This window comes from Streptomyces sp. NBC_01450 (assembly GCF_036227505.1).
Taxonomy (GTDB): domain Bacteria; phylum Actinomycetota; class Actinomycetes; order Streptomycetales; family Streptomycetaceae; genus Streptomyces.
The window spans coordinates 1,717,041-1,774,586 of the sequence record NZ_CP109480.1; the positions used below are offsets into that span (position 1 = coordinate 1,717,041).

A 57,546-nucleotide genomic window follows, 5' to 3' on the forward strand; every position below is an offset into this window, starting at 1 on the left:
TCGGTCGCCACGATCGGGACATCGATGTCCTCGGGGCCGACTTCTCGGTACGTGCCGCCCACGGTCCCCACCCAGTACGTCACGCTGCTGATCCTCGTCCCACTCGTGGTGGCGGCGAGCGGACTGCGGATGTGGAAACTGCGGGCCGACGAGAGCCGGGCACGGATGTCGGCGCTGGAACGTGAGCGGGCCGCGGAGCTGCGCCGCGCCGCCGAGCACGAACGGGCCCGAATCGCCCGTGAGTTGCACGACGTCGTCACCCACAACGTCAGCGTGATGGTCATCCAGGCCGGGGCAGCCCGCAAGATCATGGACGTCGCGCCCGACCAGGCCCGCGAGGCCCTGCTCGCGGTCGAGGCCGGGGGCCGGGCGGCGATGGCCGAACTGCGGCACGCCATGGGGCTGTTGACGATGGAGGCCGAGGGGCCGGAACCCGCCGCCGCGGTGGATCTCGCGCCACAGCCGGGCCTGGACCGGTTGGAGTCCCTGGTCGGACGGGTTCGCGAATCCGGTGTACCCGTGGAACTGACGGTCACGGGGCCGGCCCGTACGCTGCCGTCAGGGGTCGATCTGGCCGCGTACCGGGTGGTGCAGGAAGCGTTGACGAACACGGTGAAGCACGCGGTCGGCGCCAAGGCGACAGTGACGGTCGAGTACGGCGCCGACCGCCTCCGCGTCGACGTCAAGGACACCGGAGGCACACCGGACGCCTCCGCGACGACCACCGGAAACGGCCGCGGCCTGCTCGGTCTGCGCGAGCGACTGGCCGTGTACGGAGGCACCTTGGACACCGGACGACGTCCGACCGGCGGCTACCGTGTCACCGCGCTGATCCCCCTGGAGGCGTGATGACGTCACCGCTTCGGGTGGTGGTCGCCGACGACCAGACCCTCGCCCGTACGGGCTTCCGGATGATCCTCATGGCCGACGGCATCGACGTGGTCGCGGAGGCGGCCGACGGCGCCGAGGCCGTGGAGGCGGTCCGTCGCACCCGCCCCGACGTGGTGCTGATGGACATCCGGATGCCGGAACTGGACGGCCTGGAGGCCACTCGCCGCATCCTGACCGGCGCGTCCGACCCACCTCGCGTGATCATCCTGACAACCTTCGATCTCGACGACCTGGTGTACGCGGCACTGACCGCCGGAGCCAGCGGGTTCCTCCTCAAGGACGTCACCCCCGAGCACCTCGTCTCCGCCGTCCGCCTGGTCCGCTCCGGTGACGCGCTCCTGGCCCCGGCGATCACCCGCCGCCTGGTCGAACGCCATGCCCATCGGTCCCCCGAGACGGCCGCGCTCCATCGTGACCTGGCCCCCCTGACCCCGCGCGAACTCGAAGTCCTGCGTCTGCTCGCCCAGGGCCTGAGCAACACCGAACTCGCCGCCCACCTCCACCTCGCCGAGGCGACGGTCAAGACCCATGTCGCCCGCATCCTCGCCAAACTCGGTCTCCGTGACCGTGTCCAGGCGGTCGTCACGGCGTACGAGACGGGCCTGGTCACACCCGGCACCGTGGCGGGGGGTACGGATCCGTCCCAGCGCCCGTCACCGGAACACGCCGCCCATGGCACTCGTGACTGTCAGTGCCGTGGTGCACACTCGCGATGAGTTGCCGTACGCCTGGGGAGGACGCCGTGTTCGCGGGGATGGACGAGGTCGACTGGGCCTCGATGAAACATGCTTATGGAAGTGCCGAGCACGTCCCGGAGTTGCTCCGTGGACTGGCCTCCTCCTGCGCGCAGGAGCGTGAGAGAGCGCTCGACGGGATGTACGGGGCCGTGCATCACCAGGGCGATGTGTACGACTCGACGCTCGCGTGCGTCCCCTTCCTGTTCGAGCTCGTCGGGCACTCGGAACTCCCCGACCGGGGCGGCATCGTGGAGCTGCTCGTCAGCATCGGCGGTGGCGACGCCTTCGACGACGGTCCACTTGAAGGCGGGGACGACACCGACGGCAACTACGCCATGGCCCGCACGGCGATACGGGCGGGTGCGGCGGCCTTCACAGGCCTGCTCGCGGACCGGGACCCGGAGGTGCGCCGGGCTGCACCGACGGCGCTTGTGCGCTTCCTCGGCCAACCGGAGCGTGTACTGGGGCTGTTGACGGGACGGCTCGAGGAGGAAGAGGAGGAACAGGTGCGGCCGGCCCTGGCCGAGGGCCTGGGACTGTTCGCGCGCCTGCACACCGCGTCCGCCGCTCCCGCGGTGGAGTGCCTGGTCGAACTCTGTGCCGCTCCGCACGACCCCGGGCTGCGGCTCGCCGCGCTCGGCCAACTCGCCGGCTGCGCGCCCGACCGCCTGCCCGCCGACCTCGTGCCCACCGTCGTCGCGCTGCTCCGGGCCAGATCGCGACGCCCTCGGGTGCCGGACCGGCCCGAGCGGCCCGACACCGACACACTCATCGGCCACCTGCGACGCCTGCGCCCCGCCGACGAGGAGGGGGGTCATCTCCTGCGGACCCTGCACACCGCTCTCGGCGGCCGGACGGCCGACCGGATCGCCCTGCTCAAGGGTCAGTTGACCAGCGCCGAATCGGCGGACCGGTGCAATGCCGTGTGGATGTCGGCGGGGCTCTTCCGTGAATGGCGGGGTTCCTACGAAGAGCTGGTCGTGTTGATCGGCGAGCAGCTCGGCACGGAGGAGCAGCGGTTGCGCGACGCCGCGGCCTCCGTCCTGGAGTCCCTCTTCGGCCTGGCCGCCCCGGCCGGCGACCATCTGGCCGCCCTGGTGGCGATGGGTCCAGAGCACCGCGTACGCCAGTGGGAGCGCGGCGTACCCACCCTCGCCGCCCCGCTCAAGGCGCTCGCCAGGGCCGGGGACCCGCGCGCGGTGGCGGCGCTCGCCGAGGTGCTGGACGGTCCGGTCGTGCCGCCCGAGACCGGTCACGAGGTCCGGCACTTGGGCCCGGCGGCGGCGGCCCCGCTCGCTCCACTCCTGCGCGAGCGGCTCGGCGAGGTTCCCCTCGACGCGTTCGATACGTACGAACGTGCCGAACCGCTGCTGTTCGCGCTCGGCAGGCTGCGACACGCGCCGGCGGTACCGGAGATGCTGCGGCTGCTGCACGGTGCGCCGGAGGGGCTGCGAAGCCGGGTGTGGCTCGTGCGGGCGATCGCCGACGCGCTTGGCGGATGCGGCCCGGACGCGCGGGAGGCGATACCGGCCCTGCGCAAACTGCTGGACGGGGGATCCGCCGTGGCGGCGGCCGGCGCGCTCTGGTCGGTGGAGGGAGACGCGGAGGCCGTACTGCCTACGCTGCGACGAGAATTGGTGGAGGAGCCGGTCCACGCACGCAACGCGGCCGAGGCCCTGGGCCGACTGGGGCCCGCGGCCCGACCCGCCCTGCCGGCGCTGCGCCGCATGGTCGACTCCGGGAAGGTGTGGCGGCGCGCGATCGCCGCGGCCGCCCTGTGGGACATCGCGGGGGATCCCGGGCCGGTCCTCCCTGCGCTCCGCTCCGCCTGGGAGCAGAACGCGGACACCCACGCCGTCCTCGCCGACTGTCTGACCCGAATGGGTCCGGCGGGCGCACCCGCCCACGATCTGCTCCGTACGGAACTCGCCACACCGCGGCGGCACCAGGCGCGCGCCGGCGGATACAGCAGCCATGACATCGACGAGGACGAACAGCTCCTGCGTGCCTGCCGCGCCGCCCTGGACGCCGCGTAGAAACCGCAGCTCAAAGCCGGTTGAGCACAACGCCTCGGGGCATTGTCAGACCCCTCCCCTACTGTGATCACCATCGTCGGCAGGTGGGTTCGGGAGGGGTCCTGTCATGGGTTGGATCGAGACATCCAGTGGGTACGCCCTCACGTTGGACGGCACGCAGGTGCGGTGCCGCAACGCGGCGGGACGCACGCTGAAGCAGGTGCCCGGGAAGCTGCGGGACGACGTGGAGGTCGTCCGGCTGCGGCAGTTGGCCGAGTGGCTGGAGCGCCACGAGCAGGAGTGCCGCTCCCAGGTGGACACCTGGATCGTCCGCTCCCTGCCCGTGCCGACGGACCTGCTGGCCCGGGTGTGGCCCGACGCCGCCTGGCAGGCGGCGCTGCGCGACCTGGTGGTGGCACCGGTGGACACGGACGGCACGGTCTCCTTGGAGAGCGCCGGGTTCCTGCGGGACGCGGACCCGGAGCGGGGTCTCGGCGTGGTCGACCTGGACGGCGACTCGGTCCGGCTCACGGCGCGGACGGTGGTGATACCGCATCCGGTGCTCCTCGAAGACCTGGAGGAGCTGCGGGAGTTCGCCGCGGAGCTCGGCGTCGAGCAGGGCGCGGGCCAGCTGTTCCGGGAGGTCTGGCCGCGGCCGGACGAGAGGGACGGCGCCGCCTTCGAGTGGAGCGCCTACTCCGGCGGCAAGTTCGAGGAACTGCGGCACGCGACGGCACGGGCGGGTTCGTACGGCTATCGGGTGCGCGGCGGGTACGCGGTGTGCCCGCTGATCGAGAGCGGGGTCGCGGTGGAGGCGGCGTACTGGATCGGCGCCGACTACCCGGAGTCCGAGACCCGCACCGGCGGCCTGGAGTGGCGGGCCGCGGGCGGACGCCGGCTGCCGCTGCGGGAGGTGGGGCCGGTGGCCTGGTCGGAGGGGGTTCGGATGGCGGCTTTGGTGTACGCGGGGCGTGTGGTGAACGGCGAGGACGAGGAGGGGGAGCTGTGAGCGGGCATCAGCTGCTGGAGTCGGGAGCGGTACTGCCGCTGGGCGAGAGTGCCGGCGACGTGCTGACGGCGCGGACGTACGGGCATCCCGTGCTGGAGGGGCGCACGGTGGTGCGGCTGGTGCCCGAGGCGATCGGGGCCGCCGAGGACCTCGCCCTGGAGTACCTGGGCTTCGGCACCGCCGAATCGGCGCCGGTGGGCCGGGTGAAGCGCCGGTCGCTGGGCTTCCCCGCCTGGGCGCTGGTCAACGACCCGGTGAACGGGCACCATGCGCTCGCCGTGGTCAAGGAGATGGAGCGGCTCACCCGCATGGTGGCGAGCAAGCCGGGGCACGCCAAGGACGGCTTCGACGAGATCGGCACCCGGCTGGACCGCTCGGTGCCGCACTTCCTGCCGACGTACTACGAGCAGGTGGCCCGGCTGTTCCTGGCGGCGGAGTCGCGCCAGCACGCCGCGTCGTTCTTCGGCAAGGCCCGGGCCGCCGAGCAGCGCCACGCCCTCGACGTGGACGAGGACCGGCTGCGGGAGGTGTTCCTGGAGTTCGCCGGGGCGGGCGCGCTGAGCGGAAAGGCGCTGCGCGACCACGCCAAGGGGCTGACGGCACGGCTGTCCGGGGCAGACGCGTACGAGCAGTTCAGGACGCTGTCGTCGCAGCGCTGCGCGGCCGGGATCGCCCCCTACGCGGGCATGCTGGAGGATCTGCGGCGGCTGGCGAAGAGGGCGGGGCTCGATCCGCGCGCCGAGGAGCGCGCGCTGCTCGCCGAGATCCTCCCCTCGGGGGCCATGAACCGGGCGGCCGGGAGCTTCTGGAAGTCCGCGCTGCCCGCTCTGGCGGAGCTGGCGCACGAGGATCCGGCGGTACGGGAGCGGCTGTTGACGCTGATGCCGTCCACGGGCGGTGATCAGCGCGAGGAGTTCGACGCGGCGTGGCTCGCGCTGCTCGATGCCTGCGGGGCGACCGGTCTGCTGCTCGACGGCACGGTCGACGCGGCCGACTGGCTGAGCTCCTGGGACCGACACCGTCAGCGTGGCTGGCGGCAGCGCAAGCGGCTCGTCGACGAACTCGCCCTGGTGGAGCGGCTGGCCCCCCGGCTGATCGCCGACGGCAAGCCGGTGCGGCTGCTGCGCGAGCAGGGCTGGAACTCCTACGTGGATCTCGACCTCCTGGACACAGCCCTCGCGGCGGGTGTGCCGGTCGCCGACCCCTCGCCGAAGACCGAGGGCCTGGAGCTGCGCTACTGGACGGACGACGAGGGGCCGGGCCGCCGGGACCTGGTCGCGGTCGCCGCCGACCCGCGGTTCGCTCCCCTGTTGCGCAGGGCGGTGGAGAGCCTCTCGCTCGTGGACGCACCCGCGTCCGGGCCTTCGGCCCGCGTGCGACGGCTCGCGGACCATCCGGCGCTGCGCACGGCCGTGGCGGGCTGGCTTCGGGACCGGGCCGACGAACTGGCCGGGCCGGTCGGCCTGCCGGGACTCAAAGAGCTGCTGACCAAGGTCTCCCGCTTCTCGGCACCCACAGCACTGGCGACGGCACCGGAGGCGGTCCGGCGCATCGTCGGCTTCGATCCCGCCCCGGTCCTGGGCCACACCCTGCGCACGGGCATCCTCGACGAACTGGGCTGGCCCGCCCTCGAAGATGCCCTGGACACCCTCGGCAAGGTCACTCCTCCGGCGAGTGGACTGCACTCGTGGCACCCTCAGCACGGCCGGTCGTACCAGTACGCGGACGCCTGGCCCGCGCTGATCGTCCGTGTCGAGACCCAGGTCGCGCTGGCCGGCCCCGACGCCCTGCTCGACGCGCGCACGCTCACCCTGCCGTCCCAGGGACGCCAGTACGGCGAGCCGACGGTACGTCACGTGGACGGCCAGTGGCTCATCGCGTCCGGGTACGGGAACGAGCAGCGGGCCGTCTGGTCCGGACGCCCCGCCGACGTGTTCAAGCCGACAGGCCTGCCGGGCGGCTGGTACGGCGGCCACACGGTGTCGCTCGCGCTGCCCGACGGCGGCCGCTGCTTCGGCGGCCGGCCCGTGCACGCCGGGGACACCACGTTCGCCGAGCAGCGCCGCGAGATCGCCTCGGACGGCATCTCGTACTGGGTACTGCACGAGAACCACTGGCACGAGTACGACCCCGCCACCGCCAAGCGCGGCCGGGCGTCGGTGCCGGCGTTCTTCGACTCGGCGCTCGCCGACGCCCGCCCGGGCATCGTCCTCACCCAGTCGGACTGTCGGCTGCTGCCGGTCCAGCCCAGCCTGGAGAGTTCACCGTTCGGCAGCAAGGACGGGCTGCTCGGCTGGTGGGTGACGCACGATCAGAACTCCGGTGCCTGGACGGCCTGTTCGGTCGACGGGAGTCGCAGTCCGGCGACCACCAAGGGCATTCCGACCCCGCCCCTGCGCCTGCCGGGCGGCGCCGTCCTGCACCCCGTGCAGGAGGGCTGGAACCGCACGTTCGTCGAGCTGTGCGACAAAGACGGCCTTTCGGTGGCCCGTGTCCAGCTGGGCGACCGCGGCAGCGCGCACGCGGCGGGCACCCGCTTCCTGCCGCCGCTGTGGTACTGGCACGCGCTGCGCCCGCGCGACGAGCACGGCTCGGCCGCACTGCGGGCCGTGACCGACGCCGACGCCACCGCCCTGCTGGCCGCCGTCCGGGACGGCGAGAGCCCACGGGAGGCCGTGGCCCGGCTGCTGCCCGCCGTCACCGACGAGCGGCTCGCGCTCGGGGTGGCCGGGTTGGTCGAGGAGACGGCCCGCTGCGCCCAGCGGATCGCCGGGCTCGCCGAGCGGGCCGAGCGGCCGGTCGCGGCGCCGCGGGACGAGGAGAAGGAAGTCCGGCACGCGTACGACCACGTCCTGCGCGAGGCGCTGCGCGAGCTCACCGCTCCCGGACACTTCTACGGTTACTACGGCAACGAGCAGCACGCCACCACCGCGGTCGACCAGCTCAGGGCCTTGCGCTCGCTGTTGGCCCCGGGCACACCGCCCGCGAAGTTCCCGTTCGTCGGCACCGGGGTCGCCTGGCTCTCACTGACCGGTCCCGGCACGGCGGCGGCCGCCCTGCGCGCCGCCGCGCCCACCACGCCCGAGGACCAGCGCGCCGCGCTGCTGGAATTCCTCGACGTCGTACTTTCGGTCGGCGACGGCGTGCTGGTCGATCCCCGTGGACGGCTGCGGGTCGCGCAGCTCAAGGCCTCCCGGTCGGAGCGGCCGGAGCGGGTCGGGGAGGTACTGGCCTCGGGCGACCGGCGGCTGCTGATCCTGTCCTGCCAGAAGGTCGACGCGGACGACGCGTACTGGAACGCCGTCGAGTACGACCCGGCAGGCGAGTTCGGCCCCTGGGAGGGCTTCGCGCTCATCGAGTCCGAGATCCGGGGCACGTCCGGGGACGAGACGGTGGCGCCCGCCGTGCGACGGTTGGTGGCGCTCGTCAGGGAGCGGGGACCGCTGCCCTACCGGCCGGAGCAGGCACAGGAGTTCGCCGAGCGGGTCGGGGTGAGCGCGGTGGCCGGAGCGCTGCTGCTCCTGGGGCTGCCCGGGCTCAACTCGTACGGCAAGGAGGGGCTCCTGCCCGCGGAGCGGCTCGAGCCGCTGGGCGCGAAGAGCGCGGAGGCGCAGGCCGCTCGGAGCGCACTCGGCGAACTCGCGGTCGGCGAGCGGCAGTTGTTCGCCGCCGCACTGGTCCCCGTGGATCCCGGACACATGGAGCGACTGTGGACCGACGGTTTCGACCTGGAGCCCGTCGTACGGCTCTGGATCGAGCGGCGCGGGCAGCGGCGGGCGGCGCCGCCCGAGCTGATCGCGCGGATGGTGAGCGAGATCGGTCCGGGCCGGATGCTCGACGCCGTCCTCAACCCCCAGGCGCGCCCTGAGCTCACCGGTCGCACCGAGCAGCGGATGCGGGGCAACGGACTCGAACCGCTGGACGCTCAGGCCCTGTTCACCGGCTCCACCCTGGCCGCGTACGTCAGTATGCTGCGCTGGCTCGCTTATCGGCTCCCCTACGGCGATCCGCTGCGCGCGATGCTGCCCGAGACCCTGCGCATGCTCCGCGAACGTCTCACCGACCCCGGACTGCTGCTCGACCTCGGGGTGACCTGGGGACATGACGGCGACACGGTGTCGACCCGGGTACGGGAGACGTTCGGGCTGCCCGCCCAAGGGGGCGGTGACGCGGAGGGCGTGCTGCGGGCTGGTCCGGCGATCGTGCTGGCGCCGATGCGGCACCGCTCGGAGTGGGACACCGTATGGCTACGGCCGTCGGCCGTGCTGCCGCAGGCGGGCGAGGAGGGCGGACCCGATCACCCGGCGCTGCGGCTGCTCGCGGCGCTGAGCCGGGACAGCGGGCAACTGCAGTCGCTGCGCACCGTGCTGAGCGAGCAGTTCACCGCCCTGATCACGGCGGACGGCCCTCCCGGAGCCGCACAGAACCCGGCCCACAGCGTGCCGGAGCTGGTGGCCGAGGCGGCGCAGCGGTGCGGGCTCTCCGAGGACGCGGCCGGGCTCTACCTGATGCTGCTCGCGCTCCCGGACCCGACGGACCGCAACCAGGCGGCCTGGACCGGCTGGAAGCCGGCGCGGCTGAAGCGGGCCAGGGCCGAACTGGCCGCCGCGGGGCTGGTGGTGGAAGCGAAGCGGTCCCGGGCCGGGCGAGCGCAGTTCCTGCCCGGCGGCTGGCTGGAGCACAAGGCGCCGCGGTTGCCCCTCGAGCGCTGGAAGGCCCCGCTGCTGCCGGAGACGGGACACGGTTTCGTGGTGCCGGACCGCCCGGTGCCGGCGTTGTTCGCGCGGGCCTGGCGGAGGGTCGTCGAAGGCGACGCACCCGGGTTCGAGGAGTTCGCCGGGCGCGGTGGCCGGGGCGGCCGAAGTGGAGGCAGGGCATGAGCGGCGGGCGGAACACGAAGAGCGGGATGACGGTGACGGATGTGACGGAGGCGACGGGCGCGCGGCAGATCGAGCTGCCTGAGGACCGTCACGCCGAGGAGCTGGCGTTCCTCGCGGCGTACGACGAGGGGCCCCGACCGCCGGGCTGGCGCCTGACTCCGCGTGCCGTGGTGACGTTCGTGTGCGGTTCGGACGGCGAGACGCTGAGCGGCGCGCAGGGGCAGCGGCTCGTCGTGTCACGGAAGTTCGTGGGCGACCGAGGACTGGTCGAGCGCTGTGTGGTGACGCTCGCGGGCGAGCGGGGTCTGCTGCTGGTCGGTGAGCCGGGCACCGCCAAGTCGATGCTCTCCGAGCTGCTGGCCGCCGCCGTGTGCGGCACCAGCGCGCTCACCGTGCAGGGCACCGCGGGCACCACGGAGGACCAGCTCAGATACGGCTGGAACTACGCGATGCTGCTCGCCGCGGGGCCGAGCCGCGCGGCCCTGGTGCCCTCGCCCGTGCTGACGGCGATGACCCGGGGAGCCGTCGCCCGGATCGAGGAGGTCACCCGCTGTCTGCCCGAGGTGCAGGACGCGCTGGTATCCCTGCTGTCCGAACGGCGGATGGCCGTACCGGAGTTGGCGGGCGGACCGGACGGGGACGGCACGGTGCACGCCGTACCGGGGTTCACGCTGATCGCGACGGCCAACCTCCGTGACCGTGGCGTCTCCGAGATGTCGGCCGCCCTCAAGCGCCGCTTCAACTTCGAGACCGTCGGTCCGATCGACGACCTCGACGCGGAGACGGAGCTGGTGCGTGGCCAGGCCACGGCTGCGCTCGCCCGCTCGGGTGCCCGTTTCTCCGTGGACGACGCGGTGCTGGAGGCGCTGGTCACGGCCTTCCGGGACCTGCGCTCGGGCCGAAGCGCGGAGGGCTGGGAGGTGGAGCGGCCCACCACGGTGATGTCGACGGCGGAGGCGGTTCAGGTCGCCACGTCGATGGGCCTCGGCGCCGCGTATCTCGGAGACGGCAGGGATGTCGTGCGCACCCTGCCCGGGCATCTGCTCGGCACGGTGCGCAAGGACGACCCGGCCGATCACGCACGGCTGCTGGGCTACTGGGACGGTCCGGTGCGGCGGCGCGCGGAGCAGGGCGCCGCACTGTGGCGGACGCTGTGGGAGCTGCGCGATGACCTCGCGTGAGGCCGCGGCCGACTCGGCGGCGTCGCCCGAGGCGGCTCTCGAGGCGCTGGCCGCGTGTCGGGAGCCCTTCCTGATCGGCGTGCGGCACCATTCACCGGCGCTCGCGGCGGCCGTACCGGGGATGCTGTCGGCGGCGGCGCCGGAGGTGCTCTTCATCGAGCTTCCGGAGGAGTTCGCGCCTTGGCTGGAACACCTGGGGGATCCGGCGACGGTGCCACCGGTGGCGCTGGCGGGGAGCCGGGAGCACGGCGATGTGGTCTTTCTGCCCTTCGCCGAGTTCTCCCCGGAGCTGGCGGCGATCCGGTGGGCGAGGCAGGCGGGGGTGCCGGTCGTGCCGTTCGATCTGCCCCTGGCCGCGCGGGACGTGCGGGAGGCGGCGCGGGAGAAGGCCGAGGAATCGGATTCGGGCCGTGCGGGCGGCGGGCGAGGTCGGCTGACCGCCGCCCTGCGGGCGCGCGCCGGAGGCCGGGCGGAGGACGACCTGTGGGCCCGGCTGGTGGAGTCGGCGGCGCCGGGTGCCGCGGCGGAGGAGTTGCGTCGCGCCGCGCTGCTCGTCGGCTGGGCGTTGCGGACAGACCCGGGAGAGGGCGCCGTGGACCCGTACGACCTGCGGCGCGAGGCCAATATGCGGCGACGGCTGGCCGAGCACGCGGGACGGCGTACGGCGGCGGTGATCGGGGCGTTTCACGCGCCGGCGCTGCTGCGGGCGGATTCCGGTCCGGTGGGTTCAGGTGCCGGTCCGGAGGGTTCGGGCGCCGGTCCCGGGGAGGACGTCCCCTCGGTCGTCACCTCCCTCGTGCCCTACTCGTACCCGCTGCTCGACGAGCGGTCGGGCTATCCGGCCGGAATCCGTGATCCGGAGTGGCAGCGGGGGGTGTTCCGGGCGGCCGGGGAGCCAGGGCGGCTGGACGAGTTGCTGACGGCGACGGCCGTGCGGATCTGCGCCGCCGTCCGCGAAACGGGGCATCCCAGTGGGCCCGCGGACGCCCGGGAGGTGGTGCGGGTGGCGCGGGACCTGGCCACGCTGCGGGGGCTGCCCGCCGCGGGCCGCGGAGAGCTGGTCGAGGCGGTGCAGACGGTGCTCACGCAGGGCCAGTTGCTGGGGCGGGGGCGGGTGGTGGCCGCGGCCATGGAGCGGGTGCTTGTCGGTGACCGGCAGGGGAGACTCGCCCCGGGGACGCCGCGCTCCGGCCTTGGCCCAGCGGTGGAGGGCCTCCTCGCGGAACTCTCACTGCCGTCCCCCACCGCTCCCGCCCGTCGTGACCTGCGGCTCGACGCGCTGCGGTCCGAACTCGACCGCCGGCGCGAGATCTGTCTGCGCAGGATGGCGGTCTGCCGTGTTCCCTACGGCGAGGAGGCCAGCGTCGCCGGGGTCGGCGAGGGCGCCGCGCTCACCACGCGGTGGACGGCGGCCTGGACGCCGTCGACCGCCGCGATGCTGGATGTGACGGGCGTTCATGGAGTGACGCTGGAGCAGGCGGCCGGCGGCGTACTCGCGCGGCGACGGGCGGCGGAGCGGCGCGACGGCGGTCCGACCGCGGCCCAGGTGCTCGCGGGGTTCGAGGACGCGGCTCGCTGCGCCCTACCGGGGCTCGCTTCGGAGCGCCTCGCGGAAGTCGCGGAACTGCTGCCCGCGTCCGGCACCCTGCCCGAACTCCTCGCCGGACTCGACCTGCTGAGCCGGATCGGCGCCGGACATGTGCCCGGCCTGCCCGCCCCGTGGGAGAAGGAGCGGGTGGCGGCGGCGTACGAGGAGCTCGGCGCCGCCGGTGTCCGCGCGCTCGACGGGCTGACCGGTTCCACGGACGCCGCCGACGCCCGCGCTCTGATGGACCTCGCCACCCGGGTGGACGGCGCGGGCGGCGGGCTCCGGCTCGCGGACGCCCTCACCCGCCTGGACGAGGACGGTACGCCGCTGATCCGGGGCGCCGCGGGAGCCGCCCGGGTGCTGCTGGGGCTGCGGGAGGCGACGGAGTTCGGTACCCGGCTCGCTTCCCGCGTCGACGGTGCGGTGACTCCCGAACTCCGGTCCGAGCTCGCCGCGTTCCTGCGCGGCACACTGCTCGCCGCCGGTCCCCTGCTGGAGACGGGCGATGCCGTGGACCCGCTCCTGGAGCGCGTCGAGTCCCTCACCGACCGGGCCTTCCTCGACCGACTGCCCGCCCTGCGCGCCGGTTTCGACGTCCTGGCGCCGGCGGCCCGGTCCCGGATGCTCGCGGCGGTGGAGGACCGCACCGGTCGCGCGGTGGGCGAGTTGCCGGACGTGGTGGCGGAGCCGGGGTTCCTGGCACGGATGGCGGCGGCGGACCTGGCGGGGCGTGCGGCATTGGCGACGGCGGGGTTGGGCCCGTCGGGCGCGGAGCCGTCTCCGACCTCGGATCACGCCCCTCGGACCAACCCCGCCGTGCCGAACGGCCTCGCCATGCCCAACCGTGTCGCCGTACCCAACAAACTCGCCGTACCCAACAAACTCGCCGTAACTGACAGTCTCGCCGTGCCCGACAGTCTCGGCCCCGGCGACCGCTGGCGGCTCCTGCTGGGCAGGGCGCGGCAGTTGACGGGGCGGGCCGGACGGATCGCGCGCGCACTCGACGAGTTGTACGGGAGCGGGCGCGGCGAAGGGGTCGGGGAGCCCGGCGACGCGGGTGCCGGCGGCGGGAGCGAGGCGTCGTTCCCGGATGTGCGGAGCTGGTCCGAGGAGCTCGCGGCGCTCTTCGGACCCGGGGTACGGGAAGAGGTGCTGGCCGCGGCCGCCGACGCCGGACGCGTCGACGCCCTGCAGGAACTCGACCCCGCCTCGGCCCGTCCCTCGGTCGAACTCCTGCGGACGGTCCTCTCCTACGCGGGAGGCATGCCCGAGCGGCAACTCGCACGGCTCCGGCCACTGGTGGCCCGGCTGGTCAAGGAGCTCACGGACGCTCTCGCGCACAGGCTGCGGCCCGCGCTCGCCGGTCTCGCGCATCCGCGGCCCACCCGCAGACCGGGCGGCCCCCTGGACCTCGCCCGCACCGTGCGCGCGAATCTCTCGACGGCGCGCCGCGATCCGGCGACGGGAGCGGTGAGGGTGTTGCCCGAGCGACCGGTGTTCCGCACCCGGGCCCGCAAGGCGGCGGACTGGCGGCTCGTACTGGTCGTCGATGTGTCCGGGTCCATGGAGGCCTCGACGATCTGGGCGGCGCTCACCGCGTCCGTGGTCGCCGGGGTCCCGGCTCTGAGTACGCACTTCGTGGCGTTCTCGACGGAGGTGATGGACCTCACCGACCAGGTGGACGATCCCCTCGGGCTGCTGCTCGAGGTGCGGGTCGGCGGCGGGACGAGCATCGCGCGGGGTCTGCGGCACGCGCGCTCACTGGTGACGGTTCCGTCCCGCACGCTGGTCGTCCTGATCAGCGACTTCGAGGAGGGGGGTCCGGTGGGCCCGCTGCTGTCCGAGGTGCGGGCGCTCGTCGACTCGGGCTGCCATGTCCTCGGTTGCGCCTCGCTCGACGACGCGGGTCGACCGCGCTACTCGGCCGGTGTGGCGGGGCAGTTGGTGGCCGCGGGCCTGCCGGTGGCGGCCCTCAGCCCGCTGGAACTGGCCCGTTGGGTGGGCGAACGCATGGGAGGTACGCACCGATGACCACACTTCCCCCGGTGACGGCCGAGGTGGCGGCCGCCGCGCTGGATTCGCTCCCGACCCGGCTGCGCAAGCGTGCCGACTCGGCCGCGGCCAAGGCGGCGAACTGGCCCGTCGCCACTACGGACGCGACGGTCGTGGTGCGGGTCGACGACGCGACGACGGTCACCCTGACCACCACGGCCGGCGTCGTGACGTCCGCCGAGGACGCCGTGTGCAGTTGTCTGCTCGCGCCCGCGTGTCTGCATCGCGCGGCGGTCCTGACGCTGGCACCGCTGGCGCAGGAGACGGACGGGCCGGAAGCGACGACCGTCGTCCCGTCGGACGCCGGGACCTCCGCCCGCACGCAGAGCCTGGAGGCATCAACAGCCGTTGGGATCGACCAGGTTCAGGAGGGGACACCAGCCGCCGCCGACCCTCCGGAGACCGGGGCCTTCCAGCTCACTCCTCCGCAGTCCGCGGCGGTCGGGGCCCTCCAGGCGGCCGCGACCGCCGTACTGGCAGCGGGAGTGACCGGCGCCGGTGCCGTGCACCGTGCCACGCTCCTGCACGCCGCCCACTCGGCGCGCGTCGCCGGACTCCACCGTGTCGCGGCCGCGGCCGTGCGGGTGGCGCGGCGGCTCTCCGAGGCGGGCACCGGGGGCCCGGCGTTCCGGCTGTCCGAACTTGCCTCGGAGCTGGCGGAGTTGCTGGCCGTCGCGGGCGAACTGGGCCGCGTTCCGGACCCGGAGCTGATCGGCATCGCACGTCGTGCCTATGTGGCGAACGGTTCGCTGCGACTGCACGGTCTGTTCACCGAGCCGGTGGTGACCGCTTCGGGGTACGCCGGGGCGGTCACGTACGCCCTCGCGCGGGACGGCCGACTCCGCTCGCTGTCGGACGTGGCGCCGGGTGACGCCGACCGGGCTCGACAGGCCGCGGGCTCCGCGGTCCCCGGCGGCAGCGCCCTCACCCTGCGGGAACTGGGCGACCACGGCGGGGCGATCCTCACCGACCCGACCGTCTCGCCGGACGGGCGGATCGGGGGTGGCGGCGTGGTCCGTTCCGTACGGGCGTCGGGGGCGCGTTGGCACGAGGAACCGCTCGACACCCTCTGGCGGCGTTCCCCGGCCGACCAGGTGGCAGCCGCGCTGCGGTGGTCGGCGGAGCCCGCCGATGACCGGGACGCGGGTGGTGACCTGCTCTTTCTCACCGGGACGATCACCGGCGGGGGGTTCGTCGTGGACGGCGGTCCCACCGTGCGTCTCCTGGCGCCGGACGAGCGTCCCGAACTCGCCTACGCCGAGAATCTCCGGCTCCTCACGGGGGCCCACGGTCTGTCCCTGCGCCTCGTGGCCCGGCTCGCACCGGACCGGCCGAGCGGTGTACGCGCCCTCGCCGCGGCCTGGCGGAGCGCCGAAGGTGACACGATCCGCGCGGACCTCGGCCTGCGCCTCCTCAACCGCACCCACCTGCCCAGGACCGGGACGGCCGTCATACCCGCCACCCCGACACCCGCGCTTCCCACGGAACTCGACCTCCTGCGGCGGGCCGTGGACCGCGCGGTCGCGGGTGGGCGTGCCGTCACCGCCGCCGTGGCCGGCGGCGAACTCCCCCGTCGGCTCGGGGCAGTGGGTCTGACCACGGGGGCCGCATGCGCGCGGGCGCTGGTGGACACCGCGTCGGACCGCCGCCACGACGCGCTGGGCCGCCTGCGGCCGGCCGACCCGGACGCGTACGCCCGCGCCTGGCTCGCGTCGTCCGCCTACACCGCGGCCGCCACAGCGTCCCTCCTCACGGCCGCGTGGGCACCTGAGGGGGACGACGGTACCGCCTGACTCCGCTCCCCTCAGCCTGTCTTCCGCCCCCACAGGGGCCCCACCCGTTGCCAGTCCTCGTCCCACTGCGCCATGCGCCGCCGTTCCATGCGTCCGCGTACCAGCCGTCCGCCGATGAACGGCACACCCGCGACGCTCACCCCGACCATGACGCCCACCAGAGCGGCACGCAGCCGGGCCTGGGAGGGCGTGGCGGGCCTGGTGACGAGTCGGCCGTCGGCGTCCGTCCACACCGTCACCGGGGTGCCCGCGGGGGTGCCGACGGTCACCCGGGCCCGGCCGGCGTGCGGCGAGCCGTCCGCCGCGGTCCAGTGGACCTTCGCCCAGACCATGTCGGCGTCGTTCGCCGACGCGGTCGACTTCGGCACGTCGTCGTTGAGCAACGCCGGGACGGAGTGCCACTCGGCCCGCTGCCGGGCAAGGCCGCTCTCCACCGACTGCGTCGCCAGCACGCCGGTGAGGACCCCGCCGATCACGGTGAGCGCCCAGGCGGCGAGCACGATCCAGGCCTCCAGGGCGTCACTGCGACGCCGCAGCGGATTGCGCCGCCATCGCCACAACCACACCTTCGAAACCTTCGGACCACGGAATGCCGCCATCGATGGCATCCTCCTCACGACCGCACGGACATGCCACATCGCCCTCCCATACGGGATCGGTCCCTCCGATGCTCACAGCGAGTCCCACGACCCGTGCGTTCCAGGAGTCCGGCCACCCCTCCGCCGTGCACGAGTCGACCGCGGCGAGGCGCCGCCGAAGATCGACGCCACCCCCCTGACCTGTGGCGATGCGGCATACAAGGGAGAGTGTCAGTGCCGGGGTGCAGACTGGCCGATGCTGGGACGACGTCGTCGCGGAGGTGATCGGCATGGGCGAGGTACTGCTCACCGTAGGTACACGCAAGGGGCTCTTCATCGGGCGGCGGCGCGGCGCCGTCTGGGAGTTCGACGAGAGTCCGTACTTCAACGCGCAGGCCGTGTACTCGGTCGCGATCGACACCCGCGGCGAAACACCACGGCTGCTGGCCGGAGGGGACAGCGCGCACTGGGGTCCGTCCGTCTTCCACTCCGACGACCTGGGGCGGACGTGGACCGAACCGGCGCAGCCGGCCGTCAGGTTCCCCAAGGACACCGGGGCTTCGCTGGAGCGGGTGTGGCAGTTGCACCCCGCGGCGGCCGAGCCGGACGTGGTGTACGCGGGCACCGAGCCGGCCGCGCTGTACCGCTCCGAGGACAGAGGCGAGTCCTTCGAGCTGGTCCGCCCCTTGTGGGAGCACCCCACCCGGTCGAAGTGGGTGCCGGGCGGCGGTGGCGAAGGACTGCACACCGTCCTCACCGACCAGCGCGACCCACGGGCCGTCACGGTCGCCGTCTCCACGGCGGGGGTGTTCCGTACGCACGACGGCGGGGCGAGCTGGGAGCCGTCCAACTCCGGTGTCTCCGCGGTGTTCCTGCCGGATCCGAACCCTGAGTTCGGTCAGTGCGTGCACAAGATCGCACAGGACGCCTCGACTCCGGACCGGCTCTATCTGCAGAACCACTGGGGTGTGTACCGCAGCGACGACGCGGGCGGCGAATGGACCGACATCGGCGCGGACCTGCCGTCCACCTTCGGGTTCGCGGTGGCCGCGCATCCGCACCGCGGCGACACGGCGTACGTCTTCCCGATCAACGCCGACGCGGATCGCGTCCCGGCCGACCGGCGCTGTCGTGTCTTCCGCACGGAGGACGCGGGCAGGACCTGGGATCCGCTGACGGCGGGGCTGCCCACGGAGGACCACTACGGCACGGTGCTGCGCGACGCGCTCTGCACGGACGGCGCGGACCCGGCGGGCGTGTACTTCGGCAACCGCAACGGCGAGGTGTACGCGTCGGCGGACGACGGGGACAGCTGGCGGCAACTGGCCTCCCATCTGCCGGACGTGCTGTGCGTACGCGCCGCGGTCGTCGGCTGAGGCCGGGAGCCGCCTCTCGGACGACCTCCGGCGCCGATCATCACGGGTGGCGGTGCCGAACGGGTGGCGGTGCCGACCCGGCCGATAGCGGGTTCACCGCGTCGGGCCGTCTCCCGCGCCGCTGGCGCGCCGTGACAGGAGGCGTGAGCATGGAGGTATGGGGATGGCGGTGAAGACGTGACGCCTGCGTTTCCGGAATCCGGCGAAGGCCCAGGCACAGAGCCCTGTATCGGGACGGAAGAAGAAGCCTCGGACGCGGCGGCGATCGTCACCCTGGCCGGCACGGTGATCGGCTGGACCAGAAGCGCGGAAGAACTCCTCGGCCGTGCGGCACACGCGGTCGTCGGCGGCTCTGTGGGCCGTCTGCTCGCCATGCCGGAAGACCCCCACCGCCTGACGGAGATCGTGAAGCGCTGCCGTGGCGGTCGGCCGTGGAGCGGAATGGTCACGCTGTGGCACGGCGCCGGTCGTCGTGTCGAAGTGAACCTGCGGGTTTCCGCGTCGTTCGAGGTCGGCGGCGTCGAATGCTTTCTGGTCTCGGCACGGGAGCGGATCACGCGGTGGGCCATGGGGCAGTCCGTGCTGGACGGTTTTCTGACCCGTTCGCCCGTGGGCATGGCCATCGTGGACATGGACCTTCGCTGCGTCTGGTGCAACAGCGTCCTGGAGAGCATCGGCGGCGTACCCCGTGAGCAGCGTCTGGGCCGACGCCTGAGCGACCTGCTCCCGGGCCTGGAGGGGGAGACCATCGAGGGCGTGATGCGCAAGGTACTGCGGACCGGCGAGCCGGTCAGCGACTTCGAGTACCTGGGCTGGAGCTGGGCCGACCCGCATCGGCAGCACGCCTACTCCACGTCGTTCTTCCCCCTGGTGGACGCCGAGGGCACCGTCACGGGCATCTGCTACATGGTTCTCGACGTCACCGACCGGTGGAACGCCCGCCAACTGCTCTCCATGGTCAATGACGCGGGAGCCTGTGTGGGCAGCACCTTGGACGTCATGAGGACGGCCCAGGAGCTGGCCGACTTCGCCGTACCCCGGTTCGCCGACTTCACCGTCGTGGATCTGCTGGAGCCGGTCCTCAGCACCGAGCGGCACGGGACCTGGCTGTCCGACGCGGGTCCGCCGACGGCGCCGCCGCTGATGCGGCGGGCGGGCATGAGTTCCGTCCGGGACGGGTGCCCGGAGGCGGTCGCCCAGGTCGGCGACCCGGTGGACTTCATCCCTCCCCCGCACGATCTCGGCCTCCTCGCGAACGGCGACCCCGTCCTCATACCGGTACTGAACCCCGACAACCCTCAATGGATCGTCGAACAGCCGTCCCGGACCTCGACCATTCGCGAGTTCGGACTTCACTCACTCATCTCCGTACCGATGCGGGCGCGCGACACCGTCCTCGGCCTCACCACCTTCATCCGCTCGCAGAACCCGGCTCCCTTCACATCGGACGACGTACTGCTCGCCCGGGAACTCGTCGCACGAGCGGCCGTCTGCGTCGACAACGCGCGCCGCTACACGAGGGAGCACCACGCCACGCTGACGCTCCAGCACAGCCTGCTGCCCCATACGCTGGAGGGCGGTATGGCCGTGGACGTGGCCTCCATGTATCTGCCCGCGGACGCCAAGGACGGTGTGGGCGGGGACTGGTTCGACGTGATCCCGCTGTCCGGAGCCCGAGTCGGCCTCGTCGTGGGCGATGTGGTCGGCCACGGCCTGAGTGCGGCCGCCACGATGGGCCGGCTGCGCACCGCGGTGCAGACGCTCGCCGACATGGACCTGCCCCCCGACGAGCTCCTGGCCCACCTCGACGACCTGGTGCTCCGCCTCAGCGAGGAGGAGCCCCATGACGCGTCGGCCGACCTGATCCGGACGACGGTGATGGGTGCCACCTGCCTGTACGCCATCTACGATCCGGTCACACGGAACTGCACGCTGGCCCGGGCCGGCCATCCGCCGCCGGTCCTCGTCACTCCGCAGGGCGGTGTCCGTTTCCCCGAACTGCCGCCCGGTCCGCCACTGGGGCTGGGTGGTCTCCCCTTCGAGGCAGTCGACATCGAGCTCGCCGAGAACAGTCTGATCGGGCTCTACACCAACGGCCTCATCGAAGACGACGCGCAGGACGTCGACGTCGCAATGGCCCGCCTCGGGGACGTCCTGGCCCGTTGCGATCTCCCGCTCGAGACGCTCTGCGCCGACGTGAGGGGCCTGGCCTCCACACCGCAGTCCGACGACGTGGCGTTCCTCGTGGCGCGCACCCACGCTCTCAGCGCCGACCGCGTCGCCTCGTGGGACGTGGCCTGCGATCCCGCCGCGGTGGCCGGGGCCCGGGCCCTCGCCACCCGCCAACTCCGGGAATGGGGAATGGAAGAGCTGACCATGCAGACCGAACTCGTCGTCAGCGAGTTGGTCACCAACGCGGTGCGCTACGCCCCGGGCGCGGTCCGCCTCCGGCTGCTGCGCGCGTCCCGACTGATCTGCGAGGTCACCGACACCAGCAACAGCTCTCCGCGGCTGCGGCACGCCCGGACCACCGACGAAGGGGGACGCGGCCTCTTCCTCGTCGCCCAGCTCGCCCACCGCTGGGGCACCCGGTACACCCACGAGGGAAAGATCATCTGGGCGGAACTGGACTCGTAGGCGAAGACAGCGCGCACCACCCGACGGCGTCCGACCACGGCACGGTCGCGTCACCCCCAGCGCGGCGGTGACGTCGGCGAGGTGGTCCTTGACGGGGCCGAGGGTGATCAGACCGCTTCCCGCGCCGGCGAGTTCTCCGGCGGCCGGCAGCAGGCGGATGCGGGCGCGCTCCAGCGCACCCCGGTCACCGACCTCCAGCGCGACAACGGCCTCCAGGCAGCAGCACGCCTCGTACATCAGGTCGCCCGGCGGCTCCGGCAGCGCGCGCCGAGGAAGCCCCCGCCGAGGTCGTCAAGGCCGTCCGGGACCTCCTCGCCGACCGCTGACCACCGACCGCCAACCGCCAACCGCTGATCCCCGACGGGATCTCGTCCCCCACCACCTGAGCGGATCTCCTCCGCCCCCGTACCGTTTCGCCGCGTGCCGGACCACGCGCCGGGTGAGAATCAGGGGATGACTGTGCCACCTGAGACCTCGCCCCTGTCGGGGCAGACCGTGTGCGGCAAGGAGGCGCACGGTCCGCTGCGCGCCTTCCTGCGGACGGAGACCGGCAGTGCCGCCGTCCTGCTGACCGCCACGCTCGCGGCCCTCGCCTGGGCGAACATCGGGCCGGGCACGTACGAGGCCGTCTGGCGCACCGAGTTGTCGGTCCGTCTCGGGGCCGGCGGAGTCTCGTTGGAATTGCGGGAGTGGGTGAACAGCGGGCTGATGACGCTGTTCTTCTTCGTGGTGGGACTGGAGGCGCGCCGGGAGTTCGACCTGGGCGAGCTGCGGGAGCGCCAAAGGGTGACGCTGCCGCTGCTCGCCGGGCTCTGCGGCATGGTCGTCCCTGTCGCGATCTACCTGGCCCTCAACGCGGGCCACGACTCCCTGCACGGCTGGGGCGCGGCCATGTCGACGGACACGGCCTTCGCCCTGGGCATGCTCGCCCTCTTCGGGGCACGGCTGCCCGACAGTCTTCGGGTGTTCATCCTCACCATCTCCGTCGTGGACGACTTCCTGGCACTGGCCGTGATCGTCGTCGTCTACAGCGGCGCCCTGGCCCTGCCCGCACTGCTGACGGCGCTCGGCCTCTTCGCCGGCGTCGTGCTGGTGCGGCGCACCCTCGGAATGCGGATTCCCGCTCTGTACGCGGTCCTGGGCGTGGCGGTGTGGGTCGCGCTGCTCAAGTCGGGGGTGGACCCGGTCGTGACCGGCCTCGCGATGGGCCTGCTGACCTACGCCTACCCGGCCGAGCGGGGCGACCTGGAACGGGCGAGCCGCCTGTTCCTGCGCTTCCGCGAACAGCCGACCCCGGAACTCGAACGCTCCGTACGGCGCGGGATCTCCTCCACGCTCTCGCCCAACGACCGGCTCCAGCAGATGTTCCACCCCTGGACGAGCTATGCGATCGTGCCGCTGTTCGCGCTCGCCAACGCCGGCATCACCATCAGCGGCAGCCAGTTGGCGCATGCCTTCACCTCACCGATCGCCCTCGGCATCCTCCTCGGCTATGTGCTCGGCAAGCCGCTCGGCATCATCGGCGCCACCTGGCTCACCACACGCGTCAGCCGCGGGCGTCTGCACCCGCCGGTCGGCTGGGGCGCCATCACCGCGGGCGGCACCCTGGCAGGGGTGGGGTTCACCGTGTCCCTGCTGATCGCGACGCTCGCCTTCGACGGGGCCCGGCTGGCGGAGGCGAAGATCGGCATCCTCGCCGCCGTGATCTGCTCGTTCCTCCTCACCTGGCTGGTCACCTGGGTGATCGGCGCCCTTCCCAGGCGTTCCCGCGTCCGGGCCCTGCTCGGCACGGGCACCTCCATCGTCGATCTCAGCGATCCCGTCGACGTGGACCGCGATCACGTACGCGGCCCGCTGGAGGCGCCCGTGACGCTCGTCGAGTACGGGGACTTCGAGTGCTCGTACTGCGGCCTGGCCGAGCCCGTGGTGCGTGAGTTGCTCGCCGACTTCGGCGACGTGCGGTACGTGTGGCGGCATCTGCCGCTGACCGACGTCCATCCGAACGCCCAGTTCGCCGCGGAGGCCGCCGAGGCCGCGGCCCACCAGGACGGGTACTGGGAGATGCACGACCTGCTGATGGAGCACCAGGGTGACCTGCGGCCGAAGGATCTGCTCCGCTACGCCGAGGAGATCGGCCTCGACACCGAGCGCTTCCGTAAGGATCTCCGTGCAGGCACGGGGGTGGCCCGGATCGCGGCGGACGTGGAGTCCGCGGACCTCAGCGGCGTTTCGGGCACGCCGACGTTCTTCGTCAACGGCCGTCGTCACTACGGCGCCTACGACATCGCCTCGCTGTCGGCCGCGGTGCGGGCGGCGCGGCAACGGGCGGCGCTGCAAGGGGTCGGCCGCCAGGACTGAGAGCCGGTCGGCCGCTGTACCGCTCATGGCGAGTGCCCCGGCCCGCGGGTCAGGGCCCCGTCGAGGGGTCGGCGTGATCATGGGAGGTACGGCGGCCCGCTTCGACGCTTCCTTTGATACCGAGTTTTCTGCGTGCGCGCTGGTAGAACGTCGTACCGCCGAGACGCACGACATGAGCCGCCGCGGGGCATGCCGTCACGGTGATCTGGTCGTCCGCGTCGAGGTAGCCGACCACTTCGCCGTCGACCTCGACCGCCAACCGCCCGGTCGTGGGGAGGAGTTCCAGGGTGACGTCCTCGTCCGCGGGCAGGACGAGCGCCCGGTCGAACGACGAGTGCGCGCTGGCGGGCACGACCAGGATGGCCTCCACCCGGGGCGAGAGGATCGGGCCTCCCGCGGCGAAGCTGTACGCCGTCGAGCCGGTCGACGTGGAGACCACGACGGCGTCGGCCGAGTAGCGGATGAACTCGTCGCCCTGGAGGCGGATCGCGATGGCGGCCATGCCGCTGCCGGGTACCCGTACGAGGGCGATGTCGTTGAACGCGCGGACCTCGCGCCCGTCCGGGAGGCGCGTCCGTACGGCCATCCGGGCCTCGGTGGTGAACTGACCGCCGTCGATCCGGTCCAGCGCCGACGGCAGTTCGTCGACGTCGACCTCGGCGAGGAAGCCCAGCCGGCCCAGGTTGACGCCGAGCACCGGGGTGGGGCTTCCGGAGAGCAGCCGCATCGAACGGAGCATGGTCCCGTCCCCGCCGAGACTGACGATCAGACCGGCCCGGGCGACCAGAGCTTCCGCCGACACGGAGACCGCGCTGCAGTCGATACGGCCCACCTCGTCCGGCAGCCCCAGCACCTCGGCCTCGTTCTTGCGGGCCCACTGCACGACCGAATCGATGACCGGTCCCGGATTGCGCCGGGGATGCAGGATCAGGCCGATCGATCCGATCAGACCCATGAGAGGTTCCCTTCCGTCGATACGCCATGCCCAGGTGGTCCATCATTGCCCTGAGAGCAGCGTTTCCGACCGGTACGGCGCGGAACGCGGCCTGGGTTGACTCGTGCGGAAGGGACCGACGGCGCAGCGGCGCCGTCGACGTACTGCCGCGCCGGTCCCCGCCCCCGCCTCAGGCCTGGTACGGCTGCTGCGGCTGGCCGTACTGCTGGCCGGCCTGACCGCTCGCCGCCTGGGCCTGCAGCTGCTCCGCCTGCTCCTTGGTCGCCTTCTGCTCCGCACCGCAGAAGGTGCACTGCGTCGAGTACTTCGACGAGATCGGGAACAGCGGCACGAAGAACAGCGTGAACTTCGTGACACGCTTGCGGAGCGTGTGCGCGGAAGGATTGCCGCAGCGGCCGCACACCAGCGTCAATATCGCGAGCTGGTACAGGTATCCCCTGGTGCCAAAAATGATCATGCTGTTCGTCCCCTCCCGGGTCAGTGTGGACGAGCGGCGAAACGCGCTCGCGGAGCACAGTGTCGTGCACGTCGACGCGCTCGGCGGTCGCGGGGTTGTGCGGTACCGCCCGACCACCGCGGCCGCCGCGACGGCCCTGTTCTACGGCAGGCGCCAGTCCACCGGTTGCACGCCCTGCTTCACCAACAACTCGTTGGCCCGGCTGAACGGACGTGAGCCGAAGAACCCGCGATCGGCCGACATCGGTGAGGGGTGGGCGGACTCGATCGCCGGGAGATCCCCGAGCAGCGGCCGAAGATTGCGGGCGTCCCGCCCCCACAGGATCGACACCAGCGGCTTTTCCCGCGCGACCAGCGCCCGGATCGCCTGCTCCGTGACTTCTTCCCAGCCCTTGCCGCGGTGCGCCGCGGGCTTGCGGGGCGCCGTCGTCAGTGCCCTGTTGAGCAGCAGCACGCCCTGCTCGGTCCAGGGCGTCAGATCGCCGTTGGACGGCCTGGGCAGGCCCAGGTCCGTGTGCAGTTCCCGGAAGATGTTCTCCAGGCTGCCGGGCAGCGAACGCACCTCGGGCGACACGGCGAAGCTCAGCCCGATGGCCATCCCCGGTGTGGGGTAGGGATCCTGGCCGACGATCAGGACGCGGACGTCGTCGAAGGGCTGTTGGAAGGCCCGCAGGACATTCGCCCCGGCCGGGAGATAGGTCCGGCCTGCCGCTATCTCGGCCCGGAGGAAGTCCCCCATGGCGGCGATGCGTTCGGCCGCAGGTTCCAGAGCCTTCGCCCAACCTGCTTCGATGAGTTCATGCAAGGGTCGTGGTGCCACGACGCGCCACTCTACTGGCACGCGCGGTGGCCCGATTCATACGGACGAGCGCCGCGCGCGGACCCGCCTTTCAACGCTAATCTTCCTCCTCGCCGAGATCATCGAGCCGGTCCAACCGATCGCCCAGCCGGTCAGCAGGGAGGAGGGGAGCTTGTTGCGTCCCCTGGTCGAGCGACTCCGCTGTCGTCATCATGCCTGTTCACCTTCTCGTTCCCGCTCCGCGCACCGGCGCCTGCCGTGACTTGTTCCGGCGGGCCGGCCGGTGTGCTGGCGGTGGACTCGGGCGGCTCGGGACTGCGGGCGGCGCTGGCCGTGCACGGGCATGTCGTCGGTGTTCCACTGATGTCCAAGGAGCCGGTCCGCACCGGCCCGCGCGGCATCGACGCCGGACACCTGCTGGAGCAACTGCTGCCGATGGCACGGGAGTTGATGACCTCCACCGGGACGGAGGAACTCGGGGCCGTCGCCGTCGGGGCGGCGGGTCTCGCCACCCTCGGCGACGCACTGCGCGCCGAACTGCCGTCCGCACTGGAGCGCGAACTCGGCGTGCGGCGGCTCGCGTTGGCCGCCGACGCGGTGACCGCGTACGTGGGCGCGCTCGGTCCCCGGCCGGGCGCGGTGATCGCCGCGGGCACCGGCATGATCGCGGTCGGCACCGACCTGGGGAGCTGGCGCCGGGCGGACGGCTGGGGCCACCTGCTCGGCGACTGCGGCGGCGGGGCATGGATCGGCCGCGCCGGGCTCGAGGCGGCCCTACGCGCCTTCGACGGGCGCCCCGGTGGGTCGGCGCGGTTGCTGGCGCGGGCCGAGGAGATGTTCGGGCCGGTGGCGGGGTTGCCCGGCAAGCTGTACCCGCGCACCGACCGGCCCGCCGTACTGGCCGCCTTCGCGCCCGAAGTGGCCGCGTGCGCCGCGTCCGCTGTCGGCGACCCCGTCGCACGTGACGTGCTGCGCGCCGCCGCCCGGCACCTGGCCGAGTCCGCGGCCGCCGTCTGCCCGGACACCGGAGCGGACCAAGTCGCCCTCACCGGGGGCCTGTTCAGGATGGGCGACCCTCTCCTTGTACCGCTGCGCGAGGAACTGGCGGAGCGACTGCCGCACGCCCGGCTGGTACCGGCCGCGGGCACCCCGTTGGACGGCGCCGTACGCATCGCCGCCGATCTGGCGAGCGACCGGCTCACGCTCCCTCGCGACGCGCACATGCTGTACGTGATGACCGAAAAGGGCACAACCTCGCCATCCATGACCTGAAAGGGGGATTCATCCGCCCTGTCGGACAAGTGAAGTCGACTGACACACCGGTTGTCGCATCGGTCGGCGCAGGAGCACCACGGCACTGTCAAGTCCAGCCACACCGATCATTTCTGATCCACGCGTAACTCATCAGACAAAAGCGGACGGATACCGCTCACCTGCACCCTCCCCGAACAGGGGAGCCCAAGAAGCCAGTAACATGCGTCGCCATGAGCTCCCCCACTGGACCCGCGTCCGGCCTGCCAGTACGAATGCCGCGACCTCGCCAGCCCGGGCGGCACCGCCGACCCGAGCCGCTGGCGGCTCCCGAGGGCGCGCCCGCGCTCGTCCTCGCGGTGCCGGGCACCTCCAGCGCGGCCACGCGCAGCATCGCCGAGGAGGTCGTGAGCATCGCGCGCTCCGAGCTGCCCGGCCTCGACGCCCGGATCGGGTACCTCGACGGGGACGACGCCGAGTTCCCCACGCTGCAGTCCGTGCTCACGCGCGCCGCCGAGGAGCGCACCGCCCGTTATGAGCAGGCCCGTGCCGCCGGTGCGGACGTGCCCCGGCCCGACGGCCCCGTCGCCGTCGTGGTGCCCCTGCTCGCCGGCCCGGACAACGCGCTGCTGCGCCGGGTCCGCCAGGCCGTCATGGAGAGCCGGATCGCGGCCGACCTGACCGACGTGCTCGGCCCCCACCCGCTGCTCGCGGAGGCGCTGCACGTGCGTCTGTCCGAGGCGGGTCTGGCGCGCGCCGACCGGGCCCGGCTGTTCACCGTGGCGACGGCCGCCGACGGCATCATCCTCGCCTCCGTGGGCGGCGAGGAGGCCGTACAGGCGGCCGGGATCACCGGCATGCTGCTCGCCGCGCGGCTCGCCGTGCCGGTGATGGCGGCGGCGCTGGACGAGGAGGGCGCGATCGCGGCCACCGCCGAGCAGCTGCGCGGCTCCGGCTCCCAGCAGCTCGCCCTGGCTCCGTACCTGATCGGCCCTGAGATCGACGCCGGTCTGCTGGACGCGGCCGCCAAGGAGGCGGGCTGCTCCGCCGCCGAGGCGCTCGGCCCGTACCCGGCGATCGGCAAGCTCGCGCTGGCCAAGTACACGGCGGCGCTGGGCATCGCCCCGCCGCAGCCGCAGGGCACGCCGGTCCGCTGACCCGTCCCGTCACCACCCCTCGCACGCCGAAGGGCCCGCTCCTCTCACAGGAGCGGGCCCTTCTCTCGTACGACAGCGGCTCGTACGACAGCGGCTCGCGCGCCACTCGCGAGCCGCCACCGAGCGGGTCAGCCGAAGACCACGCAGGAGGCCGCCGGAACCTCCACCGAGCCGCCCCGTCGCGGCACCCCTGTGTCCGGGTCGACCGCGAACCAGGTCACGTCCCCGGAGCGCTCGTTGGCGATGTACAGGAACCGCCCCGAGGGGTCGAGGGCCAGCGCGCGCGGCCAGGTGCCGCCGCAGGGCACCGTGGCGACCAGTCGCAGCCCCTCGCCCACGGCGTCGGGCGTGAGCACGGAGACGACGTCCTGGCCGCGGGTGGCGGTCCACACGAAGCGTCCGTCGGGCGACACCACGATGCCCGAGGGGTACGCGTCACCGTCCGGGACCCCGGACAGCACCGGCGTCTCGCCGACGGGCCGCAAGGAGCCTTCCAGGGCGTTCCAGCGGCAGACGGTGACCGTGGGCGCGAGTTCGTTGAGCACGTACGCGTGTTCGCCGCGCGGATGGAAGGCCAGGTGGCGGGGCCCGGACCCGGGGCGCAGCGCGATCTCGCGGTGCAGCGTGAGCCGACCGCCGTCCAGCGCGCACACCCGCACGGAGTCCGTGCCGAGGTCGACGCTGACAGCCCAGCGCCCGCTCGGGTCGGGCTGCACCTGGTGGGCGTGTGGGCTCTGCTGGCGCCGGGTGTGGGGGCCGGAACCCTTGTGCTGGAACACGCTGGAGGCGGCGCCGACGAGGGCGCCGTCGTCGTGCACGGGCAGGGCGGTGACACTGCCGGAGCCGTAGTTCGCGGTCAGGACGTGTCCCGCGAACACGCTGAGGTGGGTGGGGCCGCTGCCTCCGACGGAGACCAGGGGCCCGGCGGGCTCCGGCCGGTCGCCGTCCACGCGGTACGCGACCACCGCGCCGTCGGCCGTCTCGCTGACCGCGTAGAGCATGTCGCGGGCGGGCGACAGGGCGAGGTACGAGGGATCGGGTACCCCGTCGACCACGCTCAGGAGGGTGAGCGCGCCGCTGCCGCGGTCCATGGCCGCGGTGAGGACGCCCGGGCCTCCCGCCGCCGTGAACGAGCCGATGAACGCCCGCTGTTCCCGCCTGCCGCCGTCTGCCACTGCCGTTCCCCTCTCGGTCCCGCGCTGTCCGGGGCCGACGGTAGCAGTCGACGGCCATCGGTCTAGACCAAGGTCCCGCCGGTCTCCCCGAGCGCCCGTGCGCGTGCGTCGGGGTGGTGGACGTACGCGGGACGCCGTTCCACGGCCTCGTAGGTGCGGTGGAAGACGGGCGTGGCGCTGCCGGAGATCGGCGGCACGATCCACGACCAGTCCGCGCCGACCCGGCGGCCCTTGCGCTCCTCGCGGCCGAGGTGGGTGAGGAAGCGCCGGGACTCGGTGTGGTGGTCGGTGACGGTGACGCCCGCGCGGTCGAAGGAGTGCAGGACGGAACGGTTGAGTTCGACGAGCGCGCGGTCCTTCCACAGCGAGCGGTCGGTGCGGGTGTCGAGGCCGAGGCGGTCCGCGAGATACGGCAGAAGGTTGTAGCGGTCGGTGTCGGCGAGGTTGCGGGCGCCTATCTCGGTGCCCATGTACCAGCCGTTGAACGGGGCCGCCGGGTAGCAGACGCCGCCGATCTCCAGGCACATGTTGGCGAGCGCGGGTACGGCGTGCCAGCGCAGCCCGAGCGAGCGCCACCAGGTGTACTCGGGGTGGGCGAGCTCCACTTCGAGCACCGTGTCGTCCGGCAGCGCGAACCAGCGGGGCTCGTCGTGGGGCTTGTCGTCGGCTCCCTGGATCACCAGCGGCAGGACGTCGAACGGGGTGCCGGGGCCGCCGGGCCAGCCGAGCCGCCGGGCCAGCGCGGTGAGCCCCACGTTGCGCGGGTCGCCGGTCACACCGCCGTCCGGACGCGTGTAGCCGGCGTACCGGATGAGCTGTTCGTTCCAGATCCGTGGGCCGGGGCGGCCCGGCCGGTCGGGCGCGAAGACGGTGACGAGCGCCCTGATCCGGCCCTCGCGGGTGGCCTCCCGCAGATGGTCCGCCGACGCCTCGGCGACTTCTTCGGCCGTCCGCACGTCCCTGCGGTCACGGACGGACAGGGAGTGCCAGTACAGGCGCCCGATGCACCGGTTGGCGTTGCGCCAGGCGACGCGGGCGCCGAAGGCGAGTTCCTCGGTGGTGTGGCGGTACGTGCCGGTCTCCGCGATCTCGGCCCGCGCGGCGGCGATACGCCGGGCCGGGTCGCCGAGGCGCCGCTCGGTGTGGTGGAGGGTGAGGAACTCGGCGGCGGCGCCCAGGAGTTCGTACGGCGTGGACTCGTCGCGCGGCGTCGGGGCGGCGGGACCGTCCGCCACGGGTATCAGGTGTCCCCCGAGGCCCGGGACGGACAGCTCCGCCTGCCGGGAACCGATGTCGTACGGCAGTGTGGTCGGGGCCGCTCCCTGCGCCCCGCGACCTGCCGGAACACGGTCCAGCCAGCCGCCCGGCCCCTCGGCCCACGGTGCCGGACACCGCGCGCTCCCGTCGTCCCCGAATCGTTCTGTCCGTCCGGTTCCTCGCGGGAAGTCCCGCATGGTGCCACCCCCAAGCGGCTCCGCCCGCGGGCCGCTCCCGCACGGTCCGCGGGCTCCGTGCGTCTGATAGCCGCGGGGTTACCCCGCCCGGGCGGTGATCCACCCTCCGCGTGGTCCTTGCACGTGGCTCGCGGACGTCAGACGCTCACGGGACTCGAAGCACGGGGGTGCAGGAGGGGCGCGGAGAGTTCGGCGAGCGCCCGCTCGAGCCCGTACAGGTGCGCGAGGGCCGGCTCTTCCAGGGGAGGTGCGTCGGCCTGGACCTCGATCCGCCACGGTCCGGGAGAGGTCAGCGCCTCGACGGCCCGCTCCACACGCTCGCACGCGACGATGAGGCGGGCGTCGTAGGAGGCCACGGGGTCCGACGCGATGACGGCGAGCCCCCGTACCTCCCGCGCGCAGGTGTTCAGGGACGCGAGTACCTGGCGCGCCCTGCGGCCGCGGGCACGCAGGGGGTTGAGGGGGTGCAGAAGGGGCGTGAGCGAGAGTCGCACCTTGTTCAGCAGCGTCTCCAGCTCCGCGACGCGGGCCGCGGGGTCGGCGTCGGCGGAGCCGTTCAGGCGGGCGGCGGCCTCGGTCGTGCAGGCGTGGACGCACTGGATCGCCCGTACGATCCAGGCGTCCGTCGTGGCGTGCGTGGTGATCGGCAGCACGAACAGCACCGCCAGCGCGGCGCCGACCGCCCCGATGCCGGTCTCCGCCAGCCGCAGGACGACCAGATGCCGGTCCAGCACGCCGAACATCCCGTAGAGCAGCTCGGCCATCACCGTCACCGCGAGCATCATCCAGGTGTAGGAGACCGCCGCACTGTAGAAGATGACGAACACACACACGGCGAGCAGGGCCGCGGTCGGTACGGGCGCGCCGTGCAGCGGGACGACGACCGACACCCCGAGGACGATGCCGATCACCGTTCCGAGGACCCGGCGGTAGCCACGGATCAGGGTCTCGCCGCGCGAGGTGGTGTTGACGAAGATCCACCAGGTGGCGCCGACGGCCCAGTACCACCGCTCCTGGGACAGCAGGCTTCCCACGCCCAGGGCGAAGGCGGCGGCCACGACGGCCTGGACCGCCTGGCGGGTGGTGGGACGGGCGAGGCCCCGGCCCGGCGAAGGGGCGATGGCGCCGGCGGGCGGCATCCGGCGCTCGTAGCACCACAGTCCGAATCGGACGGCCGAGGACGCGAGAAGGGCGAGCAGTACCGCGGCGTACACCTCGGGCAGTTCGGCCGGCTCGGTGTGCAGGAACTGCGCCATGAAGAACGCCATGAACCCGAAGACGCCGAGGGCATGGCCGCGCGGCCCCCAGCGCCGGGCGTACACACCCGCACCGACGAGGGCGAGGAAGGCCGCGTCCCTCGCCGCCGGGTGGTCGTGCAGGACGGCCGCGAGAGCCAGTACCGGAAGGCCCACCACGGGCAGCGCCGCCGTCGTCGCCAGCTGTCCGCGCACGGTGGCGTCGGTGACCGTGAAGAGGGCGAGCAGCGCCGCGAGACCTCCCGCGACCGCACCCGCGAGGGAGGCACCGATGGCGCCGCACAGGGCCACCGCCAGGCCGATACCGAGGACGGCCCGGGTGGCGCCGCGCAGCCGCAGCCGGCCCGGGTCCGGCGCCACGAACACCCTCTTCAGCACTGTTTCCCCGCCCCTTGAGCTCAGCCTGTGCCTCAGGCACGCAAAAGGCGCCGCGGGGGTCCCGCAGCGCCATCGACCCGCCCATCACAGCATCATCGGAGCTGTTGGCTCAAGTGGCTCCCGGAACACTGAGCCATTGGCACAGTCACCGAGCGGATGGGCGAGCCATGTGGATGCCATTGGCATCACTCCATGCCGATCGGGTGCGGGGGGAGTTCGAAGCGCAGCAGGGCCCCGGTCAGATGCGTACGCAGGTCCGACTCCACCTCGATGTGGCGGACCTCGCCGCCGTCCTCGATGACGGTCTTCACCAGTTCGTCGATGACGTCGGGGACCTCGCGCAGGGCGTCTGAGCAGAGCGGACAGGACACCCCTGCGGCGGCGAGCAGCCCGTCGCGGTCGCAGACGACTCCCGGGGCCACCGCGTCCGTGTCCACGGCCAGCGTCCGGATCGCGGCCAGCGACCCCGCCCACAGGGTGTCGTCGAGCCCGACCGTCGCGTGATGCTTGGTCGCCACGGCCTCGAGGATCTCGCCGACCAGCCGCTCCTGCTCCTGGTACGCGCGGTCGGCGACGAGGCCCCGCACCCTGTCCCGGATGTCGGTGGCGGTCACGGTGTCGCGGTCGACGGTGAAGCGACCGACGAGCCGGTCGTGCAGGTCACGGGTGAGGAAGTCGATGAAGGCCGGCACCTCGTGCGGGTGCCCGCCGATGGCCAGCAGGTCGAAGCCCCCCTCCCGGAAGAGCCGCTTGAGCTCGCCGACGAGCCGCCGGTAGTGCCGTTTGCTCACCTCGTCGGCCTTGTCGCGGACCCGGTCCTCGGCGGGCCCCGCGGCGTGGTCGGGCCTGCGCAGCACACGGTCGCGGACCGCCTCCAGCTCCCGGACCTCGTCGAGGTGGTACTCCCAGATCTGGGCGGTGCCCTTGTCCACGACGACCGCGCAGGTGCGGTAGGACTCGTCGAGCACCGCCAGCATCGGACGGACGTAGGGGTCCGCGTCCACCACGACGCGCTCGTGGGTGCCGCGCGGCAGCCACACCTCCTCGTAGACGCCGTCGCCGCTGCAGGAGAAGACGGCGACGGTCCCGGCCCGCCGGGGTTCCTCGCCGAGCCTCCGCTCGATCTTCGCGAGGTCGTCGCGGAGCGAGAGCCGTACGGGGTGCTCCAGCGAGTCGTCGTCCGCGAGCGGCCGTATGCGATCCAGCAGACTGTCCAGTCGGGACCGGTACGTACGACGGCCGGAGTGGTCCGGGTCCACCGGGAGATAGAGGGAGACCAACGGGAGCCCGTTCCCGCCGAGCCGGAGAATTCGGTCGACCTGCTCCTGCGTGATCATCGTCGCTCCTCGCCGCTCCTCGATCATTGCGCCACCCATCCAGGTAACGCGGTGGGCGCCGCACCGGCAAACGCGGCGCGGCGGACCAGGTGAGCGGGGAGGGGGAACCGGCCCACCGGTCTCACGGCGGGCCGAGCCATTGGTACGGTCGACGAAGATCATCCAAGGCGGCGAGGAGGCCGGTGGATCATGGCCGTGGACGAACTCGACACCCGCATCCTGCGGCTGCTGCTGGAGCAGCCGCGCACCAGCGTGCGCGAGTACGCCCGCATGCTCGGTGTCGCCCGCGGCACGCTCCAGGCCCGCCTCGACCGACTGGAACGGGACGGGGTGATCACCGGTACGGGCCCCTCACTGTCCCCCGCAGCACTCGGCCACCCCGTCCTCGCCTTCGTGCACATCGAGGTCACGCAGGGCCATCTCGACGAGGTCGGCGACGCGCTGGCCGCCGTACCTGAGATCATCGAGGCGTTCTCGATCACGGGCGGCGGCGATCTGCTCACCCGGGTCGTGGCACGTGACAACGCGCACCTGGAGGACGTGATCCAGGCGCTCATCAGCATGCCCGGCGTCGTCCGCACCCGCACGGAGGTGGCGCTGCGCGAGCGGGTCGCGCACCGGGTGCTGCCGTTGGTGGAGTCGATCGGGCGAGCGGCCAGAAGCTGACGGGTGTCCACTCAGGGGCTCACCGGCGGCACAGGGGCGATCGACCGCACCCGGCCCTCGCTTGGCATCCTGGACCCCATGAGCGCTCTGGGCCGCACTTCGGTCGTCTTCGATCTCGACGGCACACTCGTGGACAGCGAGCCGAACTATTTCGAAGCCGGCCGCCAGACGCTCGCCGAGCAGGGCGTCACCGACTTCACCTGGGCCGAGCACGAGCGGTACGTCGGCATCAGCACCCGGGAGACGCTGGCGCTCTGGAAGGAGCGCTACGGCCTGCGGCCCCCGCTCGACGTCCTGCTCGCCGACAAGAACCGCCGCTATCTGGCGCTGGCCCGCGCCTCCACGCACGTGTACCCGGAGATGCGGAAGTTCGTGGAACTGCTGGCCGCCGAGGGTGTTCCGATGGCCGTGGCCTCGGGCTCCTCACCCGCCGCCATCGAGGCGATCCTCACGGGCACCGGCCTGGCCGCCCACCTGACGACCGTCGTCTCGGCCGACGAGGTCGCGCACGGCAAGCCCGCCCCGGACGTGTTCCTCGAAGCGGCGCGCCGCCTCGCGGCCGAACCGGCGGACTGCGTGGTCCTGGAGGACGCCGCTCCGGGCGCCGCCGCCGCGCACGCGGCCGGGATGCGCTGCGTCGCGATCCCGTATGTCGCCGCGCAGGCCGACGACCCGGCGTTCGCCACGGCGGGGCTGCTGCTGCGCGGCGGACAGGGCGAGTTCACCGCGCAGGCCACCTACGACTGGCTCGCACGCTCGGCCTCGGCTTCCTGAGCCACAGCCGTCCCTCGATGTCTCCCTCGACCGCGGCCGTGCCTCGACGCCTTCGCGGACCACGACCGTCGCCCCGACCGCGTCGGGTCAGGAGACGTGCAGCACGGTCTTGCCCCGGCGATGGCCCTGCTCCAGTGCCGCGTACGCCCGCGCGGTCTCGGCGAGGGGGAACACGCGGTCGACGGGCGGAGCCAGTTCGCCGTCCGCGACCAGGCGGGACAGCTCCTCCAGTCCGGAGCGGTCCGGTTCCACGACGAAGAACCTGCCGCCCTCCCTCGTGACGTCGGGCGGGGCGACGATGCTCACCAGTCGGCCCCCGGGACGCAGCACCTGCCAGGAGCGCTCCTGGGTGTCGCCGCCGACCGTGTCGAAGACCAGGTCGACGTCCTTGACCTGGTCCTCGAAGCGCTCGCTCCGGTAGTCGATGACGTGCTCGGCGCCCAGCTCGCGTACGAAATCGGCGGCCGCGGCGTCGGCCGTCGCGGTGACGGAGGCGCCGAGCGCGGCCGCGACCTGCACCGCGAAGGAGCCGACCCCGCCCGCGCCTCCCTGCACCAGCACCCGGGCACCGGGGCGCAGGCCGCCGTGCAGGACCAGGCCCTGCCAGGCCGTCAGCCCGGCCAGCGGCAGCGCCGCCGCGTGGTCGTGGTCGAGCCGGGCCGGCTTGGCGGCGAGCACGGCTGCGGGCACGGCGACGAACTCCGCCGCGGCCCCGTCCCGGGTGAACGGGATCAACCCGTACACCTCGTCGCCGACCTTCCAGTCCGACACCTCGTCGCCGAGCTCGACGACCACACCCGACACCTCCTTGGACGGCACGATGGGCACCCGCTCGCCGCCGCTGCCGTCGAAGCTGTCGGTCCAGGTCGCGTCCCAGTCGAGTTCGCCCGGCGTGATGGACGCGGACCGCACCCCGACCAGGACCTCGCCCGGGCCGGGCACCGGGCGCGGGGCGATCTCGTACGTCAGCCGCTCCGGGCCGCCCCGTCGGTGGCCGCGTACCGCCTGCATGGTGTCCATTCCAACCTCCCAGGTCGCGCCGGCCGGGAACCGGCGATACCTCCAGAGTGGCCGCCCCGGGCACCTCGCGCTTGAGTCATTCGACTTCATGCGCCTGACTCAGGCAGCCTCCCGCGCCGCCACCGCACCGGTCCCCCGCCCGCCCCCGTCACGGTGGATCGGTGTCCTGGAGCCGGTCAGCGGAGCGCCCGTCCCGCCCTCCCGTGCCGCGACGATCTCCGCCGCGATGGACAGCGCGGTCTCCTCGGGCGTACGGGCCCCGAGGTCGAGTCCGATCGGTGACCTCAGTCGGGCCAACTCCCGCTCACCGAGACCGACTTCGCGCAACCGCCGCTCACGGTCCTCGTGGGTGCGGCGCGAGCCCATGGCGCCGACGAACGCCACCGGCATCCGCAGCGCCGCCTCCAGCAGCGGTACGTCGAACTTGGCGTCGTGGGTGAGCACACACAGGACCGTGCGGCCGTCGGTCACGGTGCGCCGGAGATAGCGGTGCGGCCAGTCGACCACGATGTCGTCCGCGTCGGGGAAGCGGACCCGGGTGGCGAAGACCGGGCGGGCGTCGCACACGGTCACGTGGTAGCCGAGGAACTTGCCCACCCGCACCAGCGCCGTCGCGAAGTCCACGGCGCCGAAGACGATCATGCGGGGCGGCGGCACGCTCGACTCGACGAGCAGGGTCACACCGCCGGGGCAGCGCGCACCGTCCTCGGAGAGTTCGAGAGTGCCGGTGCGGCCCGCCGCCAGCAGGGCGCGCGCCTCGCCCACCGCGGTGCGGTCCAGCTCCGGACGACCCCCGAGGCTCCCCCGGCAGGTGTCGGACGAGCCGTCGGGGCGGACGAGCAGCGTCCGCCCCAGCAGTTCCACCGGCCCCCGGACGACCCGGGCGACGGCCGCCGCCTCGCCCCGGGCCGCGGCCGCCAGCGCCGCCGCGTACACCGCCCGGTCCGGCGCGTCCGCGCGCACCGGCGTGACCAGGACCTCGATGACCCCGCCGCAGGTCAGCCCCACCGCGAAGGCGTCCTCGTCGCTGTAGCCGAACCGCTCCAGCACCGTGTGGCCGTCCTGGAGCGCCTGGACGCACAGGTCGTACACGGCGCCTTCCACGCAGCCGCCGGAGACCGAGCCGACGGCCGTGCCGCCGCTGTCGACCGCGAGGGCGGCACCGGGGCCGCGCGGGGCGCTGCCGCCGACGCTCACCACGGTGGCGACGGCGAAGTCCCGGCCCTCCTCGGCCCACCGGTTCAGCTCGTCGGCGATGTCAAGCATCCTGGTCCCCTCGCGCGCCGGCCAGCAGCACCCGGTCCGGGCGGATCGGCAGATTCCGGTGCCGTACACCCGTCGCGTGCCAGACCCCGTTGGCGATCGCCGCCGCCGCGCCGACGACCCCGATCTCTCCGATGCCCTTGATGCCGACCGGGTCCCCGGGGTCGGGGTCGTCCACCCAGTCCGCCTCGATGTGGGGCACGTCGGCGTGCGCGGAGAAGTGATAGCCCGCGAGGTCGGCGCCGACATGGCCGCCACTGGCCCGGTCCCGGTGAGCCTCCTCGTGCAGGGCCATGGACAGGCCCCAGATCATGCCTCCGATGAACTGACCGCGCGCGGTCAGCGGGTTGACGATCCGGCCGGCGGCGAAGATGCCGAGCATCCGCCGCACCCGCACCTCTCCGCTGGTGACGTCGACGGCGACCTCGGCGAACTGTGCCCCGAACGAGTGCCGTTCCTTCTTCTCCAGCGCGCCGACCGCCTGGGAAGTGTCCGAGCGTGCCGTGATCCCCTCCGGCGGAATGCCACCGCCCAGGGCGAGTCGCTCGCGCAGTTCACCCGCCGCGACCCGGATCGCCCAGGCCCAGGAGCGGGTGCCCATCGAACCGCCGGCGATCATCGCGAAGCCGAAGTCGCTGTCCGCGATCCGCATCCGGATGCGTTCCGGCTGGACCTCCAGCGCGTCGGCGGCGATCAGGGTGAGCGCGGTCCGTGCCCCGGTCCCGATGTCGGACGCGGTGATCCGTACGGTGAAGGTGCCGTCCGGCTCGGCCGTCACGGCCGCCGTGGACGGGGCGGACAGCACGGGGAACGTGGACGCGGCCGTGCCGGTCCCGAGCAGCCAGCGGCCCTCACGGCGGATGCCGGGACGCGGGTCGCGGTCGGCCCAGCCGAACCGGCGGGCCCCCTCCTCGAAGCACGCGAGCAGATTGCGGCCGCTGAACGGCAGCCCGGAGACGGGGCCGACGGCCGGTTCGTTGCGGGCGCGCAGCGCGATCGGGTCGAGCCCGCACCGCTCGGCGAGTTCGTCGAGCGCGGACTCCAGCGCGAACGAGCCCGGCGCCTCGCCCGGGGCCCGCATCCAGCTCGGGGTCGGCACGTCGAGCGGTACGACACGGGTCTGCGAGTAGTGCGCGTCGGAGTCGTACATCGCGCGCCCGAACTCGGAGGCCCGCTCGACGAACTCGTACACGGTCGAGGTGAGGCACTCGGCCCGGTGGTCGAACGCGCGCAGCCGGCCGTCCGCGTCGGCGCCGAGCCTGATCCGCTGGGCCGTGGGACTGCGGTAGCCGACCAGCGAGAACATCTGGCGGCGGGTCAGTACGACGCGGACGGGGCGGTGCAGGACGGTCGCGGCCATCGTGGCGGCGACCGAGTGCGGGCGGGTGCCCTTGGAGCCGAAGCCGCCACCGACGTGTTCCGAGCGCACCCGGACCGACTGGGGGTCGAGGGAGAACAGCTTCGCCAGCTCGTCCGCCACGAACCTGCTGCCCTGGTTGGAGTCGACGACCTCGAGCCGGCCACCGTCCCAGCGCGCGATCGCCGCGTGCGGCTCCATGGGGCTGTGGTGTTCCTCCGGAGTGCTGTACTCGGCGTCCACGACGACGGCGGACGCGGCGAGTTCGGCCTCCAGATCGCCCTTCTGCGCGGCGGGGGCACTTTCCGGCGCGTACACACCGGGAAGCCCGGCGGCGAACACGACGTCGTGCGGCTCCTCGTCGTACTCGACGACAAGGGCCTCGGCGGCCTCCCTGGCCTGCTCGGGCGTCTCGGCCACGACCAGCGCCACCGGCCAGCCGGCGAACGGGACCCGGTCGTGCTGGAAGATCTGGGCGATCGGGTCGGGCAGCCCGAAGGCGTTCGTGTAGTCGCCGTTGAGGCGCGGGGCGTTCTCGTGGTGCAGGACGGCGAGGACGCCCGGCATCGCGAGGACGGGCGCGGACTCCACCGCTCGGATCCGGCCACGTGCCACGGTGGACAACACCAGCCAGCCGTGGGCGAGTTCGGGATACGGGACCTCACCCGCGTAGCGCGCCGCCCCGGTGACCTTGGCCACGCCCTCCACGCGGGTGTGCGCGACGCCGACGGCACCGGACGTCGCGGTCGCCGCCGCCGTGGTCGTGGTCGTGGTCGTGGTCGTGCTGGTCATCGGGCCGCCTCCTCGGTGAGTTCGGTCAGCATCGCCACGACGAGATTGCGCATCAGGGGCACCTTGTATCCGTTGTGGGGCAGCGGCCGGGCCGCCGCCAACTCGGCGTCGGCGGCGGCCGCGAAGGCCTCGGCGCTCGCCGGTCCCCCGGTCAGCGCCCGCTCGGCCGCCCGGGCCCGCCACGGCCGGGAGGCCACCGCACCGAAGGCCAGGCGCACTTCGCGTACGACACCGTCGCGGACGTCGAGCGCGGCGGCGATCGAGCCGATCGCGAACGCGTACGAGGCGCGCTCGCGCACCTTGCGGTAGCGGGAGCGGGCGGCGACCGGCGCGGCCGGCAGGGTGACGCCGGTGATCAGCGCGCCGGGCGGCAGGGCGGTCTCCAGGTGCGGGGTGTCACCCACCGGCAGATAGAACTCCGCGAGGGGCAACTCCCCCGACCCGTCCGCCGTTTCGTACGAGACGACGGCGTCGAAGGCGGTGAGGGCCACGGCCATGTCCGAAGGATGCGTGGCCACGCACCGCGTGGATGCGCCGAGGATCGCGTGGTTGTGGTGCTCGCCCTCGACGGCGGGGCAACCGCTGCCGGGGACACGCTTGTTGCAGGGCTTCGCCAGGTCGGTGAAGTAGCCGCAGCGAGTGCGCTGGAGCAGGTTTCCGCCGACCGTGGCCATGTTGCGCAACTGGCCGGAGGCGCCCGCCAGGACGGCCTGGGCCAACGCCGGGTAGTGACGCCGCACGTCGGGATGGGCGGCGAGGTCGCTGTTGGTCACGGTCGCGCCGATCCGCAGCTCGCCGCTGTTCGCGAACTCGACTCGGTCAAGGGGGAGTTCACGTACGTCGACGAGACGCGCGGGCCGCTCCACCCCGCTCTTCATCAGGTCGACGAGATTGGTGCCGCCGCCGAGATAGCGCGCGTCGGGATCGGCGCCCAGCAGAGCGACCGCACCTGAGACGTCGAAGGCGCGCTCATACCCGAACTCCCTCATGCCGCCGCCTCCTTGGTCTCGGACGACCGTGTATCGGACGACCGCGTATCCGCCGACCGCGCATCGGCCACGTACGCGTCGGGCACCCGTTCCCGCGCCGCCCGCGCCACGGCCTCCACGATCGACACATACGCGCCGCACCGGCACAGGTTGCCGCTCATCCGCTCGCGGATCTCCTCGGGCGTGAGCTGCGAAACCCCCGCTTCGGGCCGTATGTCGGCGGTCACGGCGCTCGGCCAGCCCGCCGCGTGCTCCTCGATCACCGCGAGGGCCGAGCAGATCTGACCGGGCGTGCAGTAGCCGCACTGGTAGCCGTCGAGGTCGAGGAAGGCCTGCTGTACGGGATGCAGCCGATCACCGTCCGCCACCCCTTCGATGGTGGTGATCTCGCGCCCCTCGGCGGCGACGGCGAGTTGCAGACAGGAAACGGCCCGTCGTCCGTCGACCAGCACCGTGCAGGCGCCGCACTGGCCCTGATCACAGCCTTTCTTGGTACCGGTGAGATCGAGACGCTCACGCAGCGCGTCGAGCAGGGTGGTGCGATGGTCGACGGGCAGCGTGTACTTCTCGCCGTTGATGTGCAGGGTGATGGCGCTGGACGTCGAGGTCGTACCGCTGGACGTCGTAGGGGCCATGATCAGCCTTCTTTCGCCTGTCTGAGGGGGAAGGAAGTCGCTAGAGGGCCGGTAAAAGGGGGACTCCGACAGTCCACACTGGCCGAATCCGACGGTATGGTGGAGCCCTAAGCGGACAGCTGTCCGTTAATCCTGAACCTACCGGACAGCTGTCCGGTTAGCAAGGCGTTCACCCGGCAGGCCGTGGAGGACGAAGGAGGCCCGAGTGCAGGAGAAGAAGGCGACGCCACTGCGCTCCGACGCGCAACGCAATCGCGAGCGCATCCTCGAAGTGGCCCTGGCCGAGCTGACGCGTTCGGCGGACACCCCGCTCAGCGCGATCGCCAAGAAGGCGGGGGTCGGGCAGGGGACGTTCTACCGCAACTTCCCGAACCGCGAGGCCCTTCTCCTGGAGATCTACCGCCACGAGGTGCAGCAGGTCGCGGACACCGCGGCCCAGTTGCTGGAGACCCGCGCGCCGGACCGGGCCCTGCGGGAGTGGATGGACCGCCTCGCCCAGTTCGCCATGACCAAGGTCGGCCTGGCCGAGGCGCTGCGCGCGACCACCCTCGCGCACGGCACCCTGACCAGACTGGGACACGGCGCGATGTCCTCGGCCGCCGCACTGCTCCTGACGGCGAACGACCAGGCCGGCACCATCCGCCCCGGGGTGACCCCCGAGGACTTCTTCCTCGTCATCGCCGGTCTCTGGCAGATCGACGCGGGCGGGGACTGGCAGCCGCGCGCCACCCGCCTTCTGGACTTCGTCATGGACGGCCTACGGGTGGGCGCGCCGGCTGCCGCACCGCGGGAGTGAGCCGAGCCGCGGCCGACGGGCCGCGGTCAGCGGCGCACCGAGCGGGCGCGCGTCGCGGCCGATGCGCACATCCCGGCCCGCCCGCCGCCTCGAACGCGCGCGACAAAGCCGTCCGCCTGTGACTCCCCCGTGGCTGACGGCTCGTGTCGCGGTGTTCAGAGGTCGGGATCGGTGTCGGCGACGTAAGTGTCCTGGGCCGCTGGACGACACCCGCCGAGGCGGGCGACGGGATTCGAACCCGCGTCTCTCTCTTGACAGGAGAAGTAGCCGAAACCTTCGCACCTGAACGAGGTCCACCATAGTGGTGGCCGCCGTCGCGGTCATCTGGATTTCGGCGTGCGGCAGACGCGTACCGGGGCGTTGTCAGTGGTGGCGTGCAGGATGACGAGCATGACAACACCAGCTGCAGTGATCGTGGATGCCGCCGCCTACGCGCAGGCGGTCAAGGACGCCGTGAAGGCTTCGGCCGCCTACTACGCGGGCGGCACGTCCGTGCTGGACGACGACACCTACGACCGGCTGGTACGGGGCATCGCGGTGTGGGAGGCCGCTCATCCCGGCGAGGCGCTGCCCGACTCACCGACCGGGAAGGTCGCCGGTGGTGCCGTGGAGGGCGATGTCCCGCACACGGTGCCCATGCTGAGCCTGGACAACGTGTTCTCGCCGGAGGAGTTCACTGCCTGGACCACGTCGCTGGCCCGGCGAATCGGCCATGACGTCGCGCGGTTCAGCGTCGAGCCCAAGCTCGACGGGCTCGCGATCGCCGCCCGTTACACCCATGGCCGCCTCACCCGGCTGATCACCCGTGGCGACGGGACGGCCGGGGAGGACGTCTCGCACGCCATCGGCACCGTCGAAGGACTCCCGGCCGAACTCGCCGAACCGGTCACGGTGGAGGTACGCGGCGAAGTCCTGATGACCACCGCCCAGTTCGAGCACGCCAACGAGGTGCGCACCGCGCACGGCGGGCAGCCGTTCGCGAACCCGCGCAACGCCGCGGCGGGCACGCTGCGCGCCAAGGACCGCGCCTACACCGTGCCGATGACCTTCTTCGGCTACGGCGTGCTGGCGCTGCCCGGTACACAGGAGGCCCTCGCGGCGCGGCTGGGCGAAGCCGCGCACAGCGAGCTGATGGCGCGGTGCGGCGAGCTCGGTGTGAACACCACCGCCTCCACCGCCGTGCCCGGCACCACGGCGGAGACCGCCGAGCAGGTCCTGGACCGGGTGAAGGAGATCGCCGCACTGCGGGCGGAGTTGCCGTTCGGAATCGACGGGATCGTCATCAAGGCCGACCTGGCCGCCGATCAGGCCGTCGCCGGATCCGGTTCGCGTGCCCCTCGCTGGGCGATCGCCTACAAGCTGCCGGTTCTGCCGCAAATTCAGAGCTGATGCGCTCCGTCGAGCTCACCATGATGGCCCAGGTCAGGGGGGCATCAGTTCCGCAGGTAGCAGCAACAGTTCTGTTGCACTTCTCGGGCAGTGGGGGCAATCCACGAAATGCTGATCGCACTCGTTGAAAGCGGTTCTGGCTGCAGTTCCGGATGCTGTTGGTGATCTCTAACTAGTCAACTTCCGGCAGAGCCATCGGAATTGACTGGACGGCCGTGGTGGTCGGTCTGGTGTGGTGCCGGGAGGGAAGCACTCGCTGAGCCGGATGATGTTTGCTCCGGCAGCGGTCAGCACGTGTTGAACATGGGTCTCGGCGATGCCGCAGTAGCGGCGGTGCCGCAGGCCGTGGGCATGGACCGTTTCGGAGACGGTAGCCTCGCAGCCGGCGCGGATGGCGTAGCGTCGGCGCCACTGGTGGTTTTCTGCTCGCGCCGACTGCGGTCTGGATCTCCTGCTGGAGCTGGGGCAGCAGAGGTTGCCCCCACAGGGTTCGGGTCCGGATCTTCCAGCTCAAGTACTACCTGTTCCGAGCTAAGGGTTTGCGGGGAATCAAGGTGTTGCTTCCCGTTCTGGGGATCGTTGGTGTGGTATGCGCATCCCGGACGAGACATGTGACCAACTCGCTGTGAAGCTCGCGGTGTTGTTGCCGCATTTGGACGAGCGGCAGCGGCGGCTGCTGATGGCCGCGGAGGCGCGTGCTCTGGGGCATGGCGGCGTTCGGGCTGTCGCCAACGCGTCTGGGTCCCGCACACCTGGCCTGAGTCGGCCTGGCAGCAAGCCCCACCATATGATCGCTGCTGCGTCGCGGCTCACCATCCAGAAGGCCTACTGGGCGGCTGGCTTCTGGACAAGGGCCAGCTACGCGACATTGCCCGTTGACCACTTCCTGATCGAGCAGCTCCAAGCGCACATGAGGCGCTTCCGCGCGCCCCGGCAGACTCCCCACGTCATCGCTCCCGCCTGCGGTGCTCGCGAACAGCACCAACCGGTCCGTGAGGAGCTGATCGTGACGTACCATTACGGCCGCCCCGTTCGGAGCAGGGACTTCAACCGGAAGTGGAGGCAGGCGATTCTCCTGGCCGACCTCCCCATCCGGACCCGCCTCCATCACCTCAAGCGCTTCTACACCTCCACGCTCGGCATCGAGCGAATCGCCCAGTGAGGGCGCACCGTGGGCGCAGGGCCCCGGCCGTCCCGGAGACATCCCCGACGTCGCCGTACTTCGCAACCAGCGCGTCATCACCAGGGAGAGTTTCGACTCATCCGTGCCAGCCGCGCTCAAGCTCAAGCGGCGGATCAAGCGCTTCGCCCTGGACAACGAACTCGACCACCTGCCCATCGGCGACATCGTCGCCGTCGCGATGGACGAGTGGCTGACCACCCGAGGCTTCTGAACCCCCGTCTCCTCCGCACGGCCGGGTGGACCACCCACAGATCGGCGTCCACCCGGCCGACTATTGCCCAATAACCGACTAAGCGAATAACTATCCGACTAGGAGCTGTCCGGGCGATCATGTGAGATGCATCCTGACTGGTATTCAGAGACTCACTTGTTGTGGAGCTCTGCTCCCGCCAGCTCTGCCAACACCGTCTTGCGGGGTGCGGGTCGCACCCCACCCTCTGGTTGCATGAGGGCAGGACGTTGGTGACGCCCTCGCGCAACCGAGTGGCCGGCGGCTCACTCGCTGCTCCACTGTGGGGCCGGTGATAGTTGTAGTGGATGTTCCAGACGGTGAGGGCTCTGCGCCGCTGATCTTCGGTGCGCCGCCTTCCACGCCACGACCACCGGCTCGATCAGCGCCCACCGGTCGGCGGACACGCCGCTGGGCACGGTTTTGCGCCCGCTCACTCCTTCCCCTTAACACGCTCAGACCCGGCTACCGGCCAGGGCGGGACGGCGCGAGTTTCGTGCTTCGCAGGATCTACAATTGAAGAGTTCTTCAATTCGTTAGTTGCAGGATGTGGAGGTCGGGGTGGACACAGTCACCGAGGCGCTGTTGGCGCGGGTGCGGGCGGCCCGGGCCGAGCTGGCGGATGCCGTGGCGGCCGAGGACGTGTACGCCGTGGCGGTGGCGCAGGACGAGCTGGACGACGCGGTGCGGCTGGCCCGCGGGCTCGGGCTCGACGTCGAGGCCGCAGGGGCAGACGAGGAGTGATGGGCATGCAGGTGCCGCTGTACGAAGCGAAGGCGGAGTTCTTTCGGATGCTCGGGCATCCGGTGCGGATAAGGGTGCTGGAGCTGCTGCAGGACGGGCCGAAGCCGGTGCGTGACCTGCTGACGGCGATCGAGGTCGAGCCGTCGAACCTCTCGCAGCAGCTGGCGGTGCTGCGCCGCTCGGGGATCGTCACCGCCACCCGTACCGGTTCCACCGTGGTGTATGAGCTGGCGGGCGGGGACGTGGCCGAGCTGCTGGCCGCGGCGCGCCGGATCCTGTCCGTTCTGGCGGCGGGCCGTCGGGAGCTGCTGGATGAGCTGCGTGTCGCGGAGTCGGCGCGGTGATGGGTGGACGCTCGTTCCGGCCGTGGCGCCGGGGCCGGCCCGCAGCAGCGGTAGCGCGTGTGCCGGCGCAGGTGCGACGCCACTTTGTCTCGGTACCGGTCGGGCCGGATGCGGTGCGGCAGGCCCGTGAGGCGGTGACCGGGCGTTTCGGCGAGGTCGGCGTCGCGCCGGGCTCCGCGTTCGCCGACGCGGTGGTGCTGGTGGTCAGTGAGCTGATTGTGAACGTGCTGCGGCATGCGCCACGGTCCCCGGTCGCGGACGTGGGCATAACGGTCGGGGCGGGGCGGCTGGTCGTCAGTGTCGCCGACGCCGAGCCGCGTCTACCCGAGCTCGAACCGGGCGCGACGGGGGCGGGACTGCAGCTGGTGGCCGAGCTGGCCGCCGAGTACGACGGCGACGTCAGCGCGGAACCGGCCGCCGACCATGGCGGCAAGGTGATCCTCGTCCGGTTCCGCATGCCGTCGTAGGCCGTATCAACGTGAAGATCGCGGGAAGCAGGGAGACGACACTGTGGGTGATGGAGCTGAGGCGACCGAGCAGCCGAAGAGCAAGCGGCGCGAGCGGAAGGCCAAGAACAGGGAGTGGCAGATCGAGCGCGGTGTCGCGATCCGGGCGGGCTTCTACATCTTCGGCACCCATCTGTTCGCCGGGTTCGTGTGGCTGCTCTTCTACCTGGGCGAGCACGCGCACAAGTAACCAGGAATCAGAGAGGCCGCGTTCCCCACGGACCAGGGCCGACCGGCCTCGCCTTGGGGCCGGTCGACCCTATGGGAACACCGGTGCAGCAGTGAAGCTGTGGATCGAAGGAGCTGGCGGGCAGCCGTTCTTCTCTCGCGCGGCCATCCCCACCTCCCACCCGGCTCACTGCCCTGAAACACAGCTGAAGACCTCTTCGGTTGGCTAGGGTCACGTCCGCCGGAGTGGTGTATCGACGGCCACTCGGTGATCTCGTTTTGAGGCTATGCGGTCCTACCTTGTTCGTGGGTTGGACGGGCCATCGTAAGGTCCGGAGACCCAGAGACACTGGGTATGGCTTCTATGCGGTTGCCCACGATGGTTCCACTCACCTGGCCGCCCGGTGTCTCACGACGACTCGGCCGCTGATTAGCGCCTCTGTGAGGCCGTAAGGAATCAACTTGTCGGCGTGTCGGGGTTGTTGGGGTTGTTGGGGTGGGCGGATGCGAGGAGGTCGGCGGCGGTGCGATAGCGGGTGGCAGATGGGGCAGGGAGGCGCCCGTCTACCTCGATCAAGGGGCGGGTTTCGCGGATGACGTTGCCGATCAAAGACCTGCTCACATCGCCCAGCGCATCGGCCAGGATGTCCAGGGTGCACAGTTTCCGCAGGTAGAGGACGGTAAGAACGACGCGCTCACGGTTTCCGATCTTCTGAGGGAAGACACCGCCGCGGCTGCCGGACTGGCGGTCTGCGCCCCGGCGCTGGTGGGAGAGTCTTTCGATCTGTGCCGCCTGTCGCGGGGCAAGGCCCCGGATGAGGTCCTCCAGATCGTCGCATGACATACCGGTCAGATTCGGGTGGGAGAGATCGGACATGATCCCGGTGCGGGACGGGGCCTGGGCCGTGTCGAGGAAGACCATCAGCGCCTCCGCCGTGGTGAAGCGGGTGGGGGCGTATCCCGGCTGGTGGCCGTGGTCCTCCAGAACGCGGCGGGTCTCGTGAACGAGGTGGCCGATGCAGGTGGGGGTGGTCTCGAGCATGTCGGCCAGCAGTTTCATCGAGCAGACCTGCCGCTGGTAGAGGAGGGTGAGCAGGACGCGGGCCGCATCGTCGAAGAGCGGCTTGCTGCCGCGGAGTTTGCCGGTGGCTCGGCGTTGACGGCCGCCGCGTTGCTCGCTGTAGCGTTCCTGGGCCCGGGCCCGCTGCAGTGGAGCCAACTCGGCGCATAGGGCGTCGAATTCGCTGGCGCCCAGCCCGGTCAGGCGGGGATCGTTCAGGCGGTCGAGGAGGGTGTCGCGGCGGTGGGCAACGCCGTTCGCCTCGCCGGTGGCAGGCCCGGCCTCCGGGTCGGGCATGGGCTGCCGGTGGCGTTCGGGCGGGCCGCGAAGAAGGCTGGGTTGGCGCTGGTGGCCGTGGTGCCCAGGCTGAACCGGGTGCCCGCGCTGCTGCGGGAGCGGGATTGGCTGGCGGCCGGGGAGTTGCTGCTGTTGTCGCAGCAGGTGCGTCTGCTGGAGTACGACCCGGCGGACCGGGATGCCTGCGTCCGCGCGGACGAGCGGCTGTTGCGTTCCTGTGCCCGGGTGGTGGCGATCTGGGACGGCACCGCGTCCAATGGCCATGACGCCACTGCTCATTTGGTGGCCTACGCGCGCAGCCACGGCGTCGGCGTCGAGGTGTTGTGGCCGGACGGTGCCGAGCGTGTGCAGGGGCTCGGGGAGGAGTCGTCATGACGGCTGGTACGGCGCCGCGGGTTTGCATGGTCGGGCTGGGGCGGGACGAGGCGCTGAAGCTGCTGGCGCAGGCGCCGCTGGGACGGGTGGTGTTCTCCCACCAGGCGCTGCCCGCGATCCTCGTGGAGGCGAACGGATACATCGTCATCCGTACGCACACCGGGGCCGCGTTGCTGGGCCGTGCGGCGCTGTCGGAGGTGGTGGCCTACGAGGCCGACGACCTCGACCCGCGCACCCGGACCGGCTGGAGTGTGGTCGTCACCGGACCGGCCAGCCCCGTATCGGACCCCAGTGACCTCACCCGCTACCTGACGGTGCTCACGCCCTGGGTCGGCACGGAGATGGAGCACGTGGTACGGATCAGGGCCGACATCGTGACCAGGTACCGGCTGGTGGGCGGAGAGTCGGGTTCCTGACCGGTCAGAGGTCGTTGCCGGCGTAGGAGAGATTGAAGCTCTTGTTGGTCAGCGGGAAGTCCGGCGCCGTACCCGCCCGCGAACTCACCGCAGTTGATCGCGCAGGCGCCGACCGCCACCACCAGTCGCGGCTCGGGCATCGCGGCGACCGTGCGGCGCAGCGGCTCGGCCATGTTCCGCGTCACCGGCCCGGTCACCAGCGCCACGTCCGCGTGCCGGGGCGAGGCCACCAGCCGGGCGCCGTACCGTTCCGCGTCGTACACCGGGTTGAAGGCCGCCGCGATCTCGATCTCGCACCCGTTGCAGGAACCGGCGTCGACGCACCTCACCTGCACCGAGCCGCCGAACTCCCGCGCCTGCGGCAGGACGCCCGCCGGGCGTGGTGGAGCGGGCTCGGCCACCCGTCCGGTGTCCCGGATCTTGCGCAGCAGGCCCATGAACCCTCCCTGGCACGGTGAGGACTTGTCGGCAGGTGCTCGACAGGCCACCTGCGACCGGAGTTACGTGACTCGGGGGTGAAGCGGCCGCCTCCCGGTACCACAGAGCGCTGTCAGTCGCGGGAAGCGGCCGCCGGTTGAGGGCCGCCGTTACGACGGCGGTTTCGCCTGGGTCTGGGCGGCCTGCAGATCGGCGAGGAGTTCGGCTTGTCCGGAGAGCACGCCGGACAGGATGGTGCGGGCGACCCTGAGCAGTTCGGCGATATACGGGCTGGTCAGCGAGTAATACACCGTCGATCCCTCTTTACGGGTCACCACCAGGTTCGCCCGGCGCAGCACCGCGAGCTGCTGCGACAGATGCGCTGCTTCGATCCCTACCTCCGGGAGCATCTCCGCGACCGCGTGCTCGCGCTCGCTCAGCAGCTCCAGGACCCGGATGCGCGCCGGGTGGCCGAGCGTCTTGAAGAACTCGGCCTTCAGTTGGTACAGCGGCGTACTCACCGTGTCGTCGCCTCCCCGGTACGGCAACACGGCCGCACCAGGCCGTCGCATCGCATCAACCCACTTGTCAAACACATGTGGCCCATCCTCGCGTGCGGCAGCGGCCCAGCCGAATCCGCGCACGAGAACCGAGCCGCCCGAAACCAGCAGTGACGACCTCAGCAATTGCTAAGATTAGCAACTCCATACGTGATGTGAGGGAGGCTTGCGTGAGAATCATTCCGCTGCGTGGCGCGGGCGTCGCCTGGTTCAAGTGCCCCTCCTGCCGCCTCAAGTGCCGGCCCACCGCCGTCGGCCCGGACGGGCAGTGCCCGCGGTGCGGCGAGGCCCGCATGCTGAAGCTGTCCTTCGGCGACCGGACTACCGCATCGGACGGCGACCGGAGCTGACCCGCACGCGGCTCCGCAACGGGGGGATGGACCATGGGTGACTGGACGGTACAGTCCGGCACCGAGATCCGCTTCGAGGGGACCCGCCGGCGCGGAGCGCCTCACCGGAGAGGCTGCCTGTCTGATCGTCGTTGACGTGCTGTCCTTCACCACGGCGGTGAGCGTCGCCGCCGAGAAGGGCATCCGGGTTCTCCCGTTCTGGCTGCCGGACGGCCCCGCCACCACGGCCGAGCGGGCCGCATCAGAGAAGGCTGCCGCCGCCTACGCGCGGCAATCCGGAGCACGGCTGGCCGTCGCCCGCCACGCCGTGACGCTCGACAGTCCCTGGTCCCTCTCACCGGCCCACATGCGCCGCGCCCCGTTCGTCGCGCGCTTGGTGCTGCCGTCCCCGAACGGCGCGGCCATCGCCGCGGCCGCACCGCCTCACGTGCGGGTGGTCGCCGCCTGTCTGCGCAACATCACCGCGGTCGGCAGCTGGCTCACCGCCCGCGGCTACGGCTCGCCCGCGCATCCGGTCGCCGTGATCGCAGCGGGCGAGCAATGGCCGGACGGCCGCCTGCGCCCCGCGCTGGAGGACCTGCTGGGCGCCGGCGGCCTCATCTCCGACCTGCACGCCCAGGGCGCGGGACCGCTGTCCGCCGAGGCAGCCGCCGCGAGAGCGGCCTACAAGGGCACCGCCGACCTCACCCGCGCGGTCGCCGCCGGTGTCTCCGGGCGGGAGCTGGCAGCAAGGGGCTTCGTCCAGGACGTGGCCATCGCCACGGAAGGGGACATCTGCGCTGCCGTGCCCGTACGGGACGGGGACGGAGCCTTCTCCCCCGGCTGAGCCCGGCGGGATCAGGCCCGCTGCTGGTCTCCCGTCGGGCGCCCTGTCGTCTGCCACTCGGGGCGGCCCTGCGGCGGCTCGTCGTGCCGTGTGCTGTGTGCGGCGAGCGCGCCGGCCAGGTCGGCGTGCACGGGGATGAGCGGGCAGTCTCCGCCGGGGACGAGGGATCCGTCGGCGGGGATCGCGGCCAGTTCCAGGCTGCGGCCCGCTGCAGCGAGACGGCGCGCGGCCTCGGTGATCGCCAACTGCCCCTCGGCCGACCAGCCGCGCAGTCCGGTGAGATCGACAATGACCGGACCGGTCCCGCGGACCATCGCCCAACCAACGGCACCGGTGAAGCGGAAGACGGCATCCGGGCCCAGGTAACCGGAGACGGACAGGATGCCGAGGTCCTGCTCGACGGTGTAGCGCCACTCGATGGTCATGTTCGTCAACTTCCTTGCGCGGTCAGCCCGGTGATTCAGAGGGGGAGGGTGATCCAGATGCTTTTGCCCTGGCCGTCGGCATCACCCCGTACGACGGCCGTGCCGCCCAGGCCGAGGGTGAGCTCCATGACCGTGCCCAGACCACCGACACCGGTTTGGGTGACCGCGCCGTACAACGCCGGCTGGTAGGGGTGACGGTCATGGACGGCGAAGGCCAGACAGTCCTTGCCCGCCGCGTAGATGACGGTCAGCTGCGGGGAGCGGTCGGCGGCATGCCGGACGGTGTTGGTGACCAGTTCACCGAGGATCAGCAGGGCCGGATCGACGCTGGGGTGACGCAGGCTGATACCCCACTCGGCCAGCGCCTGCTCGGCGGTTTCCCGGGCCATGCGGACCGCGGACGGCATCGTCGGCAGCGTGAGGACATGCCGGTAGGGCAGGGTTTCGAGCTGAGTGCTCATCACGCCTCCGCGCGGGCGAGGCGGAAACCGGTCACCGTCTTGGGGTGCAGGCGCAGCAGGGTGTCGTGCGGGCCGTGGCTCCAGCCGTCGAGGGTGCGCTGGTAGTGGGCGGCCTCGTCAGGCTCGGTGATCACGTCGACCGGCCCGGCGACCGTGACGCTCCAGCCGGTACCGGTCGCCGCGCGGACCTCGTCCACGTGGTAGGTCGCCGTGGCGGGGAGCGCAGCGGCAGGTGCCGGGGTGCGCACCACCAGGCGGCCGTACTCCCAGGTGTGCCGGCCCGGGCGCAGGACGGTCAGGTCCCGCTGCGCGTACACCAGCCGTCCCAGCGCACTGCCCTCCAGCAGCCACAGCGCCTCGGCACCCGAGACCTCGACCATGCGCAGGGATGCAGGGGCAGTGCTCATCCGACGGTTTCCTCTGTTTCCTCGCTGATGGGCCGGGACATCTGGGCAGGGTGGGGCGGCATGACACCGGCGGATTCCAGGTAGCTGCGCGCACCCTGGATCGCCTCCGGCGTGGTGGCGTACTCGCGTCCCTCCAGACGCAGCAGCTCCAATGCACCCACGGAGTCCAGGACCTGGCGCTGGCTGGGGCGTATTCCGGAGGTCAAAACAGCGATGCCGCGCCGGTTGAGTTTCTCCACCGCGTCCTTGAGGACCAGGGCGCCGGTGGCGTCGATGGTGGTCACGCGGGACATGCGCAGGATGACGACGCGTACGTCGGCGACCTCGGCCAACTCCAGCAGGAAGCGGTGGGCGGCTGCGAAGAACAGCGGCCCGTCGATCCGGTACGCGACGATGTGCTCGGCGAGCAAGGCATGTTCCTCAGCACTGTGGTCGCCCTGGTCGAGTGGTACCTGGTCAAGGCGCGCCTGTTTGGCCACGGCACGCAGGGCGAGCGTGCCCGCGACCATAAGGCCGAGGATCACGGCGTAGACGAGGTCGAGGGCGAGGGTGGCCAGGGCGGTCAATACGAGGATCAGGGCGTCGGAGCGGGTGGCCTTCGCCATCGCCTTGAGCGAGCCGACCTCGACCATGCGGATCGCGGTGGCCAGCAGCACGCCGGCGAGCGCGGCGAGCGGGATCCTGGAGACGAGGGGCGCGGCAGCGAAGACGATCACGGCGAGGATCGCGGCGTGGGTGAGGGCCGCCAGCCGGGACCCCGCCCCGGTCCGGACGTTTACCGCGGTCCGCGCGATCGCGCCGGTCGCGGGCACCCCGCCGAAGAGCGGGGCGGCGATGTTGGCCAGGCCCTGGCCGAACAGCTCGCGGTCCGGGTCGTGCTTCTGGCCGACCGTCATGCCATCGGCCACCGAGGCCGACAGCAGCGACTCCAGGGCGGCCAGCGCCGCCACAGCGGCCGCTGGGGCGAGCAGTGAGCCGAGTGCGCCGACGTCGAGGAAGGCCAGCGAGGGGGCGGGCAAGCCGGACGGCAAGTCACCGATCGGCTTCGCCGCGTCCAGACCGGCTACCTGGGCGACGACGGTGGCCGCGATCACCGCGAGGATGGAGAAGGGCACCGTGGGCCGCCAGCGAGCCCCGACGAGCATGACGGCCGCGACCGCCAGGGCGAAAGCTACGGCGGTCCAGTTCGGGTTCTTCGTGAACGCCTCCAGGGCGCGCCAGGTCACCACGAGGACGCGGTCGCCTTCCGGCTTGGGCACCCCGAGGGCATTCGGGATCTGCTGCAGTCCGATCACGCAGGCGATGCCGAGGGTGAAGCCCTCCACGACGGGCGCGGGCACGTATTGCATGTACTTCCCGGCCCGGAGCAGGGCGAGCGCGACGAGCATCACGCCCGCCATCAGCCCGACGGTGAGCACCCCGGACGGCCCGTGCTCGGCGACGATCGGCACCAGTACGACCGTCATCGCGCCCGTCGGTCCGGACACCTGCAGATTCGAACCGCCGAATACCGCGGCCAGCGCGCCGGCGATGACCGCGGTCGCCAGGCCCGCCTCCGCGCCGAGCCCGGAGGAGACGCCGAAACCGAGCGCGAGCGGCAGCGCGACGATCGCCACCGTGAGGCCGGCCAGCAGGTCCCGGCGCGGGTTGCGGCGTATCTCCGCCAGATCCGTACGGCCCGGCAGCAGCGCGGTGAGCCGGGCGCCGACCCGGCCGAACGAGATCCTCATCGCGCGGCGACCTGGGTTTCCAGCAGCTCTGCCAGCAGCGCGTTCTTCCCTGCCAGCAGCTCGGTCAGAATGCGGCGCGCGGCCCCCATCAGGTCGGCGACATCCCCGCTGGCGAGCGCGTAGACCACCGTCGAGCCCTCCCGCTGGGAGGTGACGATGCCCGAGCGGCGCAACACCGCCAGCTGCTGCGACAGGTTGGCGGGCTCCACCTCGATCGCGGCCAGCAGATCACGTACCGGCATCGGCCCGTCCTGCAGCAGCTCCAGCACCCGTATCCGTACGGGGTGCCCCAGCATCCGGAAGAACTCGGCCTTGGCCTGGTACAGCGGAACGGACACGACGGGACCCTCTTTCCCCGGCAGCGCCCCACCCGGGGCAAGCGAAGGCTGCGCCCGCGACTACCTGCAGGCATAGCCATGACAGCATCTAACCAATTGCGAAATTTTGCAATTCAGCATCAGACTGCTGCCGGGTCGCCCCGGCGAACGGGGCGGGCCGGTCAGCCCTTCTTGACCACGCTCGACTTCAGCAGCATCGCCCCGAAACCGTCGAACTTGCAGTCGATGTCGTGTCCATCGACTCCGTCGACCAGTCGGATGCTGCGCACCTTCGTGCCGGCCTTGATCCCCGAAGGGCTGCCCTTGACCTTGAGCGCCTTCACCACGACGACGGAATCGCCGTCCTGCAGCACATTGCCGACGGCATCCTTGACGACCCGCTCCGTGGGGGCGCCAGAATCCGTGCCGCCCTCGGCGGGCACCCATTCATGGCCGCACTCCGGGCACACCACCAGGGCGTTCATCTCGTAGGTGTACTCACACGAGCACTTCGGACAGGGAGGAAGATTCTCCATCACCCCGCCAGCGTATCCGGCCTCGCCCTCCGTCCCGACAGGACGAGAAGGCCCCGGCGGCCGCCAGACCGCCGCAGCCTTCGTGGTCCCAGTGCCGCCTTCGTGGTCCGCGCTGTCACATATGTCTTGGTGATGGAGAGGCGGGAGGAAGAGTCGTCCACGATGCTCCTCTCGTCAGCGAACGCAGCGATCAGCGCCTACAAGGCGATGTGGTTGACCGAGCGGGGCAGGCCGTGACTGGCGAGGTGGATCAGGCCGCCGGTGCCATCGGGGAACAGCGGAGTATGGCCGACCGGCCAGCGAACTCCCACCGCGACACCGTGTTCATGCGGCCCCAGTTCACCCCGGGCGCCCGATGGGCGGCCGGGGTGGCCGAGACAGCGTCCGTCAGCGGAGTCCGGGACGGGTCGGGCATCACCGGGTCATCAGCGACCGCGACCGGCGCGACCGTGAAGTATCGGCGATCGGCCTCCGGCTGCCCGCGGAAGCGGCGGATCCAGCGTCGGACCATGCGCTCGGCCCGGTCCAGATGCGCGGCGGCCTGGCGGTGTCCCCAAACCCCGGGGACATCTCCAGGCCAGCCCCTTATCACCTCGGCCGCATCCGCCCACCGCGGCCAGATGGCCTCCGGCAGCAGCACGTGCGGATCCCGCAGCCCGAACACCGCGACCGGCGCGGGCGTACGAACAGACGGGACCCGGGATCACCGCGCACCTCCTGCGGCCGGCCGATCCCCCGTTATCTTCTTCGCGGTTCCGCAACGGGACCGCTGGCCTCCGGGCCCGGCGCGGCTGTTCCCCCTGTCGAACGGCGTACAGCACAAGGCGGGCGTCGCCCGTCCGGTCCTTGTGTACGGCGGCTGCCGCCTGCGCCACGCCCACGTGCCGGAGCAGAGCCGCCTCCAGCTCGCCCAGCTCCACCCGGAAGCCCCGGATCTTCACTTGGTCGTCGAGGCGTCCGAGGTACTCCAGGTGTCCGTTCTCCCGCCAGCGCACACAGTCCCCCGTGCGGTACATGCGCTCGCCCGGCCCGCCGTACGGGCAGGCCGCGAACCCGCTCCACCGTTAGCCCCGGGCGGTCGAGGTAGCCGCGGGTGACGCCCGCTCCCGCGATGTAGGGCTCTCCGGCCATGTCGACGGGCACCGGCTGGAGACGGGGGTCGAGCACACACACCCGCGCGTTGGCCGACATGGCCGAGGCGCGCGGCGATATCGGTGCGGAGTCCCCCTCCGCGTCGTTCGTCGACCTGCGTGCGCGCTCAAGGAGAGATACAAGTGAAGATAAGGAGCCGTCGCGACGGGAAGCGACGTTTCGCCGACCTGCGGCCTCTGCCACGCCAGGACCCGCAAGCCTGGGGGGCAGGATGGGCGATGAATGGACATGGAGAATGCCGGCCCCCTCGGAAACGGCCTCGGTCCGCCTCCGAGTCCGATGACCTCGGCCACGGCAGTCGTTGACGCACTGGGGAACGTGACGGGGTGGAGTACCGGCGCACAGCGGTTGCTCGGGTACCCGTACGAGGACGTTGTCGGGCGTCCAGCGGCGCGTCTGCTCGGCCGGAACGCCCACGCCCCGGTGGACTTCTCCGCGGTTCTCGAGGGGTGGAACGCAACGACCCCGCTGCGACACCGGGACGGCCACGACATGGAAGCCGAGCTTCAGGCGTACGCGTCACTCGACAGGGAGGGCAACGCACAGTGGCTCATCGTGGCCACTCCGCCACAGCAGACGCGTCCGCGTCAGGAGCCTTATCCGTATGAGGGCGAGGCGACGGCAGAGGAAGCCTTCGCACAGTCCCACCTGCCGGTGATGATCTACGACACCGAGTTGCGGGCCCTGCGGGGGAGCGCCGGCGCGGTCCGCGCGCTGGGCCTCTCGGAGCGGCAGATGCGTGGCCGACGCGTCACCGACATCATGCCTCCCCATATCTGCACCACGGTCGAAGAGGGGATGCGCAGGGTTTTCGAGACGGGAGAACCAGAATTTTTTCATGTGCACGGCCGACCGCGCCCCAGTGCCCACGGAAGCTTCTGGGCCGTCACCGTGTCCCCCGTCAGGAACCCGGCAGGGGAGGTGCGCCACGTGCAGCTCATCGCGCTCGACGTCACCGAACTGCACCGGGCCCGAGAGCGGCTCGCCCTGCTGAACGACGTCAGCACGCAGGTGGGCAGCACCCTCGACGTGACGCGCACGGCACAGGAGATGGCCGATGTGGCGGTGGGTCGACTCGCGGACTTCATCAGTATCGACTTGCTGGAATCCCTGTTGCGCGGCTTCGAGCCCAGGCCGTCCGACGAGGGCTCCATCGGTCTGCGCCGCGTCGCCCAGCAGTCCGTCCTTCCCGGTGTACCCGAGTCGGTGATCCGGCCGGGAGATGTGGACTACTACCCGGATTCCTCGCCGCCTGCCCACTGCCTTCTCACGGGGCATTCCTCGCTGCACCGCACCCTGGACGAAGCCGTAGAGAGCTGGCGGACGGCCGACCCCGCGCGCGCAGTGAAGGTCCACGCCTTCGGAATGCACTCGCTCATGGTGATCCCGTTGAGCGCCCGAGGCATCACGCTCGGGGTAGCCGTGCTCGTCCGCCACCGGCGCCGGGACCCCTTCAACGAGGACGATCTGCTCCTCGCGGAGGAGATCGCCGCACGCGCCGCCGTGGCTGTGGACAACGCCCGCCGCTTCACCCGCGAGCGGACCACCGCCCTGGCCCTGCAGCGAAGTCTGCTTCCGCAGCGGCTCGCCGCTCAGGACGCCGTGGAGGTGGCCCACCGCTACCTGCCGGCTCGCGCCCAGGCCGGACTGGGCGGCGACTGGTTCGATGTGATCCCCCTGTCGGGAGCCCGGGTCGCCCTGGTCGTCGGAGACGTGGTGGGCCACGGTCTGCGCGCCTCAGCCACCATGGGGCGGCTACGGACCGCGGTACGTACTCTCGCGGACGTCGACCTGCCTCCCGAGGAGCTCCTCGTCCACCTCGATGACCTGGTCACCCACCTCAGGAGGGAGGAGGGCACTGCCACAGATTCGGAGCTCGAGATCGTCACCGATCTCATCGCCACCTGTCTGTACCTGGTCTACGACCCGGTCTCGCGCCGCTGCACCGCCGCCGGAGCGGGCCATCCCCCACCCGCCGTGGTCACGCCCGACGGCACGGCGGAGTTCATCGACCTGCCGGTCGGCCCTCCGCTCGGAGTGGGCGGGCTG

The 57,546-nt window shown here is 72.0% G+C and carries 48 protein-coding genes, 1 tRNA gene and 5 pseudogenes (2 of these 54 running past the window's edge); 28 read left to right on the top strand and 26 right to left on the bottom strand.

Features of this window, described 5'->3' with window-relative positions; translation table 11 throughout:
- The 8 genes from OG568_RS07790 to OG568_RS07825 all read left to right on the top strand — a co-directional run.
- Positions 1-849, top strand: the 3' portion of a protein-coding gene (locus tag OG568_RS07790; protein WP_329530854.1) for a sensor histidine kinase. 582 nt of this gene lie to the left of the window's left edge; 849 of the gene's 1,431 nt are visible here — the last part of the coding sequence; the start codon falls outside the window, past its left edge; it ends in the stop codon at positions 847-849.
- Entirely contained in the window at positions 849-1,607 is a 759-nt protein-coding gene (locus OG568_RS07795) for a response regulator transcription factor (RefSeq protein ID WP_329530855.1), read from the top strand. The genes OG568_RS07790 and OG568_RS07795 overlap by 1 nt, the downstream gene beginning before the upstream one ends.
- 26 nt (positions 1,608-1,633) lie before the next feature.
- Positions 1,634-3,664, top strand: coding sequence for a HEAT repeat domain-containing protein (locus OG568_RS07800; protein ID WP_329530856.1), 2,031 nt, complete (start codon positions 1,634-1,636; stop codon positions 3,662-3,664).
- Positions 3,665-3,770: 106 nt separating this feature from the next.
- Positions 3,771-4,652 carry a DUF4132 domain-containing protein gene (locus OG568_RS07805; protein WP_329530857.1) on the top strand — a complete coding sequence of 294 codons (882 nt, stop codon included), beginning with the start codon at positions 3,771-3,773 and terminating at the stop codon, positions 4,650-4,652.
- Positions 4,649-9,532: a hypothetical protein gene (locus OG568_RS07810; RefSeq protein ID WP_329530858.1), complete on the top strand. Its 4,884-nt coding sequence runs from the start codon at positions 4,649-4,651 to the stop codon at positions 9,530-9,532. The genes OG568_RS07805 and OG568_RS07810 overlap by 4 nt, the downstream gene beginning before the upstream one ends.
- Positions 9,533-9,558: 26 nt before the next feature.
- Positions 9,559-10,713 carry an AAA family ATPase gene (locus OG568_RS07815; RefSeq protein WP_329536296.1) on the top strand — a complete coding sequence of 385 codons (1,155 nt, stop codon included), beginning with the start codon at positions 9,559-9,561 and terminating at the stop codon, positions 10,711-10,713.
- A complete protein-coding gene (locus OG568_RS07820; protein WP_329530859.1) occupies positions 10,700-14,332 on the top strand; it encodes a vWA domain-containing protein in 3,633 nt (1,210 codons plus the stop codon). Before OG568_RS07815 ends, OG568_RS07820 begins: the two co-directional genes overlap by 14 nt.
- A complete protein-coding gene (locus tag OG568_RS07825) occupies positions 14,329-16,146 on the top strand; it encodes a hypothetical protein (RefSeq protein ID WP_329530860.1) in 1,818 nt (605 codons plus the stop codon). The genes OG568_RS07820 and OG568_RS07825 overlap by 4 nt, the downstream gene beginning before the upstream one ends.
- Before the next feature lie 11 nt (positions 16,147-16,157).
- Here the strand turns inward: OG568_RS07825 and OG568_RS07830 are convergent, their stop codons facing one another.
- Positions 16,158-16,745 (bottom strand): Rv1733c family protein, encoded by a 588-nt coding sequence (locus tag OG568_RS07830; RefSeq protein WP_329530861.1) that lies wholly within the window; start codon positions 16,743-16,745, stop codon positions 16,158-16,160.
- 269 nt (positions 16,746-17,014) lie between these two features.
- Here OG568_RS07830 and OG568_RS07835 point away from each other — a divergent pair, with 269 nt between their 5' ends.
- The 3 genes from OG568_RS07835 to nhaA all read left to right on the top strand — a co-directional run bounded on the left by OG568_RS07835 (position 17,015) and on the right by nhaA (position 23,095).
- Positions 17,015-18,100, top strand: coding sequence for a WD40/YVTN/BNR-like repeat-containing protein (locus OG568_RS07835; protein WP_266431791.1), 1,086 nt, complete (start codon positions 17,015-17,017; stop codon positions 18,098-18,100).
- Between the two features lie 177 nt (positions 18,101-18,277).
- Positions 18,278-20,737, top strand: coding sequence for a SpoIIE family protein phosphatase (locus OG568_RS07840; protein ID WP_443077578.1), 2,460 nt, complete (start codon positions 18,278-18,280; stop codon positions 20,735-20,737).
- 453 nt (positions 20,738-21,190) lie between these two features.
- Positions 21,191-23,095, top strand: coding sequence for a Na+/H+ antiporter NhaA (gene nhaA / locus OG568_RS07845; protein ID WP_329530862.1), 1,905 nt, complete (start codon positions 21,191-21,193; stop codon positions 23,093-23,095).
- Between the two features lie 49 nt (positions 23,096-23,144).
- Here the strand turns inward: nhaA and OG568_RS07850 are convergent, their stop codons facing one another.
- The 3 genes from OG568_RS07850 to OG568_RS07860 all read right to left on the bottom strand — a co-directional run bounded on the left by OG568_RS07850 (position 23,145) and on the right by OG568_RS07860 (position 25,326).
- Entirely contained in the window at positions 23,145-24,050 is a 906-nt protein-coding gene (locus OG568_RS07850) for an NAD(+)/NADH kinase (RefSeq protein ID WP_266588690.1), read from the bottom strand.
- A 169-nt stretch (positions 24,051-24,219) separates the two neighbouring features.
- Entirely contained in the window at positions 24,220-24,507 is a 288-nt protein-coding gene (locus OG568_RS07855) for a zinc-ribbon domain-containing protein (protein ID WP_329530863.1), read from the bottom strand.
- A 141-nt stretch (positions 24,508-24,648) separates the two neighbouring features.
- A complete protein-coding gene (locus OG568_RS07860; RefSeq protein ID WP_266427083.1) occupies positions 24,649-25,326 on the bottom strand; it encodes a uracil-DNA glycosylase in 678 nt (225 codons plus the stop codon).
- Between the two features lie 237 nt (positions 25,327-25,563).
- On the opposite strand from OG568_RS07860, the gene OG568_RS07865 reads away from it, so the two are divergent.
- Together OG568_RS07865 and OG568_RS07870 are read left to right on the top strand one after the other, a co-directional pair.
- Positions 25,564-26,577 (top strand): N-acetylglucosamine kinase, encoded by a 1,014-nt coding sequence (locus OG568_RS07865; protein WP_329530864.1) that lies wholly within the window; start codon positions 25,564-25,566, stop codon positions 26,575-26,577.
- A gap of 212 nt (positions 26,578-26,789) precedes the next feature.
- Positions 26,790-27,713, top strand: coding sequence for a sirohydrochlorin chelatase (locus OG568_RS07870; protein ID WP_266427089.1), 924 nt, complete (start codon positions 26,790-26,792; stop codon positions 27,711-27,713).
- Between the two features lie 128 nt (positions 27,714-27,841).
- Here the strand turns inward: OG568_RS07870 and OG568_RS07875 are convergent, their stop codons facing one another.
- The 4 genes from OG568_RS07875 to OG568_RS07890 form a co-directional block, all read right to left on the bottom strand.
- A complete protein-coding gene (locus OG568_RS07875; RefSeq protein ID WP_329530865.1) occupies positions 27,842-28,888 on the bottom strand; it encodes a lactonase family protein in 1,047 nt (348 codons plus the stop codon).
- 62 nt (positions 28,889-28,950) lie between these two features.
- A complete protein-coding gene (locus tag OG568_RS07880) occupies positions 28,951-30,342 on the bottom strand; it encodes a nitric oxide synthase oxygenase (protein WP_329530866.1) in 1,392 nt (463 codons plus the stop codon).
- 137 nt (positions 30,343-30,479) lie between these two features.
- Positions 30,480-31,976 carry an FUSC family protein gene (locus tag OG568_RS07885; RefSeq protein WP_329530867.1) on the bottom strand — a complete coding sequence of 499 codons (1,497 nt, stop codon included), beginning with the start codon at positions 31,974-31,976 and terminating at the stop codon, positions 30,480-30,482.
- 185 nt (positions 31,977-32,161) lie between these two features.
- Positions 32,162-33,313, bottom strand: a complete 1,152-nt coding sequence (locus OG568_RS07890; RefSeq protein WP_329530868.1) for a baeRF10 domain-containing protein — start codon at positions 33,311-33,313, stop codon at positions 32,162-32,164.
- Between the two features lie 189 nt (positions 33,314-33,502).
- Between OG568_RS07890 and OG568_RS07895 the strand changes: the two genes are divergently transcribed.
- The gene (locus OG568_RS07895; RefSeq protein ID WP_329530869.1) at positions 33,503-33,979 is read left to right on the top strand and encodes an Lrp/AsnC family transcriptional regulator; all 477 of its coding nucleotides are present in this window, start codon (positions 33,503-33,505) and stop codon (positions 33,977-33,979) included.
- Positions 33,980-34,057: 78 nt separating this feature from the next.
- Positions 34,058-34,753: an HAD family hydrolase gene (locus tag OG568_RS07900; RefSeq protein WP_329536298.1), complete on the top strand. Its 696-nt coding sequence runs from the start codon at positions 34,058-34,060 to the stop codon at positions 34,751-34,753.
- Positions 34,754-34,840: 87 nt separating this feature from the next.
- On the opposite strand, the gene OG568_RS07905 is transcribed toward OG568_RS07900, so the two are convergent.
- The 5 genes from OG568_RS07905 to OG568_RS07925 all read right to left on the bottom strand — a co-directional run bounded on the left by OG568_RS07905 (position 34,841) and on the right by OG568_RS07925 (position 40,809).
- Entirely contained in the window at positions 34,841-35,773 is a 933-nt protein-coding gene (locus tag OG568_RS07905; protein WP_329530870.1) for an NADP-dependent oxidoreductase, read from the bottom strand.
- A gap of 99 nt (positions 35,774-35,872) precedes the next feature.
- Entirely contained in the window at positions 35,873-37,039 is a 1,167-nt protein-coding gene (locus tag OG568_RS07910) for an XdhC family protein (RefSeq protein ID WP_329530871.1), read from the bottom strand.
- A complete protein-coding gene (locus OG568_RS07915; protein WP_329530872.1) occupies positions 37,032-39,185 on the bottom strand; it encodes a xanthine dehydrogenase family protein molybdopterin-binding subunit in 2,154 nt (717 codons plus the stop codon). Before OG568_RS07915 ends, OG568_RS07910 begins: the two co-directional genes overlap by 8 nt.
- The gene (locus OG568_RS07920; RefSeq protein WP_329530873.1) at positions 39,182-40,174 is read right to left on the bottom strand and encodes an FAD binding domain-containing protein; all 993 of its coding nucleotides are present in this window, start codon (positions 40,172-40,174) and stop codon (positions 39,182-39,184) included. Before OG568_RS07920 ends, OG568_RS07915 begins: the two co-directional genes overlap by 4 nt.
- Positions 40,171-40,809: a (2Fe-2S)-binding protein gene (locus OG568_RS07925; protein ID WP_329530874.1), complete on the bottom strand. Its 639-nt coding sequence runs from the start codon at positions 40,807-40,809 to the stop codon at positions 40,171-40,173. Before OG568_RS07925 ends, OG568_RS07920 begins: the two co-directional genes overlap by 4 nt.
- Positions 40,810-41,014: 205 nt before the next feature.
- On the opposite strand from OG568_RS07925, the gene OG568_RS07930 reads away from it, so the two are divergent.
- The gene (locus tag OG568_RS07930; RefSeq protein WP_329530875.1) at positions 41,015-41,605 is read left to right on the top strand and encodes a TetR/AcrR family transcriptional regulator; all 591 of its coding nucleotides are present in this window, start codon (positions 41,015-41,017) and stop codon (positions 41,603-41,605) included.
- Between the two features lie 217 nt (positions 41,606-41,822).
- Here OG568_RS07930 and OG568_RS07935 read toward each other — a convergent pair.
- Positions 41,823-41,885 (bottom strand) — tRNA-Ser (locus OG568_RS07935).
- Between the two features lie 101 nt (positions 41,886-41,986).
- On the opposite strand from OG568_RS07935, the pseudogene OG568_RS07940 reads away from it, so the two are divergent.
- Positions 41,987-42,985, top strand: a pseudogene (locus OG568_RS07940) (NAD-dependent DNA ligase LigA); the annotation flags it as partial.
- Between the two features lie 177 nt (positions 42,986-43,162).
- Here the strand turns inward: OG568_RS07940 and OG568_RS61320 are convergent.
- Positions 43,163-43,420 (bottom strand): annotated as a pseudogene (locus OG568_RS61320) (transposase); the annotation flags it as partial.
- A 199-nt stretch (positions 43,421-43,619) separates the two neighbouring features.
- On the opposite strand from OG568_RS61320, the gene OG568_RS61325 reads away from it, so the two are divergent.
- Both OG568_RS61325 and OG568_RS07950 read left to right on the top strand, forming a co-directional pair.
- Complete coding sequence (locus OG568_RS61325) at positions 43,620-44,156, top strand: hypothetical protein (RefSeq protein WP_443077915.1); 537 nt, start codon at positions 43,620-43,622, stop codon at positions 44,154-44,156.
- A 103-nt stretch (positions 44,157-44,259) separates the two neighbouring features.
- Entirely contained in the window at positions 44,260-44,388 is a 129-nt protein-coding gene (locus tag OG568_RS07950) for a hypothetical protein (RefSeq protein WP_277820415.1), read from the top strand.
- A gap of 235 nt (positions 44,389-44,623) precedes the next feature.
- Here the strand turns inward: OG568_RS07950 and OG568_RS07955 are convergent.
- Positions 44,624-44,755 (bottom strand): annotated as a pseudogene (locus tag OG568_RS07955) (IS481 family transposase); the annotation flags it as partial.
- 212 nt (positions 44,756-44,967) lie between these two features.
- Between OG568_RS07955 and OG568_RS07960 the strand changes: the two are divergent.
- From OG568_RS07960 to OG568_RS07975, 4 genes are all read left to right on the top strand, one after another.
- A complete protein-coding gene (locus OG568_RS07960) occupies positions 44,968-45,150 on the top strand; it encodes a hypothetical protein (RefSeq protein WP_329530876.1) in 183 nt (60 codons plus the stop codon).
- A gap of 5 nt (positions 45,151-45,155) precedes the next feature.
- Entirely contained in the window at positions 45,156-45,494 is a 339-nt protein-coding gene (locus OG568_RS07965) for an ArsR/SmtB family transcription factor (protein ID WP_168505950.1), read from the top strand.
- 71 nt (positions 45,495-45,565) lie between these two features.
- Positions 45,566-45,961, top strand: a complete 396-nt coding sequence (locus OG568_RS07970; protein WP_329530877.1) for an ATP-binding protein — start codon at positions 45,566-45,568, stop codon at positions 45,959-45,961.
- Positions 45,962-46,004: 43 nt separating this feature from the next.
- A complete protein-coding gene (locus OG568_RS07975) occupies positions 46,005-46,190 on the top strand; it encodes a DUF6126 family protein (RefSeq protein WP_181653097.1) in 186 nt (61 codons plus the stop codon).
- A 435-nt stretch (positions 46,191-46,625) separates the two neighbouring features.
- Here OG568_RS07975 and OG568_RS07980 read toward each other — a convergent pair.
- Positions 46,626-47,516 (bottom strand): annotated as a pseudogene (locus OG568_RS07980) (ISAzo13 family transposase); the annotation flags it as partial.
- A 51-nt stretch (positions 47,517-47,567) separates the two neighbouring features.
- On the opposite strand from OG568_RS07980, the gene OG568_RS07985 reads away from it, so the two are divergent.
- Both OG568_RS07985 and OG568_RS07990 read left to right on the top strand, forming a co-directional pair.
- On the top strand, positions 47,568-47,900 hold the full coding sequence (locus OG568_RS07985) for a hypothetical protein (protein WP_329530879.1): 333 nt from the start codon (positions 47,568-47,570) through the stop codon (positions 47,898-47,900).
- Entirely contained in the window at positions 47,897-48,316 is a 420-nt protein-coding gene (locus OG568_RS07990) for a pyridoxamine 5'-phosphate oxidase family protein (protein ID WP_329530880.1), read from the top strand. The genes OG568_RS07985 and OG568_RS07990 overlap by 4 nt, the downstream gene beginning before the upstream one ends.
- Here the strand turns inward: OG568_RS07990 and OG568_RS07995 are convergent.
- A complete protein-coding gene (locus OG568_RS07995; RefSeq protein WP_329530881.1) occupies positions 48,205-48,753 on the bottom strand; it encodes an NADH-quinone oxidoreductase subunit B family protein in 549 nt (182 codons plus the stop codon). The two genes, OG568_RS07990 and OG568_RS07995, sit on opposite strands and share 112 nt — an antisense overlap.
- A gap of 150 nt (positions 48,754-48,903) precedes the next feature.
- Positions 48,904-49,254: an ArsR/SmtB family transcription factor gene (locus tag OG568_RS08000; protein ID WP_329530882.1), complete on the bottom strand. Its 351-nt coding sequence runs from the start codon at positions 49,252-49,254 to the stop codon at positions 48,904-48,906.
- 209 nt (positions 49,255-49,463) lie between these two features.
- Here OG568_RS08000 and OG568_RS08005 point away from each other — a divergent pair, with 209 nt between their 5' ends.
- Both OG568_RS08005 and OG568_RS08010 read left to right on the top strand, forming a co-directional pair.
- Positions 49,464-49,643: a hypothetical protein gene (locus OG568_RS08005; RefSeq protein WP_181648354.1), complete on the top strand. Its 180-nt coding sequence runs from the start codon at positions 49,464-49,466 to the stop codon at positions 49,641-49,643.
- Positions 49,644-49,779: 136 nt separating this feature from the next.
- On the top strand, positions 49,780-50,469 hold the full coding sequence (locus OG568_RS08010; protein ID WP_329530883.1) for a 2-phosphosulfolactate phosphatase: 690 nt from the start codon (positions 49,780-49,782) through the stop codon (positions 50,467-50,469).
- Between the two features lie 11 nt (positions 50,470-50,480).
- Here the strand turns inward: OG568_RS08010 and OG568_RS08015 are convergent, their stop codons facing one another.
- From OG568_RS08015 to OG568_RS61330, 7 genes and pseudogenes are all read right to left on the bottom strand, one after another.
- Entirely contained in the window at positions 50,481-50,894 is a 414-nt protein-coding gene (locus OG568_RS08015; protein WP_329530884.1) for an anti-sigma factor antagonist, read from the bottom strand.
- Between the two features lie 35 nt (positions 50,895-50,929).
- Positions 50,930-51,355 carry an ATP-binding protein gene (locus tag OG568_RS08020; protein WP_329530885.1) on the bottom strand — a complete coding sequence of 142 codons (426 nt, stop codon included), beginning with the start codon at positions 51,353-51,355 and terminating at the stop codon, positions 50,930-50,932.
- Positions 51,355-51,762, bottom strand: a complete 408-nt coding sequence (locus OG568_RS08025; RefSeq protein ID WP_181648358.1) for a pyridoxamine 5'-phosphate oxidase family protein — start codon at positions 51,760-51,762, stop codon at positions 51,355-51,357. The genes OG568_RS08020 and OG568_RS08025 overlap by 1 nt, the downstream gene beginning before the upstream one ends.
- Positions 51,759-53,492 (bottom strand): SulP family inorganic anion transporter, encoded by a 1,734-nt coding sequence (locus OG568_RS08030; RefSeq protein ID WP_329530886.1) that lies wholly within the window; start codon positions 53,490-53,492, stop codon positions 51,759-51,761. The genes OG568_RS08025 and OG568_RS08030 overlap by 4 nt, the downstream gene beginning before the upstream one ends.
- Positions 53,489-53,830 (bottom strand): ArsR/SmtB family transcription factor, encoded by a 342-nt coding sequence (locus tag OG568_RS08035; protein WP_181648360.1) that lies wholly within the window; start codon positions 53,828-53,830, stop codon positions 53,489-53,491. Before OG568_RS08035 ends, OG568_RS08030 begins: the two co-directional genes overlap by 4 nt.
- Before the next feature lie 161 nt (positions 53,831-53,991).
- Positions 53,992-54,348, bottom strand: coding sequence for a zinc ribbon domain-containing protein YjdM (locus OG568_RS08040; RefSeq protein ID WP_329530887.1), 357 nt, complete (start codon positions 54,346-54,348; stop codon positions 53,992-53,994).
- A gap of 803 nt (positions 54,349-55,151) precedes the next feature.
- Positions 55,152-55,527: pseudogene (locus OG568_RS61330) on the bottom strand (hypothetical protein); the annotation flags it as partial.
- 249 nt (positions 55,528-55,776) lie between these two features.
- On the opposite strand from OG568_RS61330, the gene OG568_RS08045 reads away from it, so the two are divergent.
- Positions 55,777-57,546: the 5' portion of a SpoIIE family protein phosphatase gene (locus OG568_RS08045; protein WP_329536299.1), read on the top strand. Its footprint extends 609 nt past the window's final position; 1,770 of the gene's 2,379 nt are visible here — the first part of the coding sequence; the start codon lies at positions 55,777-55,779; its stop codon lies off the right edge, out of view.

What these genes read in the sequence shown, in the direction of transcription:
- OG568_RS07795 (WP_329530855.1), top strand. Translation starts at nt 849, where the DNA reads ATGACGTCACCGCTTCGGGTGGTGGTCGCCGACGACCAGACCCTCGCC.
- OG568_RS07805 (WP_329530857.1), top strand. Translation starts at nt 3,771, where the DNA reads ATGGGTTGGATCGAGACATCCAGTGGGTACGCCCTCACGTTGGACGGC.
- OG568_RS07815 (WP_329536296.1), top strand. Translation starts at nt 9,559, where the DNA reads ATGACGGTGACGGATGTGACGGAGGCGACGGGCGCGCGGCAGATCGAG.
- OG568_RS07820 (WP_329530859.1), top strand. Translation starts at nt 10,700, where the DNA reads ATGACCTCGCGTGAGGCCGCGGCCGACTCGGCGGCGTCGCCCGAGGCG.
- OG568_RS07825 (WP_329530860.1), top strand. Translation starts at nt 14,329, where the DNA reads ATGACCACACTTCCCCCGGTGACGGCCGAGGTGGCGGCCGCCGCGCTG.
- OG568_RS07830 (WP_329530861.1), bottom strand. Translation starts at nt 16,745, where the DNA reads ATGGCGGCATTCCGTGGTCCGAAGGTTTCGAAGGTGTGGTTGTGGCGA.
- OG568_RS07835 (WP_266431791.1), top strand. Translation starts at nt 17,015, where the DNA reads ATGGGCGAGGTACTGCTCACCGTAGGTACACGCAAGGGGCTCTTCATC.
- nhaA (WP_329530862.1), top strand. Translation starts at nt 21,191, where the DNA reads ATGACTGTGCCACCTGAGACCTCGCCCCTGTCGGGGCAGACCGTGTGC.
- OG568_RS07850 (WP_266588690.1), bottom strand. Translation starts at nt 24,050, where the DNA reads ATGGGTCTGATCGGATCGATCGGCCTGATCCTGCATCCCCGGCGCAAT.
- OG568_RS07855 (WP_329530863.1), bottom strand. Translation starts at nt 24,507, where the DNA reads ATGATCATTTTTGGCACCAGGGGATACCTGTACCAGCTCGCGATATTG.
- OG568_RS07870 (WP_266427089.1), top strand. Translation starts at nt 26,790, where the DNA reads ATGAGCTCCCCCACTGGACCCGCGTCCGGCCTGCCAGTACGAATGCCG.
- OG568_RS07880 (WP_329530866.1), bottom strand. Translation starts at nt 30,342, where the DNA reads ATGCGGGACTTCCCGCGAGGAACCGGACGGACAGAACGATTCGGGGAC.
- OG568_RS07890 (WP_329530868.1), bottom strand. Translation starts at nt 33,313, where the DNA reads ATGATCACGCAGGAGCAGGTCGACCGAATTCTCCGGCTCGGCGGGAAC.
- OG568_RS07895 (WP_329530869.1), top strand. Translation starts at nt 33,503, where the DNA reads ATGGCCGTGGACGAACTCGACACCCGCATCCTGCGGCTGCTGCTGGAG.
- OG568_RS07900 (WP_329536298.1), top strand. Translation starts at nt 34,058, where the DNA reads ATGAGCGCTCTGGGCCGCACTTCGGTCGTCTTCGATCTCGACGGCACA.
- OG568_RS07905 (WP_329530870.1), bottom strand. Translation starts at nt 35,773, where the DNA reads ATGGACACCATGCAGGCGGTACGCGGCCACCGACGGGGCGGCCCGGAG.
- OG568_RS07910 (WP_329530871.1), bottom strand. Translation starts at nt 37,039, where the DNA reads ATGCTTGACATCGCCGACGAGCTGAACCGGTGGGCCGAGGAGGGCCGG.
- OG568_RS07915 (WP_329530872.1), bottom strand. Translation starts at nt 39,185, where the DNA reads ATGACCAGCACGACCACGACCACGACCACGACCACGGCGGCGGCGACC.
- OG568_RS07920 (WP_329530873.1), bottom strand. Translation starts at nt 40,174, where the DNA reads ATGAGGGAGTTCGGGTATGAGCGCGCCTTCGACGTCTCAGGTGCGGTC.
- OG568_RS07925 (WP_329530874.1), bottom strand. Translation starts at nt 40,809, where the DNA reads ATGGCCCCTACGACGTCCAGCGGTACGACCTCGACGTCCAGCGCCATC.
- OG568_RS07965 (WP_168505950.1), top strand. Translation starts at nt 45,156, where the DNA reads ATGCAGGTGCCGCTGTACGAAGCGAAGGCGGAGTTCTTTCGGATGCTC.
- OG568_RS07990 (WP_329530880.1), top strand. Translation starts at nt 47,897, where the DNA reads ATGACGGCTGGTACGGCGCCGCGGGTTTGCATGGTCGGGCTGGGGCGG.
- OG568_RS07995 (WP_329530881.1), bottom strand. Translation starts at nt 48,753, where the DNA reads ATGGGCCTGCTGCGCAAGATCCGGGACACCGGACGGGTGGCCGAGCCC.
- OG568_RS08015 (WP_329530884.1), bottom strand. Translation starts at nt 50,894, where the DNA reads ATGACCATCGAGTGGCGCTACACCGTCGAGCAGGACCTCGGCATCCTG.
- OG568_RS08020 (WP_329530885.1), bottom strand. Translation starts at nt 51,355, where the DNA reads ATGAGCACTCAGCTCGAAACCCTGCCCTACCGGCATGTCCTCACGCTG.
- OG568_RS08025 (WP_181648358.1), bottom strand. Translation starts at nt 51,762, where the DNA reads ATGAGCACTGCCCCTGCATCCCTGCGCATGGTCGAGGTCTCGGGTGCC.
- OG568_RS08030 (WP_329530886.1), bottom strand. Translation starts at nt 53,492, where the DNA reads ATGAGGATCTCGTTCGGCCGGGTCGGCGCCCGGCTCACCGCGCTGCTG.